Origin of the sequence: Sphingomonas mucosissima (assembly GCF_002197665.1) — a bacterium.
GTDB classification, from domain to species: Bacteria; Pseudomonadota; Alphaproteobacteria; order Sphingomonadales; family Sphingomonadaceae; genus Sphingomonas; species Sphingomonas mucosissima.
On sequence record NZ_NBBJ01000001.1, the window covers coordinates 1,297,384 to 1,355,054 of the forward strand.

Consider the following 57,671-nt stretch of genomic DNA (forward strand, 5'->3'; position numbering starts at 1 on the left):
GCCCGCATCAACGGCCGTCCATTGCGCTGGTGCAACCCAGCTCAGGCGAAGCGGTTGTCTCGGGGAAAGCCGGTCGGCGGCATCCGGCCGGCGGCGCCCCTTGCCGCGCGCCAGGGGGACACGTCGGCCTCGGTCCGGAACCGCCCTGTGTCGCCGCCCATCGGCCATCTGATCCCCTCCGCATAACGGAAGGTGATCGCATCGCTGAGGCCGCCGTCGCGGTAGCGCTGCAGTTGCGCGCCCTGCCCGCGCGTCATTTCCGGCAGCTCGCTGATCGGAAAGACCACCATCTTCCGATTGTCGCCGATTGCCGCGACATAATCGTCGCCGGCCGCCACGGGGCGCACCACTGTCAGGCTCGCGCCCGGTCGCGGCGTCATCACGTTCTTGCCCTTGCGCGTTTCCGCCAGCACGTCGTTCACCGGCACGATGAAGCCGCGCCCGTCATTGGCCGCCACCAGCAGCTTGCCGTCGCGTTCGGCCCGAAGCAGCCGCACGATCCCGAGCCCGCCGTCCAGATCGATCGTCGCCCGCACCGGCTCGCCAAAGCCGCGCCCGCCCGGCAGCTTGTCGGCCGCCAGCGTGTAGAATCGGCCATTCGCCGCCGCGAGCAGCAACTTGTCCGTGGTGTGCGCGTGAAAAGCGAAGGCCGGCCCGTCGCCTTCCTTGAACTTCAGCGTCTCGGCGGAGGCAAGGTCGACATGCCCCTTCATCGCCCGGATCCAGCCACGCTGAGAGAGGATCACGGTGATCGGCTCGCGTTCGATCATCGCTTCCAAGGGGATCTCGCGCGCTGGCGCCGCTTCCTCGATCGTCGTGCGCCGCTTGCCCAGCGCCGTCTCGGCGCCATAGCGGTCGCGGATCTTTTCCAGATCCTTCTTCATCCGCGTCCGCTGCCGCTGATCGGAACCGAGCAGCAGCTGAAGACTCGCCTGCTCTTTCTCCAGCGCGGCCTGCTCGCGCTTCAGCTCCATTTCCTCCAGCCGGCGCAAGCTGCGCAGCCGCATGTTGAGGATCGCCTCGGCCTGCCGGTCGGTCAGGTCAAACTCGGCCATCATCACCGCCTTGGGCTCATCCTCGGTGCGGATGATCTCGATCACCCGGTCGAGGTTGAGAAAGGCAATGATATAGCCCTTCACCAGCTCCAGCCGGTCCGCGATCTTCGCCAGCCGGTGCTCGGTGCGCCGCCGCAGCACCACGAACTGATGCTCCACCCACGCGGCCAGCGCCTCCGCCAGGCTCATCACCCGCGGCGTGCGCTTCGCGTCGAGAACGTTGAGGTTCAGCGGCACGCGCAGTTCCAGGTCCGACATCCGGTACAGCCCGTCCATCAGCACCTGCGGATCCACCGTGCGGCTGCGCGGCTCCAGGATCAGGCGAATCTCGGCATCCGATTCGTCGCGCACGTCGGCCAGGATCGGCAGCTTCTTGTCGTTCACCAGGCCTGCGATCTGCTCGATCAGCTTGCCCTTCTGCACGCCGTACGGGATCTCGCTGACCACGATCTGCCAGCCGCCACCCTTTTCCTTCTCCAAGCTCCACCGGCATCGCACGCGAAACGCGCCGCGCCCGGTGGCATAGGCCTCGCGGATGATCGCCGGCGGATCGACCAGCAGGCCGCCAGTGGGAAAATCGGGTCCCTGCACAAACACCAGCGGATCGGCGGCGGGATCGTCCACCAGCGCGATCGCGGCGTCGAGAAGCTCGGCCGCATTGTGTGGCGGAATGCTCGTCGCCATGCCCACCGCGATGCCGCTGGCACCGTTCGCGAGCAGATTGGGGAACAGGCCCGGGAACAGCTCGGGCTCCTGCTCCTCGCCATTGTAGGTCGGGCGGAAGGCGACGGCATCTTCGTCCAGCCCGTCCATCAGGTCGATCGCGACCTGCGTCAGCCGCGCCTCGGTATAGCGGTAGGCGGCGGCATTATCGCCGTCGATGTTGCCGAAATTGCCCTGCCCGTCGACCAGCGGATAGCGGAGTGCGAAATCCTGCGCGAGGCGCACCATCGCGTCATAGACGGATTGGTCGCCGTGCGGGTGATATTTGCCGATCACGTCGCCGACGACACGCGCGCACTTCTTATACCCTTGCGTCGGATCGAGCCGCAGCAGCCGCATCGCCCACAACAGGCGTCGGTGCACCGGCTTCAGCCCATCGCGAACGTCGGGCAGCGAGCGCGCGGTGATCGTAGACAGCGCGTAAACAAGATAGCGCTCAGACAGCGCGGAATCGAACGGCGCGTCGAACACGCCCACGGGCGGATTGTCGGGCGGCAGCACGGGCGCATCGGTCGGCATGGCGCGCGTGCTAGCAGGATGAGCCCTTGTTCCACAACCGTTCCGCTGGCTGTCCTACGCGGCGCGGACATGGCACACTCAAATCATGCGCGCAGCCTGCCCCACTCCCAGCGTCATCCCGGGCTCGATCCGGGCTCCATCGCCCCACATGTGGCGCGCGTCGCCGCTTCAGCCGGAATGCTTGTCACGCCCGGCATCCAGGATCGATTTGGCGAAGAACTCACCAGAGTTCCATGCCTCAACATTCGCCGAAAGAACGCGCCAGTGTCTCAACTTTCTCAACATTCGGTTGCAAAACGTGCATGCGTGCGGCGCGCAGCTTGGCTTGCCACTGCCCTCCTCGCGGCCTCATGCTCACCCGTGACCATGACCAGCACGACCATCCCTGCCGCTTCTGCCGCCGCCTTCGCCCCGCTCACCTGGGACGACCTCACCAGCCGCCCGCGCCCCGAAGCCGATGCAACGATCGCCTATGGTGACGATCACATGCAAAAGGTCGACGTGTGGCTTCCAACCGGCCCCGGTCCGCACCCTGTTGTGCTGATGGTTCACGGCGGCTGCTGGCAGACGCGGATCGCCGATCGGTCCATCATGGATTGGATCGCCGGAGACCTGCGCGCCGACGGCATCGCCGTGTGGAATATCGATTACCGCGGCGTGGACCGTGTCGGGGGCGGATATCCCGGCACGTTCTCAGATGCTGCGAAGGCCGCGGACCAACTTACTGTTCGCGCAAAGGAATATAGCCTCGATACGAGCCGTGTCGTCGCCGTCGGCCATTCCGCTGGCGGCCATCTGGCGCTTTGGCTCGCCGGGCGCGCGAAGCTGCCCGCTGGCAGCCCGCTCCACAGCACCGCTCCGCTTTCGATCAGTCATGTGATCAGCCTCGGCGGCCTTCCCGATCTCGAAGCCACCGCGGCGAGCCCCGACAATGGCTGCGGCACGTCGGTGGTTCAGAAGCTTGTCGGGACGGGGCGACCGGATCTTTATGCCGACACCTCGGTGCCGCGGCTGTTTCCGCTTGGGGTGCCGCAGACGTTGGTGAACGGCCGGGAGGATCGCATCATCCCCTATCGTATGGCCACCGAATATGTAGCGCGCGCGCAGGCTTCTGGTGATCGGGCCGACCTCATCACCGTGCCTTCGACCGGCCATGTCGAGCTTGTCGCTCCAGGTACCGCAGCTTGGACGGAGGCCAAGCGCGTCATCCGCGCGGCGCTCAATCGGCCGCGCTGAGGGAAGTGGGTTTGGCGTGGTGCTCGCGTGATTGCGCCCGCGCACCCCTTCCCTTATACGGCTCGCCATTCCCGCCCCGGCCGCGCCGCTTCTGTCGCGTTCGCCGGGGCTGTCCATTTCAGGGGTGATGCGATGGCGCGGCGCCGGCAGATCTACGAAGGCAAGGCGAAGATCCTCTACGAGGGGCCGGAGCCCGGCACCTTGATTCAGTATTTCAAGGACGACGCAACTGCCTTCAATGCCCAGAAAAAGGGTACGATCAACGGCAAGGGCGTGCTGAACAACCGTATCTCGGAGCATATCTTCACGCTTCTGGGCAACATCGGCGTTCCCACGCACTTCATACGCCGTCTCAACATGCGTGAGCAGTTGATCCGGCAAGTGGAAATCGTGCCCATCGAGGTGATCGTCCGCAATGTCGCGGCCGGCTCGCTCAGCAAGCGGCTGGGCATCGAGGAAGGCACCCAGTTGCCGCGGACGATCCTTGAATATTGCTACAAGGACGATGCGCTCGGCGACCCGATGATCTCGGACGAGCACATTGCCGCCTTCGGCTGGGCTAGCCAGGAGGAGATGCACGACATTGCCGATCTGGCGATCCGCGTGAACGACTTCCTGTCGGGCCTGTTCGCCGGCATTGGCATCCGCCTGGTCGACTTCAAGCTCGAGTTCGGCCGGATCTGGGACAATGATTACGGCCGTATTATCCTGGCGGACGAAATCAGCCCCGATGGCTGCCGCTTGTGGGACATGACCACCAACGAGAAGCTCGACAAAGATCGCTTCCGTCGTGATCTCGGCGGCGAAGTCGAGGCTTATCAAGAGGTTGCACGCCGTCTTGGCCTTCTTCCCGAAGGTGGCGAGACGGCCGTGCTCGACATGGCCGAACACCGCGAGAAGCGCGGAAAGTAGCTGCAACCCTGCCCGCCGGTCTGCACCCTCGCCGCTCGCGAAGGTTGCGATCCGCGGGCGCTTCGAATAGCGGGCCCGTCATGAAGCTGCGCATCTACGTCACGCTAAAACCCGGTGTCCTGGATCCCCAGGGCAAGGCGATCGAACACGCTCTCACCGGCCTTGGCTTTCCCGGCATCGAAGGCGCCCGCGTGGGCAAGCTGATCGAGCTTGAGGTTGCCGACTCGACCGACGATGCGCAGATCGATGCCATGTGCCGCCAGCTGCTGGCGAACACGGTGATCGAAAACTATCGAGTCGAGCGCGCATGAAGACGGCAGTGGTCGTCTTTCCTGGCTCCAACTGCGATCGCGATCTCGCAGTGGCGCTGGAGGAAGTCACCGGCAAGAAGCCGGAGATGGTGTGGCACGGCGATACCGCCCTGCCGGATGGCGTCGGGCTGATCGCGGTTCCCGGCGGCTTCTCCTATGGCGATTATCTACGCTCCGGCGCGATGGCTGCGCGCTCGCCCATCATGCGGGCGGTCGCCGACAAGGCCGGCGCCGGCGTTCCCGTGCTTGGCGTCTGCAACGGATTTCAGATCCTCACCGAAGCAGGCCTGCTTCCCGGCGCGCTTATGCGCAATGCAGGGCTTGATTTCGTCTGTCGTGACGTCGCGCTCACGGTGGACACCGCGCAGACTGCGTTCACCCGGCGTTATGCTGCCGGCGAGACGATCAAGGTTCCGGTCGCGCACCATGACGGCAATTACGTTGCCGATCAGGAAACTTTGGATCGCCTGGAGGGCGAAGGCCGAGTTGCGTTCCGCTACGCCGAAGAGGTCAACGGCTCCGCCCGCCGGATCGCCGGCATCCTCAACGACGCGGGCAACGTGCTAGGCATGATGCCGCATCCGGAGCGCCGGATCGAAGCCGCACACGGCGGCACAGAAGGCCGTCGCTTGTTCGAGGGATTGCTAGACCTCGTCGCTTAGCCGCATTGTCTTGAGCGAGGCTGTAAGCGAGGCGGGAACCCGACTGGTCTTCGGTTTTGTACCGGCTGGCGTCAGACCCGGGTACCGAACGGCGTGAAGTCGGTCTCCTCGTCAAACACATCAATGCCTTCGGCCTGCTTGAGCGATCCGACGACGAAATAGGTCACAGGCGTGAGCAGCGCCTCCCACGACACCTTCAAGACCCATTGTGTGAAGAGGACAGTGAAGACGAGCTCCGTTGTCCAGCCCTCTGCATATAGAAAAGCGAGCGGGTAGAATATCAGGCTGTCGACCCCCTGACCCGCGACTGTGGACCCGATCGTGCGCATCCACAGGTGCCGCCCTTGGGTGGCGACCTTCAGCCTTGCGAGCACGTATGAGTTGACGAATTCACCCGCCCAGAACGCACACATGCTTGCAAACACGATCCTGGGCACTTGCCCGAAGATCGCCTCATAGGCTTGCTGATTGGTCCAGTCCGGCGCCGGTGGCAGGGCGACGACCACCCAGGCCATGAACGCCATAAAGGCGGTCGCCACAAAGCCGGCCCAGATGACCCGCCGTGCCCGAGCGTAGCCATAGACCTCGGTCAGCACGTCACCGATGACATAGCTAACTGGGAAAAACAGGATCCCAGCACCGAATGGCCAGTAACCGACACCCGGCAGCCATACTTGCGCTACCTTGCCGGCCCCCAACACATTGGAGAGCAACAGCACCGCAACGAACGCAGCCATGATAAAATCGTAATAACGTAGCGTCTGGCCCCGCAGCGAATTCGCCGACACTCGGCCCGGTTTTACCTCTTGGGTCATAAGCCGATCATGCCGGCAGTTTCACTTCCTCGCAATGCGCGCTAACACGCGCGCATTGCGCGCCCGTAGCTCAGTTGGATAGAGCACGAGCCTTCTAAGCTTGGGGCCGCTGGTTCGAATCCAGCCGGGCGCGCCATCTCTTCCCCGCCAATCACCGTTCTGCCGCAACAGGCCGAAGCACCGCTTCGTTGAAACCGAAGCTCGGGGCATCCCCTGTCTGTCTTCGCAACCTTGCAGGCGCCAGATAAGATCGCGTCAGACGAACCAGTCTCCGGCACCGGCGGAGGGTGTCAAATCGAGCATGTCGCGCCGCATGTGCGGCGGCAGCGCCGGGTCATCTGCGAGCCAATGCTGCCACCGGGTGAGAAACAGCGCCAGCTGTTCTCCTGGTGGCACTGACGCGCCGCGGGACTTCTTCTCCGAATGAATGAGCTCCGCCGCGGGATTGTACACGATCCGCAACCCCTGCTGGCGAATCTTCAGGCAGAGATCGATGTCGTTGAACTCTAGACTGAACCGTTCGTCGAACCCGCCCACTGCTTCAAGAACGCTCCGCCGTGTTGCCAGCACCGCGCCGGTCACCATTGACACTTCGCGCTGCGTCACGCCCCAGTCCTGGTAGGTTGGTGTCGCCGCATCGAGCCCCAGCCACGCATGGACGCAGGTACCCAGCACACCACCATAGATGCCGGCGTGCTGGACCGTGCCATCATCGTAAAGCAAGCGGGCGCCCACCGCGCCCACGTCGCGGTCCACTGCAAAGCTCAGAAGTGCGCGGAGCCAGTCCTGTTTACGCGCAAACACATCGTCATTGAGCATGACGATCAGGTCGCTCGGGGCCGCGCGCCACAGCAGATTCATCTTGGCCGCGAAGTTGAACGGCTCATCTGGCGCACGCGGGGTTTCGATCCTCCGCAGAAGAAATGGCCAGTCCTGCGCCGCCCATGATGGCGTGCCGGGCAGGTCATCTCCCACCAGAACGGTCAGGCGGTCGGCCGGCCATTCCACATCGGCAAGGCTTTTCAGCAAACGCTCGATGTACGTGCCCTCGCTGCCCTCGACGGGCGTCCGCCGGGTGGGAATGCAAAGCGTCACCGACGGCAGATCTGCGCTCCACCGTGCCGACAACTGCAGCGAACCCGCAGCTTGCCCTTCCGTTACGCTATAGCCGGCATAAAGCGGGGAACGCTCAAGAATGGCGCGCCTTTCAGCCACTGGTGCGGTCAGGCGCTGGCCGCCCTGCACCAGTATTACCTCGCTTATGCTGGCAATCGAAAGCCCATGCTCCGCGATGCGGAGCACCAGATCGAACAGGGCGGCATCGCCGAGATCCACGCGCAGGCCGCCAATCTCGTGGAGCGCCGATCCCCGGATGAACAATGGCGCTCCGATATAATCCTGCGCTGCAAAGAGCGTGCGATCGAATTGCGGCTTGAGCCGGATCTGCTCCAACAGGGTGGCCTCGCCATACGCAACGTCATCTGCGTAACAGAGCGCCACGTCAGGCCGAGCGACAGCCAGACGATCGACGATGCTGCCCGTTAACGGATGTACGCGCCCTTCATCGGGAACAATCATCAGCCATGCGTCCTGATCGTTGGGCACGTTGCCGAGACCGTCTCCAAGGGGCGTCATCGAACCCGGCTTCAGGCTCATCACCTTCAGCTTGCCCGCCTCTGCCAAGCGCAAGTTCGAAAGGGGTACGCCAGCACCGGCATCCTCGATCTTGGGCATAGTGCGACGGACCGGCTCACCGCTTGAAAGCACCGCCTCCAGGCTCGCGGCAATGGCAGCGCCCACCGCCTCTACGGAGAGGCTTTGGGCCACTCGGGTGCGAGCCGCGTCGCCGATCGTCCCGTCGCCGGAATTGACATGATCAGCAGCAGCAACCAGAGCGTCCGCCAACGCAGCTTGGTCGATCCGGGCCCAGGTGCCTCCGCGAAAGTAATGGCCGAAGTCCTCGTCCAGCGTCCAAGGGTCGGCAGGCACGGGAAACCCGCAAGAGCCATCGAGAAACTGGGTCGTACCGCTGTAATCGGTCGCAACGACGATCCGCCCCGCGGCCATCGCTTCCGCCACGGTGAGGCCAAAACCCTCGGAGCAGTGCGGCGATGCGTAGATGTCGCACGACGCCACAAGGTCCGCCAATTCATGGCTGCTGAGCGATCGGTCGAGCAGGATCACCCCAGCGGTTACTTCCGCAAGGGCTGCCAAGGCCTGCCCGTCTCCTGGCCGGTCCATGAGATGCTTGGTCTTGAGTACCAGGCTCCAGCCACGCGCCGCCAGCCCAGATGCCGCAAAGGCTTGAAGCAGTGCTGCCGGGTTCTTGCGGACTAGATAGCTCGCCCCGTCGAACACATAAAGGACGAGGCGACGATCTGTCGGGAGACCAAGCGCCGATCGGATTGAGGACGTGTCGCTCGTGCCATCGCTTCTCACCGGCACGACATGAGGGATTACGTCGACAGGCGCTTCCCTCGCAGCGGCGAATACATTCGCATTGTAACTGCTGGGCGCCCAGATCCGATCAACGGACGAGAATTCGTGCTCCCAGGCGGCGGGCAGTTGCTCCATCTCCCAGACCCAATAGCCGATCCGGCGCCCTGCCCGGCTGATCTGCGCACGCTGCTCCTCCGTCAGGAGATGCCACGAGTCCGGGTTCAGATGCACAATCGCGACATCCGCCACGCCATCGAAGTCGATGACGTCGTGCGCGGGAACGAGCGGCTTGTGGACGTGGAACGGCTTGCGGATCGGGTGGAGGTTTAGCCGCACGCCAGCATGCCTGATGGCCGCAATGATGCCGCGGCTGGCCGCGCCCAGGCCGTTGTCGTAGTTCCAAGGGCCATAGAAGGCCACCTTATAGGGCTTGGCCGGCACATCCATGTCGACGCTGTCTGGCACAGGTCGCGCGAGCAAGGGAAAGCCGGCTGCGGGTATAGGCTCATCCGTGCCGTAATCTCGTGATGCTTCGATCATCTGCAGATCAAAACCCGCGCGCTTCAGCTCCCGCGTCAGCCGCTCAGTATTCACATGCTCGAATGTGTTGTGCAGCAGGGATCGCTTGATGAAAGGGAAGCCAGATGCAAGCAGCCGCTTCCACGCGAACAGCGTCGGATTGCGCGCTTCATCGACCTTGAAGATACTGTCGACAGTAAACCCCGCTCGATGAACGCCCTGGGCTAGCGGAACTTCGAACTCGTTGATTATCGCATCCTTGTCCGCAACCACCGACACGGCGTTCACGAACAGCTGAAAGGCATAGGATTTCAGCAGTTGTCCGCTTGCGCGCAGGAAGTAGCTTTGCAAATGCCAACCACGCTCGAGCGTCTCGGTGAGACTCACCAGATCGGCTGTATTCTGCCTAACCCTGCTGATGACTTCAGTGAAGGCCGCCTCATTGCTGGGGCCAACGATACTGTCGTTGATTATATAAAGGCACTCCGCGTCGTATAGCCGCGGTTCTAGGCGCAGCATATGTGCCCAAGCGCCGAAGTCATAGCCCTTGTTCTCCCGGACGATCGCGTTGGAAACCGAACCGAGAACTTCATCGTCAAGCGCGACCGGCCTATCGGTATTAACGACCAGTGAAACCGAAATTCCCTGTTCGCGCAACATCCGCAGAAAGCGTCGAACAAAGGGCTGGAGCATTCCAGTGGCGGCGTAAGCCACATAGATCGCGTGTTCTCCGGACACGAGGGACAATGGCTTGGGCGTGACGTAACGTACGGCGGTTATGTGCCGTGCTGCCCCAGCCTCGGCCGACCGTGGCAACGTGATGGTCACAGGAGAGCCGTCGAGCAATTCGCCCGTCGATCGCAGGCGGACATTTGCATGAAGCGCGTCACCGCTGAGGCCGGCCGCATCAACCAAAATCGTAAAGCCGGCCGGGCCACCCGTGTAACGAGCCTGGGCAACGTCCGAACGGAACTGCGCCGCGATGCCCGAACCGATGATCCGACCAGCAGGACCCACGATTTCGATCTCCGCTGGCCCGTCCGCAGGGTCCGGCTCGACAGCCCAGCCGCGCACCACCAATCCCTCAACCTTATCAATGCTGCCCACCGCCGACTGCCCGATCCGCGAGCCGCCGGTGGCGAGATCACGTTCAGGAGAGATCCCCAGCGATTTGAGCTCTGCGCACGCCTGGCGGTTCCCATCGATTTGGAAACTACGGGCGTAATAGCGCGCAGCGTCCGATTGGCGACGCATGGACTTCATGAGATGCCCGAGGTTCAACGCCAGATCGGAGTCGCCGGGATAGAGCCGCTCGGCTTGGAGATACGCTTCCTCGGCCCGCGCGAGCTCTCCCGCCTCCTTCAGCGCATGGCCCAGTTGAACCCAAATCGCAAAGGACGTCGGGTTCGCATCAAGATACGACCGATAGTGCTCGGCGGCGACGGCCCAAGAGCCCGCGTCGCGTGCCTTGTCGCCTAGCAAGCGATGCTTCGCGCGTGGTGACGAACTGTCGCCCGCAAGCCCAAGCGCCGCGACAGCGCGCGCAAAGTAGCTCTGGCCCATTAATTTCCCTCGCTCGGGCTCTTCCCCAGCGTAGCGGCTAGTCGATCTGGATCGCGCTGTTAAGCCGCGTTCAAGCACCACCTTACGAGACTATCCGGAGCGAACGGGTTGCCACGGATGCGAGCTGGCACTCTGATCAACGTGCGCGAGGATCTCACGTATTGTCGGCTCCCTCAACAATGCCAAGGGCCTGTCATTCCGTTGCCAGTACGGGCTGATACCTGGATCATTCGCCAATGCTTCTCCCCAGCGATCAAGCAGGTCCAGGCGCTCGCCTTCGTCCCACGCGATCGCAGCTTGCGTTTCATTGAGGCCGCGCGTGGCGCCCTCATGATGAATCGCCTCAATAGCGGGGCAATACAGGATCACCTTACCGAGCTCGCGTAGCCTGAGGCACAAATCGACATCGCTGTGCGCGATCATCAACCGCGCGGCATCAAAGCCCTTGAGCTGGTCGAAGTCCGCTCGCCTCACCGCCAGGAATGCTCCGGTGACGGCCGACACGGCATGGGTGAGGACGTACCTGTTCCCGGGCCCTGGATCAGCAGCTGGCACTCCCCTACCCTCATGCTCCGTTCCTCCGGGCCCAAAACCAAAGGCGATCCCGGCGTGTTGCACGGTCTGGTCCGGATAAAGCAGCCGCGCGCCGACCGCGCCCACGTGAGGGTGACTCAGCGCGTCTGCGACGGCATCATCCCACCCGGCTGAAAGCATCTCCACGTCGTTGTTGACGAAGGCGATCAATGGCGCGTCGCTCGCGCCCGCACCAAGGTTCGACGCCAGTGACCAATTGAACGGAGAGTCGAACGGAACGACACGCGCGGTTCGCTCCACGTTCAGGCGGTCGAAAAGCGCCGCCGCCTCCGCACTAGTGCTCCGATTATCTACCACCACGATGTCGAGCCTCTCGGGCCGTCGTGCCTTTGACCGCAGAGTGTCAATCGCGCGGGCAAGCAGTCCGCCGCGATCGCGGGTGGGGATGACGACAGCAATCCAGTCGTCTCGAGGTGCGGCAGCAAGCGGAGCAGGGGCCAGAGGCACCTCCATCGAGCACTCACTGGCTCGCGAAGCGCTTTGCTCCGCCCGCCCACTCCTGGCAATCAGCGGCAGGCTGAGCTGAGTCGCGATCACGCGGGGTATATGGGCGACCCTGCCGTCGCGACCGGCCTTCATCAGGGCTTCCTCGCGATCACCCAGGCAGTCCCGCGCCGAGCTCGAAGGTGGACGGGAGAGGGCAAGCACCGCCGGCGCGACGCCTCCCATAATCAGAGCTTCGTCGAACGCGCCGAACAACACCGGATCCGCCCGCAATAAGCGAAAGGCGGGATCGGCCACGCCATGGTCATGGTCGGCATAGGCGGCAGTGGCACCCGTGCGGAGCAGCGCCACCGCGAACCACGCCAATGCTTCCGGGTCGAGCACCGTTCCGGCATCCACCAGGACCAGATACCCTGCGCCGGCCAGCACTGCTGCATCAGAATGCGCGAACTGGATTCGTCCATCTGTATCGGCAAAGGACGCCACTGGCGCTTCGCACAGCGCTGCCGAAGCCAGAACGATCGCCGACCACGCGCTGACGGACTGGTCTTGCAAGCTCCGCAGGGTCGCCCGCAGGAGAAACGGTGCGGCCCCATCCGCGTTCACCAAGACGGTAATGGGCGGCAATGGTCCTGCCATAAGAGGCGGCGGGCGGATCGGCACGTCGCGACGAAACTGGTCGTACGCTGCGAGAGGATAAGCCAAGCTGGCGGCGAGGACTTCACCGGCAAGACGCTCACTCGATAGCGCCTCCGCGACAGCCAAGATCTTCTGCCAACGCTCGGTTGGGCGAAGCTCCTCCTCCAAACTGCCACACCGATCACCAGCGGACGACCGCGCGTGAGGAGACAACGGTAGTCCTGCCGACCCGTCCAGCGGCTCCAGTGGCGGGATCGTCGGCCTGCCGCTTACCCGGCGGTTCTGCCGCGTCCAGCGAGTCATGATCTAGGCCCCATGGCGGGTGAATGGCGCAGCCGTTAAAGGGTGGCAAGTCGGGCTGGCGATTGCCTCCCGAACGGCCGCTCGCCTAGGGTCCGTCCATGACCGCCCAGACGCTCGATCCCTTTGGCTATTGGCCCGCTCAGCGCAGCCGCATTCGCTCGCTCGGCGGAGATGAGAAGGGCGATGATCCAAGCTACGTCTTTCACACCTCTTATGTCTCTGCGCCCGCCGGTCCTTCCGTAGCGGCAATCTCATTCCACGGGCTTGTGGCCGAAGCCGGAATGATCGCGGTCCGCATCTTCCAGCACCTGCCCGAGGGCAAATCGGCAATCACCGAGCAAGGAAAACTCACTGCCCTGCTCCCATCTCTGGCCAAGGCTCCACGAGTTTTGAAGCTGCCGTTTGAGGCGCTGCCGGGCGCCCTCTATGCCGTTACCGGCTATGCCTACGGTGAGTGCGAGGCGTCCGCGCGGGACATCGTGATTTCCATATCCAGTCGCCAAGGCGAACGCGACGATCCTGCGCGCACCCGCAGCCTCTTCGGCCGGTTCAAGGCGCGGCGAGCAAATGGAATGGTCAGCGGAAACGCGCCGCAACTCGCGTGGCCGGTGTCGCAGGGCTTTACCCCTGATCAAACGCTCGAGCCCGACTTCAATCGATTGAGCACCCGGTTGAGCCCGGAGGGTTCAATGGTCGATCGCTGGGAATCGGCGTACATCCTGCGCGTACTGGAACAATATGGCCGGCTTGAGCCGGGTGCACGCGGCTTGGCCTTGTCAGCGGAGCCGGAGCCGGTCGCCGCCGCCGCAGTAGGCGCCGGATGCGACGTTCGGTCCGTAATCACGCCGGTCGGTGCCACGGTCGACGCCATCTGCTCAGAACATTTTACACCCCCTGACGGCATTGGCTTCGACTTCATCTACGCGCGGAGCAGCGTGTTCGGCACGGGCGATCCTGCTCGGGCGCTCAAGATGATCGACGACATGCTTGCGCGCATACGGCCGGGCGGGCTGGCCGTCCTACTTCTCAACACCGGCCCGGGCTTGGATCGGCATGGGCTCGGTCGGATTGCACTGGAGGTGGCGGCGCAGGGTCATTTCACCGCTCAGCTACGATATGGCGATCCAGAAGAAGGTTCGGTCCCATTCGGAATCGTGATTCGAACATCCACCGAAAACGTGGTCACGTAACAACAAAAGAAACCTCCTTATTCCCGAAGGGCAGACCGCCGGCTAAGGGAAGCCGATGCGCTTCCTCGATCATCAAGCCAGCCCCGCGGAGATCCGCCGCCAAGGCGAAGCGCAAGGTGCGATTTTCGACATCTGGGCGCTTCGTTCCGGAGATCGCTGGCGCCACGAAGCTGTCATCCGTGGCCTGTGCCAGACGGCGTACCTGGGAGATTATACCGCGATCTGCCGGGTGCTCGGCCGTTACAAGGTGTTCGTCGACACAAAGGACATCGGTGTCGCCAGCCACCTGATGCTCGATGGCTATTGGGAGATGTGGAACACTGAAGCGATTGTCGGCCTAGTAAAGCCCGGCATGACCGTTCTCGATGTCGGCGCCCATTGCGGCTATTTTTCGGTGCTCCTTTCCGACCTTATTGGGCCAAGCGGCACGCTGCTTTCTTTCGAGCCGAACCCGCCGATGGCTGCGCTGCTCCGCCGTACCATCGCGGTTAACGGCTTCGACGGGCGTACGACGGTTTACGAGATGGCGCTTGGAGACGAAGACGGCTTCGCGACGCTTCAGGTACCGCAAAACGAGCCGAAAAACGCCCATGTCGTGCAAGGGAAAGGCGGGCCAGGCATGGTGGAAGTCCCGCTTCGGCGCGCAGATCGCATCCCCGGCGCTGCTGACGCGGATTTCATCAAGATCGATGCCGAGGGCGCCGAGCAAGCGATCTGGAAGGGGCTGAAGAATGTCCTGTCCCGCAATCGGCCGCTGACAATCCTTCTTGAATTTGCCGCGATACGCTATGCGGATCCCGCTGCGTTCCTGGACGAGATCATGTCGCATGGCTTCAGTTTGGCGGAGGTCGATCTCGTCGCCGGCGTTCAAAGTCGCACGCGCAAGGAGGTTCTGAACGCTTCCCCCTCCGACGACCAGATGTTGCTTCTGACGCGAGGCTGAGCTTTTCGCTACCTACGTTCGTCAGCCACCGCTTCAACAACGTCGAGGACTATGTCGATGTGCCGGCTCCAGGCCATCGGCGCCCACCCGCGCATCCGATCACATTGCGCGGCACGCAACATCGAGTCGGGCTGGGAATAGTCCAGGATCGTCCGCATCCAGCCAAGGCCATCTAGCGGATCAAGGTAATCGGGCAGATCGCCACCCGCCTCTCGAAGCGAGCTGATATCGCTACAAATTACCGGCACACCGGCGGCAAGGGCCTCCGCCACCGGCATGCCATAGCCTTCCGCAAAGGAAGGCAGCAGGACCGCTCGCGCGCCCCCCAGCAAACGTGTGAGTTGCCGATCATCGACGTCCCGGTGTTCAACCACATGGCCGCGCAGCGCGATCGACCGATCGAGCAGGTCAATGACATTTTCGTTTTCCCAGCCCCGCCGACCGATCAGGATCAGGCGAGGTGCAGCATCTCCCATGGTCTCCGCCAGCCGGCGCCATACGTTCAGCAGCAGAAGGTGGTTCTTACGCGGCTCGATTGTCCCGATGCACAGGAAGTACGGCCGCTCGTTGAAATCGCCTTCCAACGCTGGGACCGGATCGCTCCACTCGCAACCAAGGTGTGCCACCCGCGCCGGCCTGCCGGCCCGCTGCGTCAGATGCGGAGTCAGCGCATCGAGGGTAGCCTGTGAATTGGTGACGATACCATCTGCGAAGCGATCAATCGTGCGGATACGACGCGCGTGTAGCAGCGCGCCGTTCGGGCGAGCGAACTCGGGATAGGTCAGCGGGATGACATCATGCACCAGGTTCACGAACCGCGCCCGCTCGGTCTGAAGGATGCTGCGCACGAGCTTTGCGTCCTCTAGATGGTGCGGCGAGGCTTGCAGGTACACGCGCTGGCCAAGCGGAACGGGAACGGCTCTCGGTCGCAGCGCGAAAAGATGGCGGATGGCTTGGGCCCGCACCGCTTCGTGCTGCGCCTCCCCGCGCGACTGCCACCGCGCCTGGGTAAACGCGAGGAACTGCCGTACTGCGCCAATTTCCAGCCGGCCGTAATAGCCGCCGGCAGGATGCACCGCCGCGAACCGAAGCCGATCCGGTACTCGCCTCAGCAATTCCACTGCATAGGCGTATTCGACTCGATCGATACCGGTCGGGGTTAGATGATAGGCGCGACTGAGCAAGCGCGACAGATCGAAAACAATCGGTTTCTGCGCCCGACGACCGTGCCGCCCTGTACCTGGCAGCCCCCTGCTGAACAGCATCTGCGCCGGAGCGCGGAACGGTTTCAGCGCCAATGAGCGATCCGGGTAACGTTGCCGGCCGTTGCTGGCCGAGCTGCCGGCGCAGTTAACCGCGGAATGGCGTTTTCGACCAGCATTGCCAAGCCTTCTTCACTCAGAAACCCACCATGCACCAGCGAACGGTTGACGAACACTCGCCGCACGGCAGCCCATAGCGCAGCATCAGGCGCAGCGGGAGCCGGCCAGAAGTCATCCAGCGCGCCGCGATGCACCACCCCAGCGACATCATAAACCGCATGCCCCAGCACCGCGACCGGCACGCCTTCGTTAAGCGCCAACGTTCCAACGGTGCTATTCACCATCACAGCACCGGTCATGATCGGCAGCAACTTGGCGATATCGCCATGCGATATGTAGAAGATCCGGTCTTCCACGCCATATCGCCGCGCAAGCTTGCGCGTGATCTTCCGCCAAGGAACCAGGCCATTGTCCAGCGGGTGGCGTTTCACGAGGAGGCGGCTATGCGCAGGCGCCGTCCGCGCAAAGCTTTTGACGATGAAGCGTAACGCGGCGCGCATGTCGTCAAAGGGCGAGTGCACACGAAGCTGATAATCGGAATTCAGCTGCAGTGGCGCGAGAAAGATCGGATGATCTTCTCGCTCAGGGATGATCTTGTCCAGCGTGCGCTGCGACAGCCGGCGCTCTCGTGTCTGAGTTGCGGACCACAGGCCCCAGCCGGCCGCTTCGACCAGCGGATGGTTGGGCCGATGGGTTCTGTAAAACGGGTAAGCGGGCGCGAGCAGCATAGTCGCCGCCAAATGGCGGATCGTCTCCTTGGCGCGTCGGCGAAAGCTGGAGGGCACCGGATCACGCTCCGGCTCCGGCGGCAGTCGCGATGCCTCCGCACGAAACCACGTCGGATCGCGCGGCATCCGCGAATGCCCGTTCACGCCCCCTTCTTCCAGGGTAACGTAGTCGGGGCGGATATATCCTTCCTCAAGCACATGGACCCGCAGGCCGCGAATCTTGGCCATTCCATGAGCACTCGAATGATGGGGCCGGCAGTCGCCGAAAAGAACGACGTCCGTTATGTCGTGATCAACGATGAAATCGTCGAAAAATACCGGCCAGTTCTGCAACGTGCCACGAAAGTCCACGGCAGGCTCCGGCCAGTCGAGGCGGTCGCCCCCGCACAAGTTGATGCGGAAGACGTGGTGACCAAGCGCCGAAAGGGCGCCGCCCAGGCGCGCAAAGTAAGAGCCGTGTGGCCCTTGCAGGAACAAGAAGCGGCGCCGCTCCCCCACAGTCATAGACGCCCTTTCACGACCTGTCTGGCCGCCACTCGCGCGGCGCCATATGCGCGCCTGAAACCAGTCAGCGCATTGTAGGCGGGCTTGGCCATTTTGGCGAGCCGTTGCACCAACACTTCCGGTGAACAGGGCAATCCGGTCAGGGGATCGAGATAGCGTGGGGCGAGGATCAGTGCCGCAGCGACCAGCGCATCGAGCGGTAATTGCCGCCGCCGACGTGAGGGAATGGGCGCGAGATCATGCGTCAGGCCCCAGCCGGCGTAGAAAGGCGTGCCGTGTACCGTCACCTCCACATCCCGCATCAGCGCTTCGAAACCGGTCAGCGATGACCAGACGTGAACGGCTTGCACCTTGTCCAGCAAGGCCAGCAACGACCCGCCAGCCACGATCAGATCCACCTCGCTGGGCCGAGGCACATCGCCGTTGCGCAGCCCAGCGAGGACGTCCGGATGCGGCCGGTAGATGATGAAGGCCCCCGGTTCACGTTCGCGGACGGCCTTAAGGAAACCGGCCATCCTCGTTTCGCCACTTCGCGACACCGCCAGGTCATCCGCGACTTGGCCAATTGCCAGGGCGATCCTCTTCCCGGCCGGCAACGCGGGGGGCGCGGCGCCATCATCCACGCCGTATTTGCAAAGTCGCGCGGCCACGATCTGTTCGCGAAGAGCTCTTGCGCGGCGCAGCAGCGGCTCTTCGAAAGCATGGGTTGCGAGCAATCGTTCGATCTCGCTCGGGCTATTCGGATCGTAATGAATGCCGCCCGAGCGATCCACCATGATCGACCACGGCGGCCGGCACTCGGCACCGAGCCCGGATGAGCGGAGAAAGCCATCTTCGACCTGCCAGGCTTCCACCCCCTGCCGAGCTGCGCGCGCAGGGAAATCCGCCGGAGCTCGAGAAGGCCAGTAGACGATCGCCTCACCGGCTGTGGCCGTGCTCAACGCGTGATCCGCCGAAAGAAATGCTGGCCGGCGGGCGCCATCCCACAGAAGCCGGCCAATGGCGTCCCGCTTCCAGGCGCTCATGCCGACGGCGGCGGCTATCCTGCGGTTTGCGCAAAGCAGGTCACGCCAATCTTCCAGCACCTTCACCGCGTCATGCGCGTCACAAGGCGCCCCAGTGAACGGGTTGCGATAGCTGGCAGCTTCCACAGCGCTGATCGCCTCTGCCCGGCGATCCGGTCCGCCGGGATCGCCCGCTATCCACCGCAAGATACCCTGCTCGTTCGGACCCTCCGCACCGGCTCGCTCCGCCGCCGGTAGCCAGAACGCACCGCCAACCCCAGTCTGCCGCATGGCCGCAAACAACCGCTCGGGGTCCGCAAGGCGGGAGCCGCCCGGCAATGATACCGCAGCCACCTTTTCCCCGACCCAGGGAAAGGGCGGGGAGCGAAGCAAAAGAGGGGCCGTCGCCTCCACGACCACCAGATCTTCCTCGCTTTCGATCAGGCCGCGTGCTCGCGCACGCCAGCCGCGATCAACCATCCGATGGCATAGACCACCAACAAAGCACCCAGAACCGTCAACAAGGTCAGCGCGCGTTTCGGGTAAAGGGATTTCACCGGCATGTTCGGTTCAACGACGCGCACGACGTACAATTGCTGCCGCACCGCGTTCTGGCGCGCCTGCTGGTAGGTTGCGGCCGCCGCTTCATATCGTTTGGCGAGCAGTTCCTGCTGGATGCGCAGCCGCTCATAGCCACCAAGGCCTTCGGCAATGGTGCTCGCACCTCCCGCAAGCCGGCTGTTCTGCGCGCCCAATTGGCGCTCCAGGCTGCGGATTTGCTGCCGCAATGCCTCGACCTGCGGGCTGCTGGAGCCAATCAGCGATTGCGTGGTCGCGAGCTGCGCCCGGGCGGCGGATAGTTCCTGGGAGAGGCGCGATACCAAGGCGATCTGCGCCTGCGCCGTGCCGGCCGGATCCACGTCGCGCCCGGTTTGACGGAAGCGGGTAAGCTGGGTCTGCACGTCTGCCAGGGCACGCTCGGCTTCGTCGAGTTGTCGACGCGACAGGGCGACGGCATCGGAGAAGCCGCGAATGTTCATCTCGTTCACGCGCTGCTCGCCGAGCGACAGGAGCGCGCGGGAAAGGTTGTATGCGTCGCCCGGGCGGAAGGCGCGTGCCTTCAGCGTCGTGATCCCGTTGTCGGTGTCGAAATACACATCCACCTGCTGCTGATAATAACGCAGCAGGAACTCCGGGGTCGGATTGGCCGCCGTCAATCTACTGGCGAGGTCCGCTTCCGGCCGCCGGAACAGCGCAACCAGGTTCAGTCGCTTTTGAAGCGCAGCGACAACGTCGTGGGAGGTAAGGTAATCCGCAATGCTTTGCGCCTCGGTGGACGCGGCGCCGCCCGCACCGCCGCCGCCGAACCCCAGCGCGGCCGTGATCCCGCCGACCGACGGCGCAGGATCGCTGCCGCCCTGCGTCCGAACGATGAAGTGCGCCTCCGAGACATATTGGTCCGAAGCCATCGCATAAAGATAAGTTGCCAGCAGCAACGTTGGCGCGATCACCACAATGGCGAACCATTTGTAGCGCTTCCCCAGGCGGCGCAAACGCGTGCTCAGCGGCGGTGCAGCTTCAACTTCTGCATCGGCCGGCGTCATGAAACCGTGCACGCTTAACTCCCCCTCATCGTCTGACCGCGTCGCTATATGGCGGTTCGCAGGTCACGGCATCTGGATACGCTTTCGGACCACCGAAATCAAAAGCAGCCCCAGCAAAATCAACCCCAAGATCCAGGCGCCGAGATAAGCAAGATCGATATACGTCGATTTGGCAGACTTGAACCAGCCATAGCGCATGATCTCGTAACAATGCGCGAGCGGGATGGTCAGCAGGATATCGCGGATCTGCTTTGGCAAGGCGTGCATCGTGAAGAACGCGCCCGATAACGGCATCAGCACATAGATGAACGGGTGAATCATCCGTCCGAGCGAGCGGCGCTCGTGAGTGATGGCACATACCACCATGGAAAAACTCCACGACAGCAGGAACATCGCAAACACGCCCGCGCCATAGATCAGCGGCCGCTCCGGGAGGTTCGCGATGCCGGTCGCCACCGCCACCCCCATCAGCACGCAAAACGCCAACAGCGTGCCCGCCTGCTCCAGCAGCCCACGTGCCAGAAGAACGTCAAAGGGGGTAATGGTGCGGTGGTAAAACAGCGACACGTTGCTCTCCAACGCGCCCTCCGCCCGACTCACCATCGAGCGAAATGTCATGAAATTGCAGTATCCGATCAACGCCGCCGGCACCGGCTTGATATCGCCACCGAAGTGGCTGGATGCACGCGCGTGAAGCAGACCGACAGCAGTCGCAAGGAACAGCGGCTCAAGGATAAGCCAGAGATAGCCGATGTTCTCGCGGCCATACCGCGTATGCAGTTCACGCATCATCAGAGCGCCAACTACGCGGTTCTGGATGCGCAACCCTTGCCTCATGACGCCGCGCCGTGGCGGCAAATCTTCGCTGACGCTTGCCATGTCCCTGCCCCGAATTGCGATCTGGCGCTAGCCGAAAGCGAAGAGCGCGTCGAGGCAACCGCAACGGTCGCGTAGCTTACCTAGCCGGTGACGCCAGAACCTTGGTATAAAGGGCATGAAGACGCCGGCGATGTTCGCCCAAGGAAAAGCGCGTCGCCTGTACGCGGCCGGCGTACTCAAGCGTCGCACGCAGTTCCGCATCGCGGTCCACCAAGGCGATGGCCGCCGTCAAAGCCGGAACGTCGTACGGATCAACGACCAGAGCGGCATTGCCCGCCACTTCCGGCAGCGATCCCCGGTTCGACGTGACCACCGGCGTGCCCAACTGCATGGCCTCAAGCACCGGCAGGCCAAACCCCTCGTACAGGGAGGGAAACAGGACGGCGCGGGCGTAGCGCACCAGTTGCATCACCAGCCGTCGGGGCAGGTAATCCAACTGGATGATCCGGGCGCCGGCCTTGCCGCCCCGCCGCGCCATTGCTTCGACGAGCCGAAGCTCCTCCTCCTTTTGCCATCCGCGCGCGCCGACCAGAACGAGCGGATGCGGCGTATCGGTGGACAGATAGGCTTCGACCAGCCTGGCCACATTCTTCTTCGGTTCGATCGCACCGAAAAACAGAAAATAGCCCTTCGGCTTCACCCCGAAGATCGCTTCCACATCGGCTTCCTCGTCCAGGCCGACAGGCATCGGCGTGTGCTGATACGTGTTGCTGACGCGATCCTCCGGCACCCCAAGCAGTTCGATGATGTCCCGTCGACTGGACTCGGAGACGGTGACGATATGGTCAGCATCCTGCACACATCGCTCCACCAGCCGGTGGTAGAAGCGCTTTCGATCCAGCGTCGCGAATGGAAGCTTCAGCGGCACCAGATCATGCAAGGTATACAGGTTGCGCGCGCCCGCGAGCCGCACGGGAATGGGATAGGTCCAGTGCATGATCGCCGGTGGGTCAGGTATGTGCAGGTCCAAAAACCGGCGCGTGCGCCTGAAGTGCCCCTCGGCGTGGTCAAACAGATGTGCGCTGCTCAGCAGACGATCGAAGCGCGGCAGCCGGTCAACAAAGCCGCCTCGCTCGATCCGGCCGCTCTCGGTAACCTCCTGCACTTTGAGCCCGCGCAGAACCGTCGCTCGCTCCATGATTGGGCGCAGCCAAGCGGGCCCCCGCCGCGAGGGCAGCCCTCTTCCCAGCGCCTCGTAGAACAGGATCTCCTGGATCCGCGGGTCGCGCCCGACCGGAACTCCGAAGAGTCCTTCGACTGGAAGGCCCAACGAACGGACCGCCTCCGCTAAGGCAAAGCCATAGGTCGCAACGCCCGTTCCGTGCGGTAGCGCCAGGTTGAAGCCGTCGATGCCAACGCGTGCTATGGTCGTGCGCTCATCCCCCATGCCGTCGGACTAAACGTCGAGCCGGGAATCGCTAGTGAATTCGTTGTGCAACTGGCGCAGGCGGGCGCCGAACCGGTCCACCGTGAAAGCCCGAGATCGATCACGTCCAAGCGAAGCCAATGTGGCGCGGAGTTCGTCCTCATGATCCAACCGCCCGATCCCGCGGGCGATCGCTTCTTCGTCGAGCGGATCGACCAGCAGCGCCGATCCGTTCGCCACTTCAGCCAGCGCACCATTATTCGCGGTCAAAACAGGCGTTCCGAGTGCCATGGCTTCCACCACCGGCAAGCCAAAGCCCTCGCCCAGCGATGGAAAGAGCAATGCGCGGGCGTGGCGCATCAGGTCGATAAGCGCCTGCCTTTCCTGATAGGGCAATATGATCAGCCCGGGCTCGCGCTGCGCCGGATCATGATCGGGTCCAGTCAGGACCAGCGGAAACGGCGTTCCGCTCGCGCGCCATGCAGCAATGAGCCGCGGCAGATTCTTGCGCGGCTCGCCTAGCCCGCAAAACAGATAATATTCCCCCGTCCTCAGATTGCCGGGCAAATGGCCATCGCCCGGCGCGAGCGCCGTAATCGCTGCCCCGCAATTCGCCATTGAGGACGGATGCAGCCGAAATGCCGAGAGGATCTGGTCACGAGCGGCGTCGGACACCGTCAGAAATCGGTCGGCAACCGCCCCGATCGCCATGATCCTACGCTGAAGTGGATCTGGCGCCACGCCCGACAGCTCTGGGCCGAGCATCGGGATAGCGTCATGGATCGTGTAGAAATTGACCCAGCCTCTGATCCACGCCGGGATGGGATAGGTCCAGTGCATGATTCCCGGCGGCCCGGGAGCGTCGAGGATCAACAATTGACCCGTCGCCGAGAACCGGGCCTGAGCGAGCCGGTACACATCCGGCGCATAAAGCCGCCGCGCGTCACGAGCGAGTAAAAGCCGGCTACGAAGCCGGCCCATCATGTGGCGCTGGATGGTTTCACGCAGCGAAGCTCGTACGCCGAACCGCCCGCGCTGATCATCTTCCAGGATGAGGGGTGACGGTCCGGTCGCCGCTAAAGCGTCACGCATTGCTCGGGCATAGGAGGCCACGCCGGTCGCGTTGGCGGCCGCAAGCCGACCGTCTACGCAAACTGGCACCTGTCGTTCCGGCATCTGATCCTCTACCATCGCCTGAACAGTGGCACGGGGTGGGAATGATTGTCCTCGACAATGTTTCAAAGGTCTATCGCGGTCACAACGTGGACAATGAGGTTCTGCGGGCGGTTCACCTGACGATCCCGCGCGGCGACTCGATTGGTGTGTGCGGCGCTAACGGCGCCGGCAAGTCCACACTGATGAAGTTGATCGCCGGGGTGGAGCGCCCCACCACGGGCAAGGTGACGCGGCACATGACGGTGTCCTGGCCGATCGGCTATTCTACAGCCTTTCACCCGCATCTGACGGGCGCCGACAATGCCAAGTTCGTCGCGCGAATCTATGGCGCGGACGAGCGCGAGCTGCTCGCCTTTGTCGAGGATTTCGCGCAGCTTGGCTCCTATTTGTATGAGCCGATCAAGACCTATTCGGCCGGCATGGCGGCGCGGCTTGCGTTCGGCGTCTCGCTGGCGATCAAGTTCGACTGCTATCTTGTGGATGAAGTGACCGGGGCCGGCGACGAACGCTTCAAACTGCGCGCGGAAGAAGCGCTGTATGAACGGCGTGATCGCGGAACCCTCGTAATGGTGTCGCACGACACGGGCACGTTGTTCCGCTACTGCAAGCGCGGGGCGGTGGTCTACGGTGGCACGGTGACGCTCTACGACACGATCGCAGAAGCAGCTGACGTTCACCACCGGTTGCAGAGCATCGGCGCACGTGCCGGTCAGGCGGCATAACGCTGCCATCACCTGCCGGATTGTCTTGAGCGGTTTGACGCGATAACTCGCACGCAAGCGCCGGTGTTGTTGAGGCGCTTCCAGGGGGAAGCTATGCGCAAGGGCAGTTACGGTTCGACGCGGCTGATCGCGGCGGCACTGATGGCCGGTGCGCTCGCCGGCTGCTCGACGCTGCCCAGCGCTGGCCCCACGGCGTCCCAGATCAACGCCGCCCTGCGCAAGGACAATCAGACGGGCTTCAAGATCGTGGAGATCGATGCCGCCAGCGGTCCGTCTCTCGCCTTCACGCCGCCTCCGGTGGGCGGGTTGGCGAAACTCGATCAGCCAGGGCGGATCGATACGGTCGGACCAGGCGATCTGCTGGAGATCAGCATCTTTGAGGTGGGTGTCACGCTGTTCACCGCCGGTAGTACGGGCAGCTCTGCACAGGGCGGTACGTTCAATCCCTCGGCGCGGGGAACGCAGCTAGGCACCGTCAAAGTCGATGGCGGAGGCGATATTCAGCTTCCCTACATTGGCCGTCTCGCAGCATCGGGCAAGACAACCGGCGAGATCGAACGCATGATCGAGCGCGGGCTGCGTGGCCTGTCGCAACGCCCGCAGGCACTCGTTTCGGTCAAGGAAAACGCGCACAACGTCTTCTACGTGTCCGGCGATGTCCGCCAGCCAGGACGCTACACGCTGGGCTTGCCCCGTGAACGCCTGCTGGATTCACTGGCCCGCGCCGGCGGCACCGTTAACCAGCCCGACGACATGGTGGTTCGGGTGACGCGCGGCAGCGTGTCGGAGGAAAGCCGGCTTTCGGCGGTGGATGCCTCAGGACCGCAGAACATCGCGCTGCTTGCGGGGGACCGGGTCGAGTTGTTCAACCGTCCGCGGACCTATCTTGTGTTCGGGGCAACCGACAAGGTCAGCCAAGTGAACTTCGGGGCGACCAACCTTTCGCTCGCCGAAGCTCTGGCGCGCATTGGCGGCCCAAGCGAGCGCCTAGCCGATCCCGCCGCCGTGTACCTGTTCCGCTATGCAGCCGTTGCGGGCGACACGACCGGGGCACAGCCGGTGATTTACCGGCTAAACATGATGCGCCCGGACAGCTATTTTCTGTCCCAACGCATTGGCATGCACGACAAGGACCTGATCTATATCGCTACCGCTCGCGCCAATGCTCCGGCCAAGCTGGCACAGATCCTGGGGCAGCTTTTCTCGCCCATTCTGGCGGTGCGCGCCGTTGCCCGATAGTTCAATGGTTTTGCGGCTTTGTAGTAGAAATTGCTCCTTTGGTTGACCCTACGGGCTTGATAAGGATTAGCTAAGCTCAAAAAGCATAGCCCCGCGATGCACCAGCCGGTCCGATCGCTCGCGAAAGACGACAAGATGCCAACAAGTTTGGGAGAGATCATCACGCTGCCACGACGTTCCGAGACGAGAACTGTCGCCGCCCGCGCAGTGGCATTGGCCGCCGAAGGTATCGCTGCGCTGGAGGCCTGTTTCAGCGATCCGATATTCTCCTCCGAATTCGAGCGACTGGTGACGATGATCGCCGATTCTCGAGGTCGCGTGATCCTTGCCGGCATGGGCAAGAGCGGGATCATCGCGCGCAAGATCACGGCCACGCTCACATCGACCGGCGTACCAGCCACCTTCCTGCATCCGGCAGAGGCAGGGCACGGCGATCTCGGCATGATCACGCGGGATGACGTGGTGCTGGTCATCTCCCACTCGGGCGAGAGCAGTGAGCTGGCCACGATCTTTAGTTACTGCAAGCGCTTCGCCATCCCGATTGTCACGATCACCGCTCAGCCCGAATCGACGGCGGCCAAGGCGGCGGACTTTCACATCTGCCTGCCAACCGTGCGCGAGGCCTGCCCGATCCAGCTCAGCCCCACCACCTCCACCACCGTACAGCTGGTATTTGGCGATGCGCTCGCCATGACGTTGATGGCCGGCAAGGGGTTTTCGACCGAGGATTTCCACCGCCTTCATCCCAACGGCAGACTAGGCGCGCGGCTGTTGAAGGTGCGCGACGTGATGGCGCATGGGGCAAATGTCCCAAGGGTCACGCCGAACGCCACCTTGCTGGATGCGACCATCGAAATGACGCGGACGCGGCTCGGCGGGACGGCAGTCGTGGATGACGAGGGGCGACTGGTCGGCGCGTTCACCGATGGTGACCTGCGACGGACCGTGACGGCGGACCGAACGCTTACCGATGCGGTCGGCAAATACATGAGCCACACCCCCCTTTGCATCGGTCCAGGAGAACTGGCGTCGGAAGCGATCCGGCTGATGCACGAGCGCAACGTGATGCTGCTCTTCGTTCGCGACGGGGAGCGGCTCGCGGGCGTCGTCCACATGCACGATGTTCTGCGCGCCGGGGTGGTCTGAGGCTGCGTCGGTCCGTGCCGTTACTCGTGGTCATTCCCGCCCGTGCAGGGTCAACTCGGCTGCCGCTGAAGCCGCTGTTGCCGATCGCCGGCGTCACCCTTCTCCACCGCACGATCGCTTATGCCCGCCGCGCGCTCGCCGACATGCCCAAGGTGCAGCTCATCGTGGCGACCGACCACGAAGCGATAGCCGCGCACGCCCGTGAGTTCGGCTGCGACGCGGTCATTACCGATGCGGCAATCGCCACCGGGTCTGGCCGAGCACTCGCGGCGGCGCGGCTGTCGCCGACGACGCCTGAGATCATCATCAACCTTCAGGGCGACGCGCCCTTCCAGCCGATCAGCGCGCCGGCCGCTATCATCCACGCGCTGTCGACACGGGACGCAGATGTCGCCACTCCGGTCGTTCGCCTCACCTGGGAAGCGCTGGATGCCCTGCGCGATCACAAGCGGAACACGCCTTTCAGCGGCACCACCTGCGCGCGCGCGGCGAACGGGCGAGCGCTGTGGTTCTCGAAGAAGATCATCCCGGCAATCCGCAACGAGGGACAGCTTCGCTCGGCCGTTGAACCCTGCCCGGTGTGGCGGCACATCGGCATCTACGGGTACAGGCGCGACGCGCTGGAGCGGTTCGAGGCGGGGCCGGCCAGCGAACTGGAGCGACTGGAGGGGCTCGAACAATTGCGCCTGCTGGAGCTGGGCCTCCGGATCGAGGCGGTGGAGGTCTCCCCCGCCCCCTTCGACATCTCCGGGATCGACACGCCCGCTGACATCGTCCGCGCTGAAACACTGATAGCGGCGCATGGCGATCCGCATTTCTGATGCGAGCGGTGATCGTTCGCCATGGGAACACCTTCGAACCCGGCGACCCGCCGCGCCGCATCGGCGCGAGAACCGACCTGTCGCTGGTTGAAAGCGGGAAGGCGCAGGCCGCAGCCCTCGCCGCGTGCTTCGCCGAAACCGAATTTCATCGCTGCCTCGTGTCGCCGCTCCGACGCACCCGCGAAACGGCTGCGATCATTGCGCCCAACCTGCCTCTGGAAAAGGCACCTTGGCTTTGCGAGATCGATCACGGCCCCGACGAGGGCGCAACCGAGGCCGCAGTCCAAGCGCGCCTCGGAACAGAAGCCCTCGCCAGCTGGGAGAAATACGCCGCGCCGCCCCCCGGCTGGGTGGTCGATGCACCGGCCCGGATTGCGGCGTGGCGCTCCTTCTTTGCTGAAGCACGCGGGACAATCCTGCTGGTGACCAGCAACGGCGCCGCGAGGTTTGCTCTGGCCGCGCTACGTCTCCCCCCGGCCCGTTTGCGCACCGGCGCTTATGGCGAGATCATCAGTGGCCGGGTCACTGCCTGGGACGTTCGCCCCTGAACTCTTTCAGAGAAGGCGCTTCATCACCGCGTCGATCCGTCGAAGGTCCTCAAGCAATCTCGGCAATCCATCGAGCGGCAGCATCACCGGGCCGTCCGATGGCGCATGGTCGGGATCCTCATGCGCTTCGGCGAAGATGGCCGCCGCGCCGACAGCGAGCGCGGCCCGCGCCAGTGCCGGCGCAAACCGCCGATCCCCGCCGGAAGATGCGCCCATTCCGCCCGGCGCCTGCACCGAATGCGTTGCATCGAACATCACGGGATAGCCGGTCTCGGCCATGATCGGCAGCGCGCGAAAGTCGCTGACCAGCGTGTTATAGCCAAAGCTCGCACCCCGATCGGTCAGGATGATCCGCATGTTTCCCGTCGCGGCCACCTTCCCGGCGGCCGCCGCCATGTCCCATGGCGCGAGGAACTGGCCCTTCTTGATGTTGACGGCGGCCCCGGTCTTGCCTGCCGCCACCAGCAAATCGGTCTGACGGGACAGGAACGCCGGAATCTGGAGAATGTCGACCGCCTCGGCCGCGGGCGCGGCTTGCTCGGGCGCATGGATATCGGTCAGCACCGGGCAGCCGATCGCCGCCTTCACGTCGGACAGCACCCGCAGACCTTCGTCGATCCCCGGCCCCCTGATGCCGGCGGCGGAGGTACGATTGGCCTTGTCGAACGACGATTTGAACACAAACGGCACGCCCGCCACCCGCGCCATGCGCGCAATCGCCTCAGCCAGCCGTAGCGCGTGGTCGCGGCTCTCAATCTGGCACGGACCGCTCACCAGCACGAACGGCAGATCATTGCCGAACGTAACGTCGCCCACCTGCACGCTCATCGAGGCGCCTTCACGAACCGGCGCAGCAACTGCCCCCGCCACGGCCACCAGCCCGAGTGATAGTTCCAGAAGAACCAGCCGAAGAAAAGACAAACGACGAATGCCGGCAGAGCCATGGGATCACCTTGCGCTCTCATGGTGCGATAGAATTCACGGTCCACCGCCCAGCGCCGGCGCTCCGTTCCACCGCCGGCGATCCCGTACAGATTGTCATGCCGCCGGCAGCCGATGTTCCGATTGTATTTGCGATGATCCAAGAAAAGGCAGTAATTGCGTTCCCGGTCGGCCATCGCATCGTGTAGGCAGTCGGCATGGCGGGGTTCAAGCGGAAAGTCTTCTACATCGGCGGCTTCGATCCGCGCGGGGTGCGCTTCTATCACGCGCTCGCGGTGGAGCAGCTGGAACGCTATGCGAAGCTGACCGGGGAGCCGGCGACGGTGTCTACCCGCCGCAACGCCGGAGCGTTCCGCACCGATTGGTCGATCCTCAATCCCGCGCAGGATGTCACGACGGAATATAGCTTTCTGCGTTGGGACGATATCGTGCGGAAGGCATGGGTCCGTAACCCCCTGTCCCTCGCCGTCAGGGCGTGGCGCGCTTATCGCGCGAACATAAAACACCTCGACTTCGAAACCGGCAAAAAGCTCGGCAAAGGGCCGCTGGTCACGTTGTTCTACCCGCCCATACTCTCGCTCGCGCTGCCGCTGCTGCTGACCCTCCTCATCGGCGGTGTGGCGGCGGCCTGGCTGCCTAGTGCGGTCGCATTCCTGGTCGGCTTGGCGGCGGCTTTGGTCATTTCCCCACCGCTATTACGGAAGTGGCACGCCCCATGGCTGCTGCGCTTCTTTGTCTTCAACAGCGAACTTGGCAGCGGTGATGCACACCCCGAAATCGAAGCGCGCTTGGATCTCTTCGCGGACGAGATCGTCGCCAGCTTCGATCAGTCCTGGGATGAAATCATCCTGCTCACGCACAGCAACGGTTCGATCCTGTCCGTGCCGCTGATGGTGCGCTTGCTTGATCGTTGCGGCGGGGCGATGCCGGCCCACTTCGCCCTCGTCACCATGGGGCATTGCATTCCACTGGTCGCGTGTCGACGCGACGCCACGCGCTTTCATGATCAGTTGCGCCACCTCGCGCGCGCAGACTTCCGCTGGATCGACATCGGATCGCCGCCAGACGGCGCCGCCTATTTTGGGGTCAATCCAATGGCGATCGTGGCGCCTGACCCGCGGCCCCGCATGGAGTTGCTCAGCCCGCGCTTCCACTTGTTCTACAATCCCGAGACCTATCACAAGGGCTACGCCAACAAGTACGAGATCCACTTCGACTATCTTCGGATGGGTGACCGTCGCTCGCCGCTCGACTTCCCAAGCCTGATGACGGCCGCCAAGCCGATCGATGCGTCCGTGGCAGAGTTCCGGGCGATCTGATGAGCCTGCCCAACATCGGCGGCGAGCATGTTGACGGTCTATTCGTGCCGCCCTTCCCTGATCCGCATCCAAAAAAGTCGTCGCTTTTCTGGCGTTTCGTGCGAGGTTGGAACTCTTGGATCCACGTGCTCTTTCAGAAGAGCTACACCATGAAGATGGGCGAGATCCGCACTCCGGGTCTTCACATGTACATCGCCAACGAGCTGTCGTTGGTGAAGCGCATCATGGGCGATTGGCGCGGCTTTCCGAAGCACCACCTGCTCGTTCGCACGCTGGGCCCGGCAATCGGCAACAGCGTGTTCTCGGCCAATGGGGATGATTGGGCGACGCAGCGGGAGATGATCAACCCGGCCTTCCAGCAAGCTGCCCTGGGCCGCACCTTTCCGATGATGCGGGACGCGGCTGATGCCCTGGCCGCGCGGATACGCGCTCTAGATCTCTCCCGCCCGGTCGACGTCGATCCGCTGATGACTCATGTCGCCGCCGACGTCATCTTTCGCACCTTGTTCTCCTTGCCGCTCGGAGACGCCGATGCGCGGCGGATCCACGATGCGTTCAATTGGTTCCAGCGCCACGCCCAATCGGCATCGATGCTCCGCTTCTATCGCCTGCCGTCATTCGGCTTCTTCGGCCGCTCACGCCGTGCCGCTGCAGACATCCATGCGGTCTTCGCGCATATCGTCCAGCAGCGCCTCGACGCCTATCGGGTCACCGGCGACAGCGGGGCGAACGACATCCTCGCTTCGTTGATGGCCGCACGCCATCCGACAACCGGCCAGCCATTCTCCTTCTCGGAATTGATGGGACAGGTTTCGACGATCTTTCTGGCGGGCCATGAAACATCCGCCAGCGCACTGAGCTGGGCATTGTACTGCCTCGCGGGTGATCTCAAAATCCAGCAGGCTGCGCGCAACGAGGTGCAGCTGGTGGCCGGGGAGCAACCGTTCGAGGCTGAAATGCTCCGGCGCCTGCCCGTTCTCCGCAATATCTTCCGCGAAACGCTCCGCCTTTACCCCCCTGTCGCCTTCATGCCCCGCGAGGTGAGCTGTCCCACGCAGATGCGGGACAAGAACCTGAGGCCCGGCGCCATGATCGTCGTCTCGCCCTGGTTGATTCAACGCAATCCCGAACACTGGTGTTGTCCGCACGCCTTCAACCCTGCTCGTTTCGAAGACGTTGAAAACAAGACGAAGATACGTGAGGCTTGGCTTCCTTTCGGCGCCGGCCCGCGCATCTGCGTCGGCGCGGGGTTCGCCACACAGGAAGCTACAGTCGTCCTCGCCACCCTGCTACGCGCCTTCAGCCTTCGCCCGGTGCCAGGCGTTCCACCCGAACCGGTCAGCCGCCTAACCCTCCGACCCAAACGGGGGGTGCAACTGTACCTGGCCAGACGGTGATCCCGCACTATCCAAACCATAAGCATCGCGGCCTTCGCTCCGCGAGCAGAACGAGCCGGCCAATCACGCTACCGCGTTCTGCAGCGCCGTTACCTGTCCGTCATCATCGCGCCTGACATAGCCCTCCTCGACAAGCGCCCGTGCGTCCTCAGCCCGCAGGGGATGAGAGAAGAGAAATCCCTGCAGGTGGCTGGCTCCAGCCGCACGCAGAAGGGCGACCTGTCCGTCCGTCTCCACACCCTCGGCAATCACCTCGAGCTTCAACGCCCGGCCCAGCTGCGTGATCGACCGCACGATAGCGGCTGATTCACGCTCGCGAACCATGCCGTCGATAAAGCTCCGATCTATCTTCAACGCGTCGAGCGGAAATTTGCGGACGTTGTAGAGGTTGGAATAACCGGTGCCGAAGTCGTCCAATGCCACACGGAAGCCCATCTGACGTAATCGATACAGCGTCTCCGCTGCCCGCTCCACATCATCGAAGAGTGCAGTTTCCGTGATTTCAATCTGAAGTCGGTGCGGCTCAATTCCGGCCCGCTGAACCAGCTCCATCACGTGACCAATAAAGTTTTGACGTCGGAACTGTCGGGGCGAAAAGTTGACGGAAACATATTGATCCGGCGAGTCTCTTGCCGACTCCAGAGCTTGGGTGAGCACCCATTCTCCGAGCTCATGGATTAGGTCCGATTCTTCAGCAATGGGGATGAAGACAGACGGGCTTATCGGCCCAAATTCATCGGTGTTCCAGCGGAGCAGCGCTTCGAAGCCAACGGTTTCGAAGGCGCCATTGGCGACGATCGGCTGAAACAGCATCTCCAATTCGCCCCGGGCAATAGACCTGCTCAGCCGATCTTGCACGGTGCGCCGGACCCTTATCCCCTCATCCATTCTGGTTTCGAACAGCCGCGCGACATTTCGTCCGCTGCGCTTCGCTTCATTCAGCGCCAGATCGGCTCTTCGCATCAGATCCAGCGGATCACGCTGATCGCTCTCATGCGCCACCACCACACCGGCCGAGACGGAGTTCTTCACGTCGTGCCCGAGAACGCGCATAGACACGCCACAGCCCGCAACGACCCGTTCGCACGCCATCACCGCCGCGTCATCACCAGCAGTGTCAAACAGGAGGCCGAATTCGTCCCCGGCCAAACGCGCCACCATTCCTCCTTCCGGAGCGAGGGACTGCAGCAACCGACAGGTTTCGCGCACGACCTCATCCCCTGTGACGTGGCCGAAGGAGTCGTTGATCAACCTAAAGCGGTCCAGGTCGACGGCGGCGATCGCGAACGTTCCCGGTCGCCGCGCACGTTCATTCAGGGCTTGCAGGAAGGCAAGTCGATTGGGCGCCTCGGTAAGGGGATCGTGGCTCGCAAGATGAAGTGCGCGGCTCTCGTTCGCGGCAAGCTCTGCAGCCTGCTCCTCAAGCAATACGATCTGGCGGGCCAATGCGGCGCGGATATTGGCGAGTTCCCGGTCGAGCTTCCAGCGCTTGCCAAGCGCCACAGCCGCTTGGGCAATCTCGCCATCATGGAACGGCCCGGCCAAGTAGAATACCTTGTCTGCCGGACCGGCAAGCGCCTGAATATCGCGCGGCGAAAAGTCCTGCGCGTCCCCGACCAGCACCAGGTTCAGCTCCGAGTCGACGCCCCGAAGTCGGGGGACAGTATCCTTGAGATCTGAGGCTGACGATACGCCGATGAAAGCCACCGAAAAGGGCGTATGATCTGCGATCGACCGCTCCACCTCTTCCAGAGAAGCGTCAACCGTGAAGTGATAGACACACTCCAGTCCGCCAAGCTCGGCATATAATTCCGGTCGATCAGAGTTCGTTTTTCCTAAAGCGTCTTGTGCATTTTCGTCTTGAGTAAGGAGATCGAAGCTTCTCCGATAGGCGTCATGCACCGCAAGATCTTCATCCACGATTAGCAGGCGCATCGACTTTCCCTCCATCAGCCCGGAAGAAGACGCCCGTAAATCGTTTATGAAAGGTAACGCGAAACGGTTAATGGGGTAATAAGCGCCGGCCCCATGCAGTTGGCGCCTCAATGCCCGGTCAGCGCCTGCTGACCAAGCACAATGGCGCCGAGTGGCCCTGCATTGTGGCCGAGCATCGCCGGCACAACAAACGTATCTACATCCTCGATTTCCGAGAGGGCGACATAGCCATTCAACGAACGACGGAGCGCCTGCCTGATCCGCGGCAAGAGGAACTGGCTGCCGACGATCACACCGCCGCCCACTACAATTCGCCGTGGCACACCCGTCAGTGTCACCGCGTGGAGCAATTGCGCGATCGCGTGCACCACGCCGTCCCAAGCAGGATGGTCCGAAGCCAAGTCCGCTCCCTTGATACCAGTTCGAGCAGCGATTGCAGGCCCGGAGGCAAGTCCCTCGACACAGGCCCCGTGAAAGGGGCAGCTGCCCAGCCAATCGTCGCCGGGAAGGCGCTGAGGCCGAATATGTCCAAGTTCGCTGTGGGTCAGGCCGTCCACGGCGCGACCGCGGCCGATCAAGCCCACTCCGACGCCGGTCCCTACTGTCACATAAGCGAGGTCCGCCAAGCCGGCAGCAGCGCCCCAGCGCGCCTCTCCCAGCGCAGCACCGATAACATCGCTGTGGAACCCGGCAGGGACGCCATATCGCGCGGCCAGTCGTTTGGCGAGGTCAGTGCCGGCCCACCCAGGCTTGGGCGTGGATGTGATAAAGCCGTAATCCGCCGCATGCCGATCGATCGACACCGGTCCGAAACTGGCGATACCGAGCGCCGCGACCCCCCTCCAGCCATCGATCACGCCCTCAATGGCTCTGAGAGTTTCCTCAGGTGAAACGGTAGGGATTTCCACCCGCTCCTGGATCGAATCTGGCCCTTGCGCGAGAATGGCGACGCACTTCGTTCCGCCAAGCTCAACGCCGGCAATTAGGGGTGCATCGGACATCAGGCCTCCAAAGCCGCCGCATCGATCCGCCGCAGCATGGTAACGAAACCATCCAGTTCCTGTTGGGTGAACCGTGAGAAGATCGTGCTCTCCAACTCAAGCGCCTTTGGGGCGACACTGGCGTACAGGTCCCTGCCAGCCGCCGTCAGCGACAGATGATGGGAACGCTTGTCGCCTGGGTTCGGGGCCCGCGCCAGCAAACCTCGTTCCACCAACGCGATCGCCGCCCGGCTGACGGTCACCTTGTCCATTCGCGTCCGTTCACCGATCTCCGCTTGGGTAATCGCTTCCACCTCCGCGATGACCGCTATCAAGCGCCATTCGGGAATGGTCAGCGCGAACAGCGATTCATAGATTCGGGCGACCCGTTCGCTGACGAGGTTGGACGTTATCGACAGCCGGTATGGCAGAAACCGGTCGAGCACGAGAGGGTTCGTCATGCGCGAAGTGGTAGCATTTGACACGGATGCCTCAAGCGGCGATGGTAGTAACAAATGTTACTGGATGAGGATACACTCATGTCGACCGATAATCCCTTGGGTCTCGACGGCTTCGAGTTCGTTGAGTTCACGTCTCCGGATCCGGACGCGATGGCCAAACAGTTTGAGCAGCTCGGCTTCGTACCGACCCATCGCCATCCCACGAAGAACATCACCCGCTACAAGCAGGGCCGCATCAACCTGATGCTGAACCGCGATGAAGCAGGGCGGGTGAAGCAGTTTCGGAACGAGCACGGCGCTTCCGCAAGCGCCATGGCATTTCGCGTCGCCGATCCGAAAAAAGCGCTTGAGTGGGCGATTGCTCACGGCGCCGAGCTTACGGAGGAGGACGACACCGTTATCAAGGGGATTGGTGGCTCCTACCTGTACTTCATTGCGGCAGACGCCGATCTTTATGAAGGGTGGGCTGAGTTCGACGGCTGGCGCGGGGCCGAGGAGAAGAACAACGTTGGTCTCGATCTTCTCGATCACCTGACCCACAACGTGCGCCGCGGCCAGATGCGCGTGTGGAGCCATTTCTACCGCACTCTCTTCAACTTCGAAGAGCAGAAGTATTTTGACATCAAAGGCAAGGCGACGGGCCTGTTCAGCCAGGCCATGATTGCTCCGGATAAAGCGATCCGAATCCCGCTCAATGAGAGCCAGGATGACAATTCGCAGATCGAGGAATTCATTCGTGAATATCAGGGTGAAGGCATCCAGCACCTTGCGCTGACGACCGATGACATCTTTGATACAGTTGAGCGCCTGCGCGCGCGCGGCGTTCGGCTGCAGGATACGATCGAGACCTATTACGAACTGGTCGACAAGCGCGTTCCCGGCCATGGCGAGGATCTTGAGCGACTGAAGAAGAACCGCATCCTGATCGACGGCTCGGTCGAGAACGGAGAAGGCATCCTGCTCCAGATCTTCACCGAGAATATGTTCGGCCCGATCTTCTTCGAAATCATTCAGCGCAAGGGCAATGAAGGCTTCGGGAACGGCAACTTTCAAGCTTTGTTCGAGTCAATCGAGCTCGACCAGATCCGGCGCGGCGTCATCAAGGTCGACGCGTAACGCCGACGGCGTCGGCCGAAGCTCCCGCCGTTCTATCAGGTGGCATTATGTGACCGCGGGCGCCGCGCCATGAAGATGTCCGAGAAGACCGATGACGTTCCACCACGACAAGGGCGGCAATCCGCTGAATTTCGCGTCGCGCGATTGTTCCGCGTTCGACGTAAGATGAGGGTTCAAATGTCTGGAAGTGCTGGCACTTACATACCTGGCTTCGGCAACCATGTCTCGACTGAGGCAGTGGCTGGCACCCTCCCGGTCGGACGCAACTCGCCGCAGCGCCCGGCCTTTGGCCTTTATGCGGAGCAACTCTCAGGCACGGCGTTCACCGCGCCGCGACATGAGAACCGCCGCTCGTGGCTCTATCGGCTGCGACCTTCCGCTGAGCATCCGCCATTCACAAAGTACGAGGGGGCGCCTCAGTTTGCCCGAGCCACCACGAGCGACCCCCTCGCTCCGAACCGGCTGCGCTGGGACCCACTCCCGCAGCGCGCCGGGGCTGACCTTGTTGACGGCATAACCACGATGCTCGTCAATCGAGATCCGGCTGATCTGGAAGGCGTCGCTCTCCACATCTACGCAGCGAACCGAAACATGGAACGCCGCGTCTTCGTCAACGCTGATGGAGAGTTGTTGTTTGTGCCGCAGGAAGGGCGGCTGGAACTGCTGACGGAGTTGGGCCGGGTGGTGGTTGCCCCGGGTCAGATCGCCTCGGTCCCCCGCGGGGTCCGCTTCCGCGCGTTGCTCCCGGATGGCGCCGCCCGGGGGTATGCTTTGGAAAACCAGGGCGCGATGTTTCGGCTGCCGGATCTCGGGCCCATCGGCGCAAACGGGCTTGCCAACCCGCGCGACTTCGAAACGCCCGTGGCATGGTTCGAAGATCGGGATGAACCGTTCGAAGTGATCCAGAAGTATATGGGCGTCCTGTGGCGCACCGAGCTGCATCATTCTCCCCTCGACGTGGTCGCGTGGCACGGCAATCTAGCGCCGTGGCGCTATGATCTTGCTCACTTCAACACGATCAATACGGTCAGCTTCGACCATCCCGATCCGTCGATCTTCACCGTTCTCACCAGCCCGAGCGACGTCCCTGGCCGCGCCAATGCTGATTTCGTCATCTTTCCGCCGCGCTGGATGGTGGCGGAGGATACGTTTAGGCCGCCATGGTTTCACCGGAACATCATGTCGGAGGCGATGGGACTCATCACCGGCGCTTACGATGCGAAGGCGGACGGCTTTCAGCCCGGTGGGCTGTCGCTCCACAATCTGCTGGCTGGACATGGTCCCGACAAGGCCAGTTGGGACGCAGCCACAAAGGCGGAGCTGAAGCCACATCGGCTCTCGGGCACCATGGCCTTTATGCTGGAAAGCTGCTGGCCGTACCGCCCCACCCTTTTTGCTTCGGAAAGCGCGCAGCCGGATTACGATGCGTGCTGGGCCGATTTCCCGAAGGCGCAGCTTCCTTGACCATCTTGCTTGACTGGCGGCTTTGAATGGAACGGCTCTTGTTGACGCCGGCCGGTATCTCATTAGGGCCGCTGGATCAGATCACTGACGGGGCGGCGCGAAGTTTCGTGATCGAAATGCGCGCGGGCCGTTTCCACGGCTTTGTCGTCCGGCGCGGGAACGCCGCCTTCGGCTATGTCGATCGTTGCCCCCATATGGGCCTGCCACTCGCGCAGAAGCTCGACCAATATGTTTCCGCAGGCCACATCACCTGCAGCTGGCACGGCGCGCTATTCGAGGTAACCTCGGGAGCGTGCGCCGGTGGTCCATGCCAGGGGACAGCCTTGACGCCATGGCCGGTCCGGGTGGAGGCTGGTGCGATACTGACGACATAGGAAGTCACCATGCGCACTTTGCGGCTCGACATCGTCTCCGACATCGTGTGCCCTTGGTGCTATATTGGCCTCGCAAACCTCGATAAAGCGCTGGATGCGCTCGCCGAAGCGGTGCTGGTGAATATCACGTTCCATCCTCTCCAGCTGAACCCCGGGCTTCCTCCTGAAGGAGAGCTTTCGTCGAACAATATCGCGCGGAAATACGGTATCACCCCTGAACAGGCCCGCTCCCGTGGCGGCGGTGTTCGCGCTGCGGCCGATGAGGCAGGGCTCTCGATGGCTGGTCGCCCTGACAGAGTATATGATACGTTCAGCGCTCATCGTCTGCTCGCTTGGGCGGGTGAATACGGGCGGCAGCGCGCACTGAAACACGCCCTCTTCGGTGCTTACTTCGAGCACGGCCTGAATATCTCAGATCATGCGGTGCTCGCCGACGCCGCCAAAGAAGCCGGCCTCGAGCGCAGCGCCGCTGAACTGGTCCTCACACGCGGGGACTTTGCGGCGCAGGTTCACGACGACGAAATCGAATGGCGATCCGAGGGGATCGCTTCTGTTCCCACGATGGTCGTTGATCGTGAATTCGTCATCAGTGGTGCGCAAACACCCAATCGTATAGAACGGGCGCTTCGCAGGCTGGCCGCGCGGTAAAACCGAGCCTCAGTTCGGCTTCTGCGCCGCCTTCGCGCGCGCGAAGCCTTCACGCTCCTTCAGGCGCACCCAGTACGACGCCACGGCGGGCGGAAAGCCATTGTCGATCTTCACGCTCTTCGCCAGCAGAAGCGCATAGCCGACGGATATATCGGCCATGGTGAAGCGCTGCGCCACCAGCCACTCGCGGTCCGCAAGCGCGCGCTCGACGTGACGAAGCCTTGAGTGGAACCACTGCGCATAATCATCCGCCGCTTGCGGGAGCCGTCGTTCGGGCGGCTCCAGCATGCGGTAGCGCAGCACCAGTGTCTGGGGGAAAGTAAGCGTCGCTTCGCCGAAGTGCAGCCAGTTCAACCATTCGCCATAGCTTGGCTCCTCAGGCGCAACGGCCAGCAAGGTCGGCCCGTACTTCACCGACAGATACTGGACGATGGCCGCCGACTCGGTCAGGCGAGTGTCGCCGTCGATCAGCAGAGGGATCGTGCCAAGTGGGTTGGCATCGAGGTAGGATGGTTCGCGGATCCGAGGCGGGAATGGCAGCAGGTGGAGCTTGTATGGGAGCTTCAGTTCCTCAAGGGCCCATAAAGCGCGGAAAGAACGCGCGTCAGCGCAATGGTACAGTTCGATCATCGTCCCTCACCAAGTGTCGATATAGCGGCCGGATCGCCGCGCCGGGGTGGATGCCAAGCCGCGCAGAAGCCATTTGCGCGTGTCCGCAGGATCGATCACGGCATCGATCTCTAGGAACTGCGCCACCGACACGGCTTTACCGCGCTCGTAGGAGTTGGCGACAAGCTGTTGATATCGTGCTTCCCGTTCCTTCGCGTCGGTGATCGCTTCAAGCTCCTTGCGGTAACCGAGGCGTACGGCGCCCTCCAGGCCCATGCCGCCAAACTCACCTGTCGGCCATGCCACGGTGAATGGCCCTGCATGGAGCGATCCTCCCGCCATGGCTTGTGCGCCCAGCCCATAAGCCTTCCGGATCACGACGGTGAATACCGGCACTGACAGGGCCGAGCCGACGATGAACATGCGGGCGCCGCGACGGATCGGCGCCGTCTTCTCCGCTTCCGGACCAACCATGAAGCCCGGTGTGTCGCAAAGCGATACGATGGGAATCCCGAATGCGTCGCAAAGTTGGAAGAACCGCGCCGCCTTATCCGAACCTTCCGCATCAACAGCGCCGGACAAGTAACGGCAATCGTTTGCAATCATGCCGATCGCTCGACCATTCAGCCGCGCCAAGCCAGTGATCATGCCCTTGGCATAACCGCCGCGAAGCTCGACAAAACTGCCCTTGTCGAACAGGCCGTCGATTACCTTGCGCATGTCGAACACGCGTAGGCGGTTTTCCGGTACGATATGCCGCAGCAGGCGCTGGTCGGCCGCATCGCCGCCACTTACTCGGCCTTGGAAGAAGGAGAGCAGCCGCCGTGCCAGATCCGTGGCGTCGGCCTCGTCTTCAGCAAGCACGTCGACCGCCCCGCTTTGCCAATGAACCTCGACGGGGCCGACTTGCTTTGGTGAATAAACGCCGAGCCCCCCGCCCTCGATCATGGCCGGCCCGCCAACGCCAATATGCGCATCCCGGGTGGCGATCGTGATGTCGCAACTACCGAAAAGAACGGCATTGCCCGCGAAAGCGTAACCGGAAGTGATGCCGATGCGCGGCGCCGTTCCTGATAGCGCCGCGAAGCTGCGGAATGTCGGCACGTCCAGTCCGGTCGCGCCTACCGAGTCCACGTCTCCCGGGCGGCCGCCGCCGCCTTCCGTGTAGAAGACGATCGGGAGCTTCAGGTCCGCAGCGATCCCAAGCAGCCGATCTGTCTTGCGATGATTGTTATACCCCTGCGTCCCGGCCAGAACCGTATAATCATAAGCCAGGCCCAGGCATTTGGCCGCATCCTCGCCATGATCGCCAGCATTGACCGTGCCGACACCGCCGATCATCCCGTCTGCTGGCGTGTTGCGCATCAGGTCGTCGAGGCTGCGCCGACGCCGCTGGGCCGCAATGGTGAGGGCGCCATATTCGATAAAACTATCGGGATCGAAGAGGTCGTCCAGGTTCTCACGAGCGCTGCGCTGATTTGTTCGCCGCCGCCGCTCCATCGCCTCCGGTCGGTTCTCGTCCAGCCCCAAGGCATGGCGGGCGTGAACTTCGGCCAGGTCGGTCCGGATCTTATCCAGGTCCAAGTTCTCAACGAGGGTCACGGCCACTTCCTCTTCGTCGGCGGGATCAAGGCTGAGGATTACGGCTCCCTCCTCGATCACACCGCCGAGCCGTGCGGCTATGGCGCGCACCACACCGCTGCGGGGCGCCACGATCGCATGCTGCATCTTCAGCGCTTCGATCGTGCCCACTTCCATGCCCGCTCGGACGCGATCACCTACGACGACATCGATTCCGACGACCACGCCAGACAGCGGCGCCACGATCGATTCCGCGTCAGCCGACGCGTGCGTCAGCGCAGGAGACGGAACAAGACTCGCTACGTTGCGGTCGAACCAGCCAGTGTCGATCTCCAGCTCAGCCACCTCTGGCCGGGCGAGCAATTCCGCGAGAAGCGGCAAATTGGTTGCGAGACCCTCGATATTGTATTCGGCAACGGCGCGTCGCGCACGCGCCAACGCGCCCTCCCAATCGGCGGCGTGCACAATCAGCTTGGCGATCAGCGCGTCAAAACGAGGGTTGGCGGCAAAGCCTGACTGAGCCGCGCCGTCGATGCGGATGCCCGGTCCACCCGGCGCACAAAGACGGCTGATCGTACCGCCAGATGCGCGTGGCACTCCGTCGTTCCCGATGGTTTCCGCATTGATCCGAAGCTGAACAGCCACCCCTCGTGGCTCCGGAACGGCGTCCGGCAGGGGCTCACCGCGCGCAAGCCGAAGCTGAAGCGCCACGAGGTCCAAACCTGTAACCTCCTCCGTTACCGTGTGCTCGACCTGCAGGCGAGGATTGACCTCAAGGAAGGCGAATGCGTCCGGGTGATCCGATGGAAAGTCACGATCCACCAGGAACTCGGCGGTCGCAAGACCAACGTAGCCGGTACCGTTCAGAAGCCGAATGGCGGCATCCTGAATGCGCTCAGACAATCCTGGGTCCAGCGCTTGCGCCGGTGCGATCTCGATTAGCTTTTGATGACGGCGTTGCAGCGTGCAGTCGCGCGTGCCGAGCGTCACGACTCGCCCCTGGGCGTCGCCGGCGAGTTGCACCTCGATGTGCCGGGCAGATGCGACGTAACGCTCCACCAGGACCTCTTCGGACCCGAACGCCGCCAGCGCCTCGGCGCCGGCAGCAGCCAATTGCGCGTTCAGCGTCAATCGATCGTGAACCACCCGAATACCGCGCCCGCCGCCGCCTGCGACAGCTTTGACGATAACCGGCCCGGAGACGTCGTCGCCCTCCGCCAACACCGGTACGCCGACCAAGCGCGCGTGGCGTTTCGCCGCGGCCTTGTCGCCGAACAAGCGCAGGAGATCCGCATCGGGGCCAATAAAAATGAGGCCGGCTTCCGCGCAGGCGTGCGCCAGTTCGGGGTTTTCGCTCAGAAACCCATACCCTGGGTGAACCGCCTCGCACTGCGCCGCCATCGCTGCAGCGATGATCTGCTCGACCGACAGATAGGCGCCCGCTCCTTCCCCGGTCAGCGCGACCGCACCGTCCGTCGCCGCGACATGCGGTGCGTCCCGGTCATCGGCGGAAAAAACGGCAACGGTTCTCAGGCTGAGCGATGCTGCCGTTCGAGCGATGCGGATGGCAATCTCGCCGCGGTTGGCGATTAGCAGGCTTTCGATGATGCCTCTCCCTCGTTTTCTACCTCTTTCAGGTCAGCCGCGTCGCGCATCAACCCCTTTCCTGCGACCCGCAGCTATGGCTAAGCCTTGGTGCCGACCACATCGGGGTGGATCATCGATCAGGTGAAGAATGATGTCAGCATGAACCCGCGCCTCAAATCGATCATCGGTGGCTCCACGGGCAATCTCGTCGAATGGTATGACTGGTACGCCTATGCCGCCTTTACGCTCTATTTCGCGCCGCACTTCTTCCCCGAGGGGGACCAGACTGCGCAGCTCTTGAGCGCGGCGGCGGTATTTGCTGTCGGTTTCGTGATGCGGCCGATCGGCGCCTGGGTCATGGGCGTCTATGCCGATCGGCGCGGTCGCAAGGCTGGCCTCACGCTCTCGGTCACGCTGATGTGCGCCGGCTCGTTCCTGATCGCGATCACGCCGGGCTACGAGACGATCGGCGTCTTCGCGCCGGCGTTGCTGGTCGTTGCTCGGCTGATGCAGGGGCTGTCGGTGGGCGGGGAATATGGCGCCAGCGCCACATATTTGTCGGAAATGGCTGGGCGTCATCGACGCGGTTTCTTCTCTAGCTTTCAATATGTTACGCTAATTGCGGGTCAGCTCACTGCGCTGCTCGTCCTCATTGTGCTGCAATCGATTATGAGCGAGGCCGCACTCGATGCCTGGGGCTGGCGCATCCCGTTTGCGGTCGGCGGCGTCTTGGCGATTGTCGTGTTCCGCATCCGCCGCGGCCTGGCCGAGACGGAAAGCTTCAAGCGTGCGGAAGGGCCAAAGTCGGGTTTCTGGACGCTCATCACCCATCATCCGCGCGAGACCGTGACGGTGATGCTGCTCACCGCCGGTGGCACGCTCGCCTTCTATGCTTACTCGATCTACATGCAGAAATTCTTGGTCAACACCAGCGGCTTCGATCGCCAAACGGCGAGCCAGATCAACGCCGCGACGCTTTTCATTTTCATGTGTTTGCAGCCACTTGCCGGTGGACTTAGCGATCGCGTCGGAAGAAAGCCGCTGATGGTCGGCTTCGGGATTTTGGGAGTGCTCGCGACCTATCCCATCTTCGCCGCGCTGGAGACAGTGCGCAGCCCGTTGGTCGCCGGATTGCTGGTGATGGCGGCGCTGGTGATCGTTACTGGCTACACCTCGATCAACGCCGTGGTGAAGGCGGAGCTGTTTCCCGCCAATATTCGGGCGCTGGGCGTGGCCCTGCCCTATGCGCTGGCGAACACGGTCTTTGGCGGCACCGCGGAATATGTCGCCTTGTCGTTCAAGAACGCGGGCTGGGAGCGCGGATTTTACTGGTATGTCAGTGCGATGATCGCGATATCTCTCATCGTTTATATTCGCATGCGTGACACGCGCATGACGAGCCGGATCACCGAGGACTGAGCGCCGGCACGCTGCGCGCGGCCTCTGCCGGGTCGATGCCCGGACGCGGGACGGCGGGCAATGTCTCGTCGCCGCGGGCCGCCCGAGCGGCTCGTTGAATCGCCTCGACAAGCCGTGGATAGATGCCGCAGCGGCAAACATTGGTGATCGCCTGGCGAATCTTGGCCTCGGACGGGTCACGATCGGCCTTGATCAAGACCGCTGCGGCCATCACGATCCCGGGGATGCAATAGCCGCACTGGACGACGTTGCCGGCCAGCAGCGCCGCCTGCACGGGATGCGCCCGGTCGCGCGACAGCCCCTCGACCGTGGTGACGAAGCTCCCCTCCACTTGCGCCAGCGTCACCTGGCAGGAGCGAACGGCGCGCCCGTCGACGTCGACGGTGCACGCCCCGCAACTCCCCGTGCCGCAGCCGTATTTGGCGCCCGTCAGGTTGGACGCGTCGCGGAGCGCCCACAGCAGCGGCGTGGCCGGGTCGAGGCGATATTCGATCGCCTCGTTGTTCACGGTGAGTCTCGGCATCGCGGCTCAATAGCCGAGCGCGGCGACCTCCGCATCATCGAAGCCGAGGCTGCGTAGTACCGCCGCATCCTGCCGCTCGCCACCAAGCGTCGGCGCCACCGTCCCGCTCTTCGAATAGCGCGGCGCCGGCGCCGGCTGCTTGATCCCGTTCACCTCGGTGAAGGTGCCGCGCGCCTGGTTGTGCGCGTCGTTATAGGCGTCGTCGAAGCCAAGCACCGGCGCGAAGCACACGTCATGGCCCTTGAACGCGGCAACCCATTCGTCCCGCGACTTGGTCTTGAACAGCGCGGTCAGCTCGTCCTTCAGCGCCGGCCATTGGCGGGCGTCCATCTGCGCGGCCCATTTGTCGTCGCTGAGGCCCATGACGGTGCGGAACTCGGCGTAGAATTGCGGCTCGATCGCGCCGAGCGAGATGAACTTGCCATCGCTCGTCTCATAGGTGTCGTAGAAATGCGCGGCGGTATCGAGCAAATTGGTGCCGCGCTCGTCGCTCCACCGCCCCATGCCGCGGAAGCCCCACATCATCGTCATCAGCACCGCGGAACCATCGGTCATCGCGGCATCGACCACCTGCCCCTCCCCGGTTCGCGCGGCATGGAGGAGCGCGGCGAGCATGCCATACGCCAAGAACATGCCGCCGCCGCCGAAGTCACCCACCATGTTGATCGGCGGCGTCGGCTTCTCGCCCTTGCGCCCGAAGGCGTGGAGGGCGCCCGAGATCGCGATATAATTGATGTCGTGGCCCGGCTCCGGCGCCATCGGGCCATATTGGCCCCAGCCGGTCATGCGGCCGTAGACGAGCTTCGGATTGTCCGCGAGCAGCAAGTCCGGACCGAGGCCCAGCCGCTCCATCACGCCCGGGCGATAGCCCTCGATGATCGCGTCCGCGCCCTTCACGATCTTGCGCACCGCCTCGATCGCCTTGGGGTTCTTCAGGTCCATGCCGATCGATTTGCGGCTGCGCAGCAGCGGGTCCTTGCTGTCGATCGAAATGCCGCTGCCACCCTTCACCGGGCGGTCGATCCGGATCACTTCCGCGCCATGGTCCGCCAGCATCATGCCGGCAAACGGGCCGGGGCCGATCCCGGCGAACTCAACGATACGGATGCCGGCGAGGGGCGCGTTGCTCACGATGTGTCTCTCCCGATTGATTTGACGGGAGGCGTATCGCGGCAGAACGGCGAGCACAACAAAAGTTATGCTGACCCGATACCAGCCACGGCCGGTCGTTATTTCTGCGAAGGCGGGAATTCATAGCCGGCACCGCCGCCGCTCCATCGCCGAAGCTGCGTATATGGATCCCCGCCTCCGCGGGGATAACGAAGATGGTGGAGTTAACCGCGAACGAGCGGCGGCGCGCCCTTGTCCAGCGCCAGATCCGCGCCGGTGAACTGGATCGGCGTGCGCAGCCCGGCGATCGGCAGCGTCTCGTTCATCGGCAGCACCATGCCGCGCGCCTGCACCTGCGGATCGTTCAGCGCCTGCTCGACGGTGTTGATCGGACCCGCGGGCACCCCGGCCACCTCCAGCCTTGCGAGCAGATCGTCGCGCGTAAAGGTGCGGCAGCGCTCCTCGATCAACGCAAACAAGGGCGTGCGATGCTCGATCCGGCCTGCGTTGGTGTCCCAACGCGGATCCGGCCCGATCCCGACGATCGCGGCGAAGCGGTGATATTGCGCGTCATTGCCCACAGCCAGGATGAACCAGCCGTCGCTGGTCGGGAACACGGCATAAGGGCTGACGTTCGCATGGGCATTGCCCATCCGCGCTGGGTTCTCCCCGCTCGCAAAGTAATTCGCCGCCTGGTTCGCCAGCACGCCGACCATCGTGTCGAGCAGGGCGCAATCGACCTGCTGCCCGCGCCCGGTGCGGGCGCGCATCATCAGCGCTGCCTGGATGCCGATCGTCGCATAGAGCCCGGTCATGATGTCGGCGAAGGCCACGCCGATCTTCTGCGGTGCGCCGTCCGGCTCCCCCGTCAGCGACATGATGCCGCCCATCCCCTGGATGATGAAATCATAACCGGCGCGGTGGGCATAAGGCCCGGTCTGGCCGAAGCCGGTGATGGAGCAATAAACGAGCCGCGGATGATCGGGCGCCAAGCTCGCATAATCGAGCCCGTATTTGGCGAGCCCGCCGACCTTAAAATTTTCGATCACCACGTCGGCGTCGGCGATCAGCGCCTTCACCCGAGCGACATCCTCCGGCTTGGTGAAGTCGGCTACGACGCTCGTCTTGCCGCGGTTGCACGCATGGTAATAAGCGGCTGCCCGGTCGCCATCATGCTCCACGAACGGGGGGCCCCAGGTGCGTGTGTCGTCGCCCGCGGGGCTCTGTACCTTGATCACCTCGGCGCCGAGATCGGCCAGGATCTGCCCCGCCCAGGGCCCGGCAAGGATGCGGGCAAGCTCGACGACCTTGATGCCCTTGAGCGGGGTTTCCTTCATCTGCCGGCGCTCAGAACGCGGCGATGCCGGTGATCGCGCGGCCGAGGATCAGCGCGTGGACGTCATGCGCGCCCTCATAGGTATTCACCGTTTCAAGGTTCATCACGTGGCGCATCACCTGGTATTCGCCCGAAATGCCGTTGCCGCCGTGCATGTCACGCGACACGCGGGCGATATCCAGCGCCTTGCCGACATTGTTGCGCTTCACGATCGAAACCATTTCCGGCGCGAACCGGCCCTCGTCCATCAGCCGGCCGACGCGCAATGACGCCTGAAGGCCGAGCGCGATCTCGGTTTGCATGTCGGCAAGCTTCTTCTGATACAACTGCCGGCCCGCAAGCGGGGTGCCGAACTGCTGGCGATCGAGGCCATATTGCCGCGCGGCGTGCATGCAGAATTCAGCGGCACCGAGCGCCCCCCAGCTGATGCCGTAGCGCGCGCGGTTGAGGCAGCCAAACGGTCCTTTCAGCCCCTGCACCTCGGGCAGCAGCGCGTCCTCGCCGACCTCGACATCCTCCAGCACGATCATGCCGGTGATCGATGCGCGCAAGCTGAGCTTGCCCTCGATCTTGGGCGCGGACAGCCCCTTCATGCCCTTTTCGAGAACGAAGCCACGGATGCCGCCGCCATGCGCATCGCTCTTCGCCCAAACCACGAAGACGTCGGCGATCGGCGAATTGCTGATCCACGTCTTGGCGCCGTTCAGGACATAGCCGCCGTCGGTCTTCACCGCGCGGGTCTTCATGCCGCCGGGGTCGGAGCCGGCGTCGGGCTCGGTCAGGCCGAAGCAGCCGATCCACTCACCGCTGGCGAGCTTGGGCAGATACTTCCGCTTCTGCTCTTCCGAGCCATAAGCATGGATCGGATACATCACGAGGCTCGACTGGACGCTCATCATCGAGCGGTAGCCCGAGTCGATCCGCTCCACTTCGCGCGCGACCAGGCCGTAGGCCACGTAGGAGGCGCCAACGCCGCCATATTCTTCCGGGATCGTCGGGCCGAGCAAGCCGAGCTCACCCATCTCGCGGAAGATCGCAGGGTCGGTATGCTCGTTCGCAAATGCGTCGATGATGCGCGGCGCCAGCTTCTCCTGCGCATAGGCGCGCGCCGTGTCGCGCACCATCCGCTCGTCCTCGCTCAGTTGCTCGTCAAGCAGGAAGGGATCAGCCCAATCGAACGCGCCCATGCCGGCCATGTCATCACTCCATCGAAGATCAGGAGCGAAGACGCCCCCACCGGCCCGTTCGTGCTGAGCTTGTCAAAGCACGGGCAAGCAGCGCTGCGCGTGGTGACACGTCCTTCGACAGTCTCAGGGCGAACGGGTGTTTGTGGAGCGGCTATAGCGGCTTGCGCGGATCAGCCAAGCGTATGGGCGTACTTCGGCTGGTCAATCGCGATGGTATCGAGCGCCGCCGCCTTGAGGTGCGCAACCAGTGCGGGATCATCGGGCGCGATCGTCCCGCTGCGGATCGCTTCGACCAGCGCCGCGTCCAGCTCCACGCGCGTGCCGTCCCGGCCAAGCAGCGCGCGCATCCGCACCACCGCGCGCGCATCGGCGGCGGGGCTCAGCGCCATGTCGCGCGCCGCGATCTCCAGCGCGTTACGGGCGACTCGCAGACCGAAGACGCTGGCGCTGCCATCGACCGGCAGCCATTGCGCGACGCCCGCCACCAGTTCCTGCGCCGTGGGGTGCGTGATCATGCCGCGTTCCTCTCGATGATCGCCACGATGTCGGCTTCCGTCTCGGACAGGCGCCGCCCGATCACGCCGCGCTCGGGCCCGGCGCTCGGATCGGAGGCGAAGCTGGCGTACATGCCCATCGTCATCACGCCCCATTTGAGGCTGCCGAGCATGGACCAGAAATCGACTCGCGCCGCGCTGATCGGCTCGCCGCCCGCCTCGGCATAGCCGTCGAGCAGGTCCTGCACGTCGCCGAACCCGCCGACGTAGCGATCGGGCCGGCCGAACTTCCAGCTGTTGGTGCACAGCCACCCCATGTCCTCCGCCGGGTCGCCGACATGCACCAGCTCCCAGTCGAGCACCGCGACCAGCCCCTCGTCGGGATCGACCATGATGTTGCCGTTGCGGAAGTCGCCATGGACGAAGCGTGACGTCACCTTCTCCTTGGGCAGGCGCTTTTCCAGCCAGCGGAACGCCGCTTCGATCGTCGGCCGCACCGCCCCGGTAGCGCGCCACGTCGCCTCGTAATTCGCGAGCGTCGTTGCGGCGTCGGTCTGGTCCAGGCCTGATAGCGGCTCAACCGAGTGGATGCGGGCGAGCGCCGCGCCGCATTGCCGCGCGAGCTTGCCGCGGGCCGGCTCGAAGGCGGGATCGCTGGTGATCTTCTTGCCCAGAGTCTCGCCGGCGACGCGGTGCATGACATAGGCTTCGTCCAGCCCGTCCGCCTCCTCGTCGCACACATAGGTGACGATCGGCGCCGGCACCCCCTCCTCCGCGGCGCGGGCGATCGCCTCCGCCTCGCGCCGCAGCGGTGGTTTCGAGACGGCGGAATATTCCACTACGCGCGTCCGTCGCCGCAGGATCAGCGGGGTCTTCACCTCGCCCTCGCCCACCACGTCGAACGCCCATGTCTCCATGCTCGCGCCGCCGGTCAGCCGTACCAGATTCTCGACCCGCTCAGCCCCCGGGGCCATGCGCGGTGCCAGCGCGGACAGCCGCCGCGCCAACTCGTCTTTCGAAAGCCTCTCCGCCATCGCACCTCGGCTTGTTTGATTTAGGGGCTTTAAAATCTCTGCCGGGCCGCTACGCAAGTTAAAAGAGTCGACTTAATTCGGGAGAGGGCCATGGATTTCGGTTTGCCGCAGGATCTGCTCGACTATTTGAAGGAGCTGGACGCGTTCATCGAGGCGGAGATCAAGCCGCTTGAGGATGCCGACGATAACGTCCGCTTCTTCGACCACCGCCGCGAATATGCGCGGACCGATTTCGAGGCCGGGGGGCTCCCGCGGCACGAATGGGAAGAGTTGATGCGGGAGGCTAAGCGCCGCGCCGACAAGGCGGGGCATCTGCGCTTCGCCATGGACCCCAAGTTCGGCGGCAAGGGCGGGTCTAACCTGTGGATGTGCGTCATCCGCGAATATCTCGCCGCCAAGGGCCTCGGCCTTCACAACGATCTGCAGACGGAGCATTCGATCGTCGCCAACAACCCCTTCGCCAAGATGTTCGACGATTTCGGCACCGAGGAGCAGAAGGAAGAATTCATCACCGGCACGTTGAACGGCACCCGCCGGGTGACCTTTGGCCTGACCGAACCGTATCACGGCTCCGACGCGACCCACATGGAAACGCGCGCGGTGCCGGAACCGCGCAATGGCGTGCCCGGCTACGTCATCAACGGCGAGAAGATGTGGACGACGGGGATGCACGTCGCGACGCATTGCGCATTGTTCGCCCGCACCAGCGGCGATGCCGGCGCGGCCAAGGGCATTACCTGCTTCCTAGTGCCGACCGACGACGAAGGCGTCCAGATCGAGGAATATCTCTGGACCTTCAACATGCCGACCGATCACCCGCGCGTCAGCTTCAAGGACGTGTGGGTGCCGGAAACGACGATCTTCGGCGATCCGGAAAATGGCCTGCCCGTCGCCCAGGCCTTCGTGCACGAGAACCGCATCCGCCAGGCAGCTTCATCGCTGGGCGCGGCGACCTATTGCATCGAGGAATCGATCCGTTACGCGCGGCAGCGCAAGCCCTTCGGCGAAGATCTCGCGCGCAACCAGGCGATCCAGTTCCCGCTGGTCGAGCTCGCCACCCAGGCCGAGATGCTGCGACTGCTGATCCGCAAGACGGCGTGGGAAATGGATCAGATGCCGCACCATGAGGTGGAAAAGCGCCTCTCGGACAAGGTGTCGATGTGCAATTACTGGGGCAATCGCCTCTGCTGCGAGGCGGCGGATCGCGCGATGCAGGTCCATGGTGGCATCGGCTACTCGCGCCACAAGGCGTTCGAGCACATCTATCGCCACCACCGCCGCTATCGCATCACCGAAGGCGCGGAGGAGATCCAGATGCGCAAGGTCGCCGCGTTCCTGTTCGGCTACCTCGGGCCCCGGCGGCAGGAGTTCAAGGAACTCGACTGGAACGACGTAGACTATCGCAACAGCCAGATCCGCCCGCGCTCGGGCAAGCAGGCGCTCGGCAGCGTCTTCTGATAGCTGACATCGCCGCCGCCACGGAGCTTGCTGAAGCTCCAGCGGCGGAGGACAGATCGAGGCGGATGCGAGACAGACCAGGCTTGCGACGCCACATTGATCGGCATAACATCTGTTACGTTACCCCGCCGACAACGGCGGCTCTGGGGAGAGGGAAATGCTCAAGACACGGTTCACCGAAGCGTTCGGCGTGGAATATCCGATTGCGCAGGGCGGCATGCAGTGGGTCGGCAAGGCCAAGCTCGTCGCCGCTGTTGCCAACGCCGGCGCACTCGGCTTCGTCACCGCGCTGACCCAGCCAACGCCGGAGGAACTGGCGAAGGAGATCCAGCGCACCAAGGATCTCACCGACAAGCCGTTCGGCGTGAACCTGACGATCCTGCCCACCATCACGCCCCCGCCCTATGCCGAGTATCGCCGCGCGATCATCGAAGGCGGGATCAAGGTGGTCGAAACCGCGGGCTACAAGCCGCAGGAGCATATCGACGATTTCAAGGCGCACGGGATCAAGGTGATCCACAAGTGCACCGCCGTTCGCCACGCCGCCTCGGCCGAGCGGATGGGTGCGGACGCAATCTCCATTGACGGCTTTGAATGTGCCGGTCACCCGGGCGAGGACGACATCCCCGGCCTGATCCTGATCCCGGCCGCCGCGAACAAGATCAAGGTGCCGATGCTCGCCTCGGGCGGGTTCGGCGATGGCCGCGGCCTCGTCGCCGCCCTCGCGCTAGGCGCGGACGGCATCAACATGGGTACGCGCTTCTGCGTCACCCAGGAGGCCGAGATCGCGGACAGCTTCAAGCAGCAGATGGTCGAGAATGACGAGCGCGCCACGGACCTCATCTTCCGCACGCTGCACAACACGGCGCGGGTAATGAAGAACAAGGTCAGCCAGGAAGTGGTCGCGATCGAACGCGCCGGGAACGCCAAGTTCGAAGACGTCCAGCACCTCGTTGCCGGTGCCCGCGGCCGTTCGGCCATGGAGCGCGGCGACACGGATGATGGCATCTGGTCGGCCGGGATGGTGCAGGGCCTGATCAACGACGTTCCGACCGTGAAGGAACTCGTTGATCGCATCGTCGCCGAGGCGGAAGAGATCATCGAAGGGCGTCTGCAATCGATGATCAGCCGCTACGCCGAAGCCGCCGAGTGAACGACTGCCCATACATCAAGTAGTTGCGCGGCACGTTCATCTGGGCCATGCCCCTCCCTCAGTCGCACTGAAGGAGGTCTATGGCTGGCCTGAATGAGCGGGCCGCGCCCGACCTGACCGAATGCGATCGCGAACCGATTCATGTTCCGGGCGCGATCCAGCCCCATGGATTGCTGCTGGTCGCAGATCACAGCGACCTTCGGGTGGAAGCCGGCGCAGGCGCGCTGGAAGAGGCTTTCGGCCCCGAGTGGCGTGGCGCGTCGCTCTCCGATTTGCTTTCTCAGGATATAGCTGAGCGGCTGGATTCGCCGATCGCTGGCCCTGGAGGGTCGATCCGCGGAGCGCCCCTCGAATTACACGGCCAGACGTTTGACGTAACGCTTCACCGCACGAGCGATCATGTCGTCGCAGAGCTTGAGCCCGCATCGGAAGACCCGCTTCTTGCCGGAGAAATGCTCGGCTGGATGGACGCGATCGCTGCCGGCTTCGAACGGGCACCGAACCTCCAAACGCTTTGCGCCCGCGCCGCGGTGGCGTTTCGCACACTAACCGGCTTCGACCGCGTGATGGTTTATCGCTTTCTGGACGATGACGCTGGGCGTGTCGTGGCGGAAGCCCGTGATCCGTCGCTGGACAGCTTCATGCACCATCACTTCCCGGCGGCCGACATACCGCGCCAGGCGCGTGCCTTGTACGTTCGGAACCGCGCGCGCGTTATCCCGGACGTCGGCTACGTGCCAGCGCCGCTGCGCCCCGCAGGGTACCAGTCTCTCGACCTCAGCGACGTGTCGATGCGAAGCGTGTCGCCGATCCACATTCAATATCTGCGGAATATGGGTGTCGGTGCGTCCGGTTCGATCTCGATCGTCAAGGACGGCATGCTCTGGGGGCTGATCGCTTGCCATCATCATACGGCCAAGACGATGCCGCTGGATGTTCGCCTTGCGGCCGCGGCCCTTGCCGGCGGCCTTGCCCGGCAGATCCGTGCGCGCGAGGAGGCCGAAAGCTATCGCGAGCGGCTGTCGCTTCGTGCTGCGGAGGATTCGCTCGTCCCCGCGTTCAAGCCGCCGCTGACCCGTGCGGTCGCCAGCCGGCACGATGAGCTTCAGCGCATGATGGATAGCGATGGCGTGGCGGTGATCCATCCCGGCGGGATTGATCGTTATGGCCGCTGTCCTGACGAAGAAGACATCAGAAGCATCGGCAATTGGCTCGCCGAGCGGAATACAACCGACGCTTTCGCGACCCACCACCTAGCAGGCCACCTGCACTCGGCATCAAGCTTTCCGGACAAGGCCAGCGGGATCATGGCCCTGCCCGTGCCCGAAGAGCAAGCGATCCTGCTGTGGTTTCGCGCGGAGCAGGTCGAGGAAATCGAATGGGCCGGCAATCCGCACAAGGGCGTCGAGCATGATCCCGCTGCCATATTGACGCCGCGCACGTCGTTCGAAACCTGGCGGGAAACCGTGCGGTGCCGATCGCGGCGCTGGACCTTGGAGCAGACCGAGTCGGCCCACCGGCTGCGCCGCGCCTTGCATTCGGCGAGTGAAGCGCGCGAGCGGCAGCGCCTGTTCCAGGAGTTGGAACGCGCCGTTGCCGAGAAGGACCTGACATTGGCACAGAAGGACGTGCTGATGAAGGAAGTGGATCATCGCGTTCAGAACAGCCTGCAATTGGTGTCCGCCTTTTTGTCACTGCAGGCACGCGAAGCGGGGCCCGGTCCCGTCAACGATCAGTTGATCGAGGCCAGGTCTCGGCTGTCGTCCGTGGCGCTTGTGCATCGCCGCCTTTACCGCGACGACCAGATCGAGACGATAGACCTGGCGCGGTATCTCGACGAGTTGATCGGCGACCTGAAGGGCTCGCTTGGCAATGAGTGGTCATCTCAGATGACGGTTGATCTCACGCCCATGCTCATCCCGACCGACCGGGCGATCAGCATCGGCCTGATCGCGTCCGAACTCGTCATCAATGCCACCAAATATGCCTATGGTGGCGCCTCCGGGCCGATCGACATTGCCCTTGAGCAACATCGGAATCGGTTCCGCTTGATCGTGGCCGACCAGGGCACAGGCATCACGGGCGAGCGTCGCGGCTTTGGCAGTCGCATGATGCAGGCGGTCATGGCGCGGCTCGGTGGGACGCTTGATCATGCGGACAACAGTCCTGGTCTTCGCGCGATCCTGACGGCGCCGATCGAGGACAAGCCGCGCTGACCGCTGCTGCTATACGGGTTGGTGTCCCGGGGCGCCGGGCGCTCTAACTCGCTTGGCGGATGGGCTCGGGCGCGCTGGCAGCCTCATAGAGGTCGAACGTTGCCCGCGCCCCGGCAACCATCTGGCTCAGCCAATCCTCGTCGCGATCCACCGCGGCAGCATCGATGGCTTGGCGGATCGCGCGCCACTCACCGGGTTGGTGCACAGCCGACAGATAGGCCGCCGGCAACCCAGGCCCGACACGCTTCGCCAGAAGGCCACCGCCCAAGCGCGATCCTTCGACCACATAGAGCGCGCCCCAATGTTCCGGGGCCGGATTACTGTCGGTGCTTATTGGCAAGGTTGCCGCGACGCCTAATGCCCGAAGGTCGGCCTCCAGCAGCGGGGCACGGCGGCGCAGCGCCGGCCAGATCGCCGCCGCCCGCGATTCCGCCTCGGGGAGCGCGCGCGCATGTGCTTCCAGAAAGCGGCGGTAGGAAACCGGATCGGCGAGATCGTTGATGCCGAAAACCGAATCCACCGCTTCGTGAGAAGCTGCGGTCCTCGCGCGAAGCAGGGCAATTGCTGACATGGCGGGATCGATGCCCCATCAGCACCAGGGCGTCGAGCCCAAGCTTTGGTACGGGTGGTCGGACTCGAACCGACAATCTGTTGCCAGAGGCGGATTTTGAGTCCGCTGCGTCTACCAATTCCGCCACACCCGCGTGATGGGAAGCGCGCATTGGCACAAACTGGCCCTGCCCGTCCAGCCCGCACGATGCGCTAACATCCGGTTCGTTGTGGCGACTCTATCCGAGATGCGGCGCGGCGCGCCGGCTTGCCTAGTCCGCGTTGCCCAGCGGTACGGGTTTGCGCGCCAGCTGTGGATCAATGGGCTTGTCAAAGGCGATCCCGGCGCGCCCTTCGACCTGCCAGGCGACCCGGCCCGATATCCACCCCAGACCACCCAACTCGATCTGAACCACCGAATCAGGCGTCACCGGCTCCGGTAATTCCGCCATCAGCCCGCCGCTCGACAAATTGCGAACGCGCACTGTTGCTTCCACCTCGGAGCCGGCGACCTTCAGGCGGGCCGAAAGCGAGAGGCTATCGCGGCCTCGGCCGTCAGCGCCCGCACCGGCGGTGTTCGAGAGAGCGCTGTCGGCGGCCGGATCCATGCTCGTCAAAATACGTCTCAATTCTTGCCGAATCACGAACAAGCGCGGCGGCTCGTTCGTGCCGGATCAGTCTTCGCGCGAAATCTTCTCGTTTCGCTCGTGGCGCTCCTGCGCCTCCACGGTCATGGTCGCAATCGGTCGTGCCTCAAGCCGCCCCAGGCTGATCGGCTCGCCGGTCACTTCACAATAACCGTATTCGCCTTCGTCGATGCGGCGCAACGCCGCTTCGATCTTCCCGATGAGCTTGCGCTGACGATCGCGCGTGCGCAGCTCGATCGACCAGTCGGTCTCGCTGGAAGCCCGATCATTGAGATCGGACTCGCGCAGCGAATCGATCTGCAATTGCGACAATGTGCCAAGCGACTCCCGAAGAATGGCATCTTTCCAGGCCAAGAGCTTGGCGCGGAAATATTCCTTCTGCCGGGGGTTCATGAAGGGCTCGTCCGGATGCGGACGATAACCGTCATCATTGGCCGCCCCCAGATCTTCTGGTGTTGCCTGATCCACGCGATTGTAAGCCGTCGCCATCAACCCGTCTCCCCGCCCGCGTCAGGGGTGGCATGTGCACCCCCGGATCCCGTGGCGCGCCTATAAACGCCGACCCGGAAACTCACAAGCATTCGCGGACGTGGCGCGCTAGGTAATCATTGCTTCATTGCACGACCGTGAACATAAGCGCCGTTTCAAGATGTCCCGGCATGGCACGTTAAGGTAGAAAAGGTGGGCGCGGCGCCAAAAGGCGCCGAAAAACGTCCCTGCCGATGGTCATTGGAGTTGAGTTTAAGTGTTTGTTCTGCACGGTGGTGGCAAGCAAACGCTGAAGAATACACAGGGCGGCACAAGGTGCGGCTCAAGAATGAGAGAGTGACATCATGTCGGTGCGGATGGCTTTGGCGAAACTCTGCGCGTGCACCGTTGGCGGTGCCGTGATCGGCGGCGGCGCGGTACATGTCGCGCAGACGCAGCAGCCGCGTAGTTCCTTTACAAAGGTGGCAAAGGTCGCGCCGAAGCAGCGCATCGTGAAGCGCACACCCGCCCGCCGGACGCCGGTGCGCCGTGTTGTTGCAGCCACGCCGGCGGCCTGCGCGCCGACGGTGGTGACGGTAGCGGCGCAGGCCGCCCCCATCCCCGTGCCGCTCCCCCAAGCGCCCGCGTTCGCCAGTGGCGGCGGAGACGTGGCACCCATCGTGGGTGGCGGCTGGGGCGGTGGCGTCGGCGGCGGCGGGTTCTTCGCTGGTGGCTTCTTCGGCGGATCGGGCGGCGTCGGCGGATCGAGCGGGCTCGTGATCTCGTCGACCTCGAGCTCGAGCGGCGGCTCCACGTCCACGGGTGGATCTTCGACGTCGACTGGCGGGTCTTCCACCTCCACGGGTGGGGTCTCCACGTCGACTGGTGGATCATCGACGTCGACGTCTACGGGCGGAGTCTCGACTTCGACCGGCGGGTCTTCGACCTCTACCTCAACCGGTGGATCCTCGACATCGTCGTCGACGTCTTCGTCCACCTCGACATCGTCATCCACGTCCAGCTCGTCCTATGGTTCGTCGTCCAAGGGCTGGAGCTCGAATGGCGGGCATTGGTCATCCAATGGCGGCTGGTCCTCCAATGGCGGCAATAGCAGCGGCAACCCGTCACCGGTGCCCGCGCCGCCTATGATGATCCTGTTTGGCGCAGCGGCGGCTGGTTTGGCTGCTCGCTTCCGCTTCGCCCGAAAGGCATCCGCGAAGGCCTGACCGGCAAAGGTGATCGTGCCGCGCACCACGATCGGTGCGCGGCCACGCGTGATCAGGCGTTAAGGAGCGCCTGCTCGATATCCGGGATCGGATGACCGGTCAGATCCTTTGAAAGCTCGCCGGCAAGACGGTCGGTCACTTCCTTGTGATAATGTTTGCGCAACTCGCCCAGAGTCTTGGGCGGCGCAATCACGATCAGCTTGTCGTATTCGTTGGCGAACGCCCGCTTCTTCAGCAGCTCCGCGGCATCGGCGGCGAAGCGGTCTTCCTCCATCTGGTGATAATCAGTCTCGCCCATGGTGCCGCGGTTCGGCGCGAATTGTGCGCCACCGCCCTGCGCATGATTAGAGCCGTTACGTGCGATCGATGGCGCACCCGGGCCGGACTGGGTCGACGATGCGCGTCCCGCCTTGTCGGTCTTTTGTTCGATGTCAGCCGGATTCGGCCGCTCCTCGGCATGCTCCACCGTCAGGTTCGGGTGCACGTCGTCGCCTTCATTGCGCAGGAACAGC

General features: G+C 63.5%; 50 protein-coding genes, 2 tRNA genes and 1 pseudogene (1 of these 53 running past the window's edge). 22 read left to right on the forward strand and 31 right to left on the reverse strand.

Annotated elements, in window-relative coordinates:
* Positions 1-41 precede the first annotated feature (41 nt).
* The gene (parC, locus tag SPMU_RS06215; RefSeq protein ID WP_088332851.1) at positions 42-2,297 is read right to left on the reverse strand and encodes a DNA topoisomerase IV subunit A; all 2,256 of its coding nucleotides are present in this window, start codon (positions 2,295-2,297) and stop codon (positions 42-44) included.
* 366 nt (positions 2,298-2,663) lie between these two features.
* Here parC and SPMU_RS06220 point away from each other — a divergent pair, with 366 nt between their 5' ends.
* The 4 genes from SPMU_RS06220 (at position 2,664) to purQ (ending at position 5,418) form a co-directional block, all read left to right on the forward strand.
* On the forward strand, positions 2,664-3,533 hold the full coding sequence (locus tag SPMU_RS06220) for an alpha/beta hydrolase (protein WP_211275745.1): 870 nt from the start codon (positions 2,664-2,666) through the stop codon (positions 3,531-3,533).
* A 132-nt stretch (positions 3,534-3,665) separates the two neighbouring features.
* Positions 3,666-4,445, forward strand: a complete 780-nt coding sequence (purC, locus tag SPMU_RS06225; protein ID WP_088332853.1) for a phosphoribosylaminoimidazolesuccinocarboxamide synthase — start codon at positions 3,666-3,668, stop codon at positions 4,443-4,445.
* Between the two features lie 80 nt (positions 4,446-4,525).
* Entirely contained in the window at positions 4,526-4,756 is a 231-nt protein-coding gene (gene purS / locus SPMU_RS06230; protein WP_088332855.1) for a phosphoribosylformylglycinamidine synthase subunit PurS, read from the forward strand.
* Positions 4,753-5,418 (forward strand): phosphoribosylformylglycinamidine synthase subunit PurQ, encoded by a 666-nt coding sequence (purQ, locus tag SPMU_RS06235; RefSeq protein ID WP_088332857.1) that lies wholly within the window; start codon positions 4,753-4,755, stop codon positions 5,416-5,418. Before purS ends, purQ begins: the two co-directional genes overlap by 4 nt.
* A gap of 71 nt (positions 5,419-5,489) precedes the next feature.
* Here the strand turns inward: purQ and SPMU_RS06240 are convergent, their stop codons facing one another.
* Entirely contained in the window at positions 5,490-6,233 is a 744-nt protein-coding gene (locus SPMU_RS06240; protein ID WP_088332859.1) for a queuosine precursor transporter, read from the reverse strand.
* A 59-nt stretch (positions 6,234-6,292) separates the two neighbouring features.
* Here SPMU_RS06240 and SPMU_RS06245 point away from each other — a divergent pair.
* Positions 6,293-6,369 (forward strand) — tRNA-Arg (locus tag SPMU_RS06245).
* 119 nt (positions 6,370-6,488) lie between these two features.
* On the opposite strand, the gene SPMU_RS06250 is transcribed toward SPMU_RS06245, so the two are convergent.
* Together SPMU_RS06250 and SPMU_RS06255 are read right to left on the reverse strand one after the other, a co-directional pair.
* Positions 6,489-10,754, reverse strand: coding sequence for a rhamnan synthesis F family protein (locus SPMU_RS06250; RefSeq protein ID WP_088332861.1), 4,266 nt, complete (start codon positions 10,752-10,754; stop codon positions 6,489-6,491).
* Between the two features lie 90 nt (positions 10,755-10,844).
* A complete protein-coding gene (locus SPMU_RS06255; RefSeq protein ID WP_169715642.1) occupies positions 10,845-12,089 on the reverse strand; it encodes a glycosyltransferase in 1,245 nt (414 codons plus the stop codon).
* Between the two features lie 743 nt (positions 12,090-12,832).
* On the opposite strand from SPMU_RS06255, the gene SPMU_RS06260 reads away from it, so the two are divergent.
* Together SPMU_RS06260 and SPMU_RS06265 are read left to right on the forward strand one after the other, a co-directional pair.
* Positions 12,833-13,924, forward strand: coding sequence for a hypothetical protein (locus SPMU_RS06260; protein ID WP_088332865.1), 1,092 nt, complete (start codon positions 12,833-12,835; stop codon positions 13,922-13,924).
* Between the two features lie 55 nt (positions 13,925-13,979).
* Positions 13,980-14,867: an FkbM family methyltransferase gene (locus SPMU_RS06265; RefSeq protein WP_088332867.1), complete on the forward strand. Its 888-nt coding sequence runs from the start codon at positions 13,980-13,982 to the stop codon at positions 14,865-14,867.
* Between the two features lie 8 nt (positions 14,868-14,875).
* Here SPMU_RS06265 and SPMU_RS06270 read toward each other — a convergent pair whose 3' ends face one another.
* The 7 genes from SPMU_RS06270 to SPMU_RS06300 form a co-directional block, all read right to left on the reverse strand.
* Entirely contained in the window at positions 14,876-16,165 is a 1,290-nt protein-coding gene (locus SPMU_RS06270; protein ID WP_425442132.1) for a glycosyltransferase family 4 protein, read from the reverse strand.
* Positions 16,156-17,421, reverse strand: a complete 1,266-nt coding sequence (locus SPMU_RS06275; protein WP_088332869.1) for a capsule biosynthesis protein — start codon at positions 17,419-17,421, stop codon at positions 16,156-16,158. Before SPMU_RS06275 ends, SPMU_RS06270 begins: the two co-directional genes overlap by 10 nt.
* A complete protein-coding gene (locus tag SPMU_RS06280; protein ID WP_088332871.1) occupies positions 17,418-18,905 on the reverse strand; it encodes a capsular polysaccharide export protein, LipB/KpsS family in 1,488 nt (495 codons plus the stop codon). The genes SPMU_RS06275 and SPMU_RS06280 overlap by 4 nt, the downstream gene beginning before the upstream one ends.
* Positions 18,866-20,041, reverse strand: coding sequence for a KpsE/RkpR family capsule polysaccharide export protein (locus SPMU_RS06285; RefSeq protein WP_211275714.1), 1,176 nt, complete (start codon positions 20,039-20,041; stop codon positions 18,866-18,868). The genes SPMU_RS06280 and SPMU_RS06285 overlap by 40 nt, the downstream gene beginning before the upstream one ends.
* Positions 20,042-20,092: 51 nt before the next feature.
* Positions 20,093-20,908: an ABC transporter permease gene (locus tag SPMU_RS06290; protein WP_088332873.1), complete on the reverse strand. Its 816-nt coding sequence runs from the start codon at positions 20,906-20,908 to the stop codon at positions 20,093-20,095.
* 76 nt (positions 20,909-20,984) lie between these two features.
* On the reverse strand, positions 20,985-22,295 hold the full coding sequence (locus tag SPMU_RS06295; RefSeq protein ID WP_088332874.1) for a glycosyltransferase family 4 protein: 1,311 nt from the start codon (positions 22,293-22,295) through the stop codon (positions 20,985-20,987).
* 9 nt (positions 22,296-22,304) lie between these two features.
* Positions 22,305-23,366 (reverse strand): glycosyltransferase family 4 protein, encoded by a 1,062-nt coding sequence (locus SPMU_RS06300; RefSeq protein ID WP_169715643.1) that lies wholly within the window; start codon positions 23,364-23,366, stop codon positions 22,305-22,307.
* A gap of 125 nt (positions 23,367-23,491) precedes the next feature.
* On the opposite strand from SPMU_RS06300, the gene SPMU_RS06305 reads away from it, so the two are divergent.
* The 5 genes from SPMU_RS06305 (at position 23,492) to SPMU_RS06325 (ending at position 27,926) form a co-directional block, all read left to right on the forward strand.
* Entirely contained in the window at positions 23,492-24,172 is a 681-nt protein-coding gene (locus SPMU_RS06305) for an ABC transporter ATP-binding protein (RefSeq protein WP_088332878.1), read from the forward strand.
* A gap of 93 nt (positions 24,173-24,265) precedes the next feature.
* Positions 24,266-25,411, forward strand: a complete 1,146-nt coding sequence (locus SPMU_RS06310) for a polysaccharide biosynthesis/export family protein (protein ID WP_088332880.1) — start codon at positions 24,266-24,268, stop codon at positions 25,409-25,411.
* 135 nt (positions 25,412-25,546) lie between these two features.
* Positions 25,547-26,557, forward strand: a complete 1,011-nt coding sequence (locus tag SPMU_RS06315; RefSeq protein ID WP_088333220.1) for a KpsF/GutQ family sugar-phosphate isomerase — start codon at positions 25,547-25,549, stop codon at positions 26,555-26,557.
* Positions 26,558-26,571: 14 nt separating this feature from the next.
* Positions 26,572-27,378, forward strand: coding sequence for a 3-deoxy-manno-octulosonate cytidylyltransferase (locus SPMU_RS06320; RefSeq protein ID WP_245832807.1), 807 nt, complete (start codon positions 26,572-26,574; stop codon positions 27,376-27,378).
* Positions 27,378-27,926 (forward strand): histidine phosphatase family protein, encoded by a 549-nt coding sequence (locus SPMU_RS06325; RefSeq protein ID WP_211275715.1) that lies wholly within the window; start codon positions 27,378-27,380, stop codon positions 27,924-27,926. Before SPMU_RS06320 ends, SPMU_RS06325 begins: the two co-directional genes overlap by 1 nt.
* Positions 27,927-27,932: 6 nt before the next feature.
* Here SPMU_RS06325 and kdsA read toward each other — a convergent pair whose 3' ends face one another.
* Both kdsA and SPMU_RS06335 read right to left on the reverse strand, forming a co-directional pair.
* Complete coding sequence (gene kdsA / locus SPMU_RS06330) at positions 27,933-28,754, reverse strand: 3-deoxy-8-phosphooctulonate synthase (RefSeq protein WP_088332886.1); 822 nt, start codon at positions 28,752-28,754, stop codon at positions 27,933-27,935.
* Entirely contained in the window at positions 28,751-29,044 is a 294-nt protein-coding gene (locus SPMU_RS06335; protein ID WP_088332888.1) for a hypothetical protein, read from the reverse strand. The genes kdsA and SPMU_RS06335 overlap by 4 nt, the downstream gene beginning before the upstream one ends.
* Positions 29,045-29,065: 21 nt before the next feature.
* Here SPMU_RS06335 and SPMU_RS06340 point away from each other — a divergent pair, with 21 nt between their 5' ends.
* Positions 29,066-30,187: a hypothetical protein gene (locus SPMU_RS06340; protein WP_088332890.1), complete on the forward strand. Its 1,122-nt coding sequence runs from the start codon at positions 29,066-29,068 to the stop codon at positions 30,185-30,187.
* A complete protein-coding gene (locus tag SPMU_RS06345; protein ID WP_088332892.1) occupies positions 30,187-31,584 on the forward strand; it encodes a cytochrome P450 in 1,398 nt (465 codons plus the stop codon). The genes SPMU_RS06340 and SPMU_RS06345 overlap by 1 nt, the downstream gene beginning before the upstream one ends.
* Before the next feature lie 63 nt (positions 31,585-31,647).
* Here SPMU_RS06345 and SPMU_RS06350 read toward each other — a convergent pair whose 3' ends face one another.
* The 3 genes from SPMU_RS06350 to SPMU_RS06360 all read right to left on the reverse strand — a co-directional run bounded on the left by SPMU_RS06350 (position 31,648) and on the right by SPMU_RS06360 (position 34,960).
* The gene (locus tag SPMU_RS06350; protein ID WP_088333221.1) at positions 31,648-33,519 is read right to left on the reverse strand and encodes a putative bifunctional diguanylate cyclase/phosphodiesterase; all 1,872 of its coding nucleotides are present in this window, start codon (positions 33,517-33,519) and stop codon (positions 31,648-31,650) included.
* Between the two features lie 107 nt (positions 33,520-33,626).
* Complete coding sequence (locus tag SPMU_RS06355; protein ID WP_088332894.1) at positions 33,627-34,520, reverse strand: ROK family protein; 894 nt, start codon at positions 34,518-34,520, stop codon at positions 33,627-33,629.
* Positions 34,520-34,960: a MarR family winged helix-turn-helix transcriptional regulator gene (locus SPMU_RS06360; protein WP_088332896.1), complete on the reverse strand. Its 441-nt coding sequence runs from the start codon at positions 34,958-34,960 to the stop codon at positions 34,520-34,522. Before SPMU_RS06360 ends, SPMU_RS06355 begins: the two co-directional genes overlap by 1 nt.
* A gap of 78 nt (positions 34,961-35,038) precedes the next feature.
* Between SPMU_RS06360 and hppD the strand changes: the two genes are divergently transcribed.
* The 4 genes from hppD to SPMU_RS06380 all read left to right on the forward strand — a co-directional run bounded on the left by hppD (position 35,039) and on the right by SPMU_RS06380 (position 38,562).
* Positions 35,039-36,076 (forward strand): 4-hydroxyphenylpyruvate dioxygenase, encoded by a 1,038-nt coding sequence (gene hppD / locus SPMU_RS06365; RefSeq protein ID WP_088332897.1) that lies wholly within the window; start codon positions 35,039-35,041, stop codon positions 36,074-36,076.
* A 177-nt stretch (positions 36,077-36,253) separates the two neighbouring features.
* Complete coding sequence (gene hmgA / locus SPMU_RS06370) at positions 36,254-37,540, forward strand: homogentisate 1,2-dioxygenase (RefSeq protein ID WP_088332899.1); 1,287 nt, start codon at positions 36,254-36,256, stop codon at positions 37,538-37,540.
* A gap of 26 nt (positions 37,541-37,566) precedes the next feature.
* On the forward strand, positions 37,567-37,914 hold the full coding sequence (locus SPMU_RS06375) for a Rieske (2Fe-2S) protein (RefSeq protein ID WP_088332900.1): 348 nt from the start codon (positions 37,567-37,569) through the stop codon (positions 37,912-37,914).
* A 9-nt stretch (positions 37,915-37,923) separates the two neighbouring features.
* The gene (locus SPMU_RS06380) at positions 37,924-38,562 is read left to right on the forward strand and encodes a DsbA family oxidoreductase (RefSeq protein WP_088332901.1); all 639 of its coding nucleotides are present in this window, start codon (positions 37,924-37,926) and stop codon (positions 38,560-38,562) included.
* Between the two features lie 9 nt (positions 38,563-38,571).
* Here SPMU_RS06380 and SPMU_RS06385 read toward each other — a convergent pair whose 3' ends face one another.
* The 3 genes and pseudogenes from SPMU_RS06385 to SPMU_RS17535 form a co-directional block, all read right to left on the reverse strand.
* On the reverse strand, positions 38,572-39,192 hold the full coding sequence (locus tag SPMU_RS06385) for a glutathione S-transferase family protein (protein WP_088332902.1): 621 nt from the start codon (positions 39,190-39,192) through the stop codon (positions 38,572-38,574).
* A gap of 6 nt (positions 39,193-39,198) precedes the next feature.
* Entirely contained in the window at positions 39,199-42,030 is a 2,832-nt protein-coding gene (locus SPMU_RS06390) for an acetyl-CoA carboxylase family protein (protein ID WP_211275716.1), read from the reverse strand.
* Between the two features lie 66 nt (positions 42,031-42,096).
* Positions 42,097-42,360 (reverse strand): annotated as a pseudogene (locus tag SPMU_RS17535) (biotin carboxylase N-terminal domain-containing protein); the annotation flags it as partial.
* A gap of 138 nt (positions 42,361-42,498) precedes the next feature.
* Here SPMU_RS17535 and SPMU_RS06395 point away from each other — a divergent pair.
* Positions 42,499-43,758: an MFS transporter gene (locus SPMU_RS06395; protein WP_088333222.1), complete on the forward strand. Its 1,260-nt coding sequence runs from the start codon at positions 42,499-42,501 to the stop codon at positions 43,756-43,758.
* Here SPMU_RS06395 and SPMU_RS06400 read toward each other — a convergent pair.
* The 6 genes from SPMU_RS06400 to SPMU_RS06425 form a co-directional block, all read right to left on the reverse strand.
* Positions 43,745-44,281: a (2Fe-2S)-binding protein gene (locus SPMU_RS06400; protein ID WP_088332904.1), complete on the reverse strand. Its 537-nt coding sequence runs from the start codon at positions 44,279-44,281 to the stop codon at positions 43,745-43,747. The two genes, SPMU_RS06395 and SPMU_RS06400, sit on opposite strands and share 14 nt — an antisense overlap.
* A 6-nt stretch (positions 44,282-44,287) precedes the next feature.
* Entirely contained in the window at positions 44,288-45,412 is a 1,125-nt protein-coding gene (locus SPMU_RS06405; protein ID WP_211275717.1) for a CaiB/BaiF CoA transferase family protein, read from the reverse strand.
* 203 nt (positions 45,413-45,615) lie between these two features.
* Complete coding sequence (locus tag SPMU_RS06410; RefSeq protein WP_088332905.1) at positions 45,616-46,728, reverse strand: CaiB/BaiF CoA transferase family protein; 1,113 nt, start codon at positions 46,726-46,728, stop codon at positions 45,616-45,618.
* A gap of 10 nt (positions 46,729-46,738) precedes the next feature.
* Positions 46,739-47,923, reverse strand: a complete 1,185-nt coding sequence (locus SPMU_RS06415) for an acyl-CoA dehydrogenase (RefSeq protein WP_088332906.1) — start codon at positions 47,921-47,923, stop codon at positions 46,739-46,741.
* A gap of 161 nt (positions 47,924-48,084) precedes the next feature.
* A complete protein-coding gene (locus tag SPMU_RS06420) occupies positions 48,085-48,429 on the reverse strand; it encodes a DUF6285 domain-containing protein (RefSeq protein ID WP_088332907.1) in 345 nt (114 codons plus the stop codon).
* A complete protein-coding gene (locus tag SPMU_RS06425; protein ID WP_088332908.1) occupies positions 48,426-49,442 on the reverse strand; it encodes a phosphotransferase family protein in 1,017 nt (338 codons plus the stop codon). Before SPMU_RS06425 ends, SPMU_RS06420 begins: the two co-directional genes overlap by 4 nt.
* 90 nt (positions 49,443-49,532) lie before the next feature.
* On the opposite strand from SPMU_RS06425, the gene SPMU_RS06430 reads away from it, so the two are divergent.
* From SPMU_RS06430 to SPMU_RS06440, 3 genes are all read left to right on the forward strand, one after another.
* Positions 49,533-50,900 (forward strand): acyl-CoA dehydrogenase family protein, encoded by a 1,368-nt coding sequence (locus SPMU_RS06430; RefSeq protein ID WP_088332909.1) that lies wholly within the window; start codon positions 49,533-49,535, stop codon positions 50,898-50,900.
* A 157-nt stretch (positions 50,901-51,057) separates the two neighbouring features.
* On the forward strand, positions 51,058-52,053 hold the full coding sequence (locus SPMU_RS06435) for an NAD(P)H-dependent flavin oxidoreductase (protein ID WP_088332910.1): 996 nt from the start codon (positions 51,058-51,060) through the stop codon (positions 52,051-52,053).
* 80 nt (positions 52,054-52,133) lie between these two features.
* The gene (locus SPMU_RS06440) at positions 52,134-54,269 is read left to right on the forward strand and encodes a histidine kinase dimerization/phosphoacceptor domain -containing protein (protein ID WP_088332911.1); all 2,136 of its coding nucleotides are present in this window, start codon (positions 52,134-52,136) and stop codon (positions 54,267-54,269) included.
* Between the two features lie 43 nt (positions 54,270-54,312).
* Here the strand turns inward: SPMU_RS06440 and SPMU_RS06445 are convergent, their stop codons facing one another.
* The 6 genes from SPMU_RS06445 to SPMU_RS06470 all read right to left on the reverse strand — a co-directional run.
* Complete coding sequence (locus tag SPMU_RS06445) at positions 54,313-54,840, reverse strand: biliverdin-producing heme oxygenase (RefSeq protein WP_088332912.1); 528 nt, start codon at positions 54,838-54,840, stop codon at positions 54,313-54,315.
* Between the two features lie 46 nt (positions 54,841-54,886).
* Positions 54,887-54,973 (reverse strand) — tRNA-Leu (locus SPMU_RS06450).
* 117 nt (positions 54,974-55,090) lie between these two features.
* Entirely contained in the window at positions 55,091-55,462 is a 372-nt protein-coding gene (locus SPMU_RS06455; RefSeq protein ID WP_245832868.1) for a PilZ domain-containing protein, read from the reverse strand.
* A gap of 30 nt (positions 55,463-55,492) precedes the next feature.
* The gene (gene dksA / locus SPMU_RS06460) at positions 55,493-55,954 is read right to left on the reverse strand and encodes an RNA polymerase-binding protein DksA (RefSeq protein WP_088332914.1); all 462 of its coding nucleotides are present in this window, start codon (positions 55,952-55,954) and stop codon (positions 55,493-55,495) included.
* Positions 55,955-56,276: 322 nt separating this feature from the next.
* The gene (locus tag SPMU_RS17070) at positions 56,277-56,948 is read right to left on the reverse strand and encodes a hypothetical protein (protein ID WP_211275718.1); all 672 of its coding nucleotides are present in this window, start codon (positions 56,946-56,948) and stop codon (positions 56,277-56,279) included.
* Positions 56,949-57,211: 263 nt separating this feature from the next.
* On the reverse strand, positions 57,212-57,671 hold the 3' portion of the coding sequence (locus SPMU_RS06470) for a host attachment family protein (RefSeq protein ID WP_088332915.1). The gene runs 50 nt beyond the window's last position; only the last 460 of its 510 coding nucleotides appear in the window; its start codon lies beyond the right edge, outside the window — the gene reads right to left on this strand; its stop codon occupies positions 57,212-57,214.

Coding starts and splice junctions, on each gene's coding strand:
- parC (WP_088332851.1), bottom strand. CDS start 2,297: ATGCCGACCGATGCGCCCGTGCTGCCGCCCGACAATCCGCCCGTGGGC.
- SPMU_RS06220 (WP_211275745.1), top strand. CDS start 2,664: ATGACCAGCACGACCATCCCTGCCGCTTCTGCCGCCGCCTTCGCCCCG.
- purC (WP_088332853.1), top strand. CDS start 3,666: ATGGCGCGGCGCCGGCAGATCTACGAAGGCAAGGCGAAGATCCTCTAC.
- purS (WP_088332855.1), top strand. CDS start 4,526: ATGAAGCTGCGCATCTACGTCACGCTAAAACCCGGTGTCCTGGATCCC.
- purQ (WP_088332857.1), top strand. CDS start 4,753: ATGAAGACGGCAGTGGTCGTCTTTCCTGGCTCCAACTGCGATCGCGAT.
- SPMU_RS06240 (WP_088332859.1), bottom strand. CDS start 6,233: ATGACCCAAGAGGTAAAACCGGGCCGAGTGTCGGCGAATTCGCTGCGG.
- SPMU_RS06250 (WP_088332861.1), bottom strand. CDS start 10,754: ATGGGCCAGAGCTACTTTGCGCGCGCTGTCGCGGCGCTTGGGCTTGCG.
- SPMU_RS06260 (WP_088332865.1), top strand. CDS start 12,833: ATGACCGCCCAGACGCTCGATCCCTTTGGCTATTGGCCCGCTCAGCGC.
- SPMU_RS06265 (WP_088332867.1), top strand. CDS start 13,980: ATGCGCTTCCTCGATCATCAAGCCAGCCCCGCGGAGATCCGCCGCCAA.
- SPMU_RS06275 (WP_088332869.1), bottom strand. CDS start 17,421: ATGACTGTGGGGGAGCGGCGCCGCTTCTTGTTCCTGCAAGGGCCACAC.
- SPMU_RS06280 (WP_088332871.1), bottom strand. CDS start 18,905: ATGGTTGATCGCGGCTGGCGTGCGCGAGCACGCGGCCTGATCGAAAGC.
- SPMU_RS06290 (WP_088332873.1), bottom strand. CDS start 20,908: ATGGCAAGCGTCAGCGAAGATTTGCCGCCACGGCGCGGCGTCATGAGG.
- SPMU_RS06295 (WP_088332874.1), bottom strand. CDS start 22,295: ATGGGGGATGAGCGCACGACCATAGCACGCGTTGGCATCGACGGCTTC.
- SPMU_RS06300 (WP_169715643.1), bottom strand. CDS start 23,366: ATGCGTGACGCTTTAGCGGCGACCGGACCGTCACCCCTCATCCTGGAA.
- SPMU_RS06305 (WP_088332878.1), top strand. CDS start 23,492: ATGATTGTCCTCGACAATGTTTCAAAGGTCTATCGCGGTCACAACGTG.
- SPMU_RS06310 (WP_088332880.1), top strand. CDS start 24,266: ATGCGCAAGGGCAGTTACGGTTCGACGCGGCTGATCGCGGCGGCACTG.
- SPMU_RS06315 (WP_088333220.1), top strand. CDS start 25,547: ATGCCAACAAGTTTGGGAGAGATCATCACGCTGCCACGACGTTCCGAG.
- SPMU_RS06325 (WP_211275715.1), top strand. CDS start 27,378: ATGCGAGCGGTGATCGTTCGCCATGGGAACACCTTCGAACCCGGCGAC.
- kdsA (WP_088332886.1), bottom strand. CDS start 28,754: ATGAGCGTGCAGGTGGGCGACGTTACGTTCGGCAATGATCTGCCGTTC.
- SPMU_RS06335 (WP_088332888.1), bottom strand. CDS start 29,044: ATGGCCGACCGGGAACGCAATTACTGCCTTTTCTTGGATCATCGCAAA.
- SPMU_RS06340 (WP_088332890.1), top strand. CDS start 29,066: ATGGCGGGGTTCAAGCGGAAAGTCTTCTACATCGGCGGCTTCGATCCG.
- SPMU_RS06345 (WP_088332892.1), top strand. CDS start 30,187: ATGAGCCTGCCCAACATCGGCGGCGAGCATGTTGACGGTCTATTCGTG.
- SPMU_RS06350 (WP_088333221.1), bottom strand. CDS start 33,519: ATGCGCCTGCTAATCGTGGATGAAGATCTTGCGGTGCATGACGCCTAT.
- SPMU_RS06355 (WP_088332894.1), bottom strand. CDS start 34,520: ATGTCCGATGCACCCCTAATTGCCGGCGTTGAGCTTGGCGGAACGAAG.
- SPMU_RS06360 (WP_088332896.1), bottom strand. CDS start 34,960: ATGACGAACCCTCTCGTGCTCGACCGGTTTCTGCCATACCGGCTGTCG.
- hppD (WP_088332897.1), top strand. CDS start 35,039: ATGTCGACCGATAATCCCTTGGGTCTCGACGGCTTCGAGTTCGTTGAG.
- hmgA (WP_088332899.1), top strand. CDS start 36,254: ATGTCTGGAAGTGCTGGCACTTACATACCTGGCTTCGGCAACCATGTC.
- SPMU_RS06375 (WP_088332900.1), top strand. CDS start 37,567: ATGGAACGGCTCTTGTTGACGCCGGCCGGTATCTCATTAGGGCCGCTG.
- SPMU_RS06380 (WP_088332901.1), top strand. CDS start 37,924: ATGCGCACTTTGCGGCTCGACATCGTCTCCGACATCGTGTGCCCTTGG.
- SPMU_RS06385 (WP_088332902.1), bottom strand. CDS start 39,192: ATGATCGAACTGTACCATTGCGCTGACGCGCGTTCTTTCCGCGCTTTA.
- SPMU_RS06395 (WP_088333222.1), top strand. CDS start 42,499: ATGAACCCGCGCCTCAAATCGATCATCGGTGGCTCCACGGGCAATCTC.
- SPMU_RS06400 (WP_088332904.1), bottom strand. CDS start 44,281: ATGCCGAGACTCACCGTGAACAACGAGGCGATCGAATATCGCCTCGAC.
- SPMU_RS06410 (WP_088332905.1), bottom strand. CDS start 46,728: ATGAAGGAAACCCCGCTCAAGGGCATCAAGGTCGTCGAGCTTGCCCGC.
- SPMU_RS06415 (WP_088332906.1), bottom strand. CDS start 47,923: ATGGCCGGCATGGGCGCGTTCGATTGGGCTGATCCCTTCCTGCTTGAC.
- SPMU_RS06420 (WP_088332907.1), bottom strand. CDS start 48,429: ATGATCACGCACCCCACGGCGCAGGAACTGGTGGCGGGCGTCGCGCAA.
- SPMU_RS06425 (WP_088332908.1), bottom strand. CDS start 49,442: ATGGCGGAGAGGCTTTCGAAAGACGAGTTGGCGCGGCGGCTGTCCGCG.
- SPMU_RS06430 (WP_088332909.1), top strand. CDS start 49,533: ATGGATTTCGGTTTGCCGCAGGATCTGCTCGACTATTTGAAGGAGCTG.
- SPMU_RS06435 (WP_088332910.1), top strand. CDS start 51,058: ATGCTCAAGACACGGTTCACCGAAGCGTTCGGCGTGGAATATCCGATT.
- SPMU_RS06440 (WP_088332911.1), top strand. CDS start 52,134: ATGGCTGGCCTGAATGAGCGGGCCGCGCCCGACCTGACCGAATGCGAT.
- SPMU_RS06445 (WP_088332912.1), bottom strand. CDS start 54,840: ATGTCAGCAATTGCCCTGCTTCGCGCGAGGACCGCAGCTTCTCACGAA.
- dksA (WP_088332914.1), bottom strand. CDS start 55,954: ATGGCGACGGCTTACAATCGCGTGGATCAGGCAACACCAGAAGATCTG.